Raw genomic sequence first — 55675 nt, forward strand, 5'->3', positions numbered from 1 at the left:
TATGAAGTACAAAGATATCGTTTCCATTCCGAATAGTTTGGTTTTTGATCTATGAGGAGGTGCTTTCTTCTTACCTATTTAATTTTTCTTTACACAGCGTTGTTTATTTATGTCCGACTACTTAGACCATAAAGAGCCTTGGCTTCAATGACAATAAAAAAACTATTTTTTGCAAGAAAAATAGCCCGTTCATACATAAGTTTAGAGGTTTCATATTCGGTGGTATTTTTATATGTTAATCCTAGAAAAAACAAGCTATTTCCAGCACTCCAAGCACCCCATTCAGGGGTAATAACTTCGTTGTAAATAGGCAGAGCCAACTGAAGTGCTTTTTGCTTAAAACCCATCTCTGAGTACAAAAAAGCTAAACAGCATGATGCTTGTATGGCAAGTCGCTTATGATTAGTTTTTCCCGCAGTTAGTCTAACTTGTTCTAAAATCTCTACAGCTTCTTTTGTTTCCCCCAAATAAAGGTAACAACAACCAATGTTAAAAACAGAATAAAATTTTATTTTTTCTAACATTATTTCATGAGCGACCACATTATTAAACTTAATAATTTCATCTGCTAATACCAAAGCTTCTTGATGAGATTGAAGGGCTTGCTGAATATCACCTGTCAGCCAATATAAATTACCTAATGTATTATAAATCAGGCTAAGATTATAACTAGGTTTTAATTCGTGAATAATCAAGCTAATTGCTTTTATAGTAGATTGTAATATGCCTAATTTATAAAGGCTCCTGGCAAAATATTCACCTGTTTTCCATTCAGACCATTTATTTTTCCTCTCTTTTATAAGTACCTCACCAGCCCACTCGAATTTACTAATAGTAACATACTGATAGTAAGCCTCAAAAGCTTTCATTGCATCTTGTATAGTTTCAACTGTCTTAACACCCTCTGTCCAAAACTCTGCTGCTTTGCGATTCGCCTCAGCCCAATTTTCACTTGCTCTCAGCCGCGCGATCGCCTCAGCCCGAATCATCGGATGCAACCAATATTCTCCATTATTAAACTCTACCAAAGAACGATTTCGCAAAGATTCAATAACTCGTCTGCGCTGTCCTTCTGGCACATCCCACAACAAACACAATAATCCCTCAGTCGGGACAGTCGGCACATCCTGATAGCGATAGCATCCCAAACGGCAGAGGAGTTGATAGGCTTCTGAGTTAAGTTCTTGGAGACGCTGAAACTGACTGGTTACTAAGTTTTCTAAATCAGCCTTAACCAACAGATCGCCATTATTATTCCGCCAATAAGCTACCATATCTCCATCAAAATCTTCTAGAATTGCACCGCAGAGGATACCCATTGCTTTCGCATTTCCTCCATAGGCTTTGTGCATCGCGTTCAGAGTGAGAATATCTATATTAATATGGCGACTCATAAAAAATTGCTGCCACGCTTGCTCATCCAATCCCGGCAATAAATAGTGAGCAACATTTACATCAGGTTCGCACAGACGAACGCGGCTGGTTATCAGCGTCACAGACTGCACTGTTGGATCGGCTAAAACTCGCAATAATTCAACATAGCGGCGATGGGGTTCAATAAATCTGCCTTGTCCATCTAGTGCGGGTTCTAAGTTATCAATTAAAACGCCTATTTTGCGAGTTTGAAGTTGCCGCTTTAGCCGCCGCAACATTTCCCAAAACTCTCGCCCTGGTTCTTCATCAAAGTCTTGTTTCAGCCATCCTTCAATTACACTATCGACAAGTTGGATGTTATCTTTTTCCTTGGCCATTGGGAGGTCTAGCACTAAGTCAAAACCCTGAGAGTTGAGATATTCGTGGGCCAATGTGGTTTTGCCGACACCGCCGTTAGCTTGGATGACGATGATTTTTGCGCCTTGGTTGATATGGGTGTTGAGGGAGGCGATCGCCTTGTCCCGTCCCACGAAATTCTGGTTGGGTATTGAGGGATGTGCGATCGGTCCTTCAGCATCTACAGAATCGGAGTCAACAAATACAGGATCTATCTCCGCTTGTGGGACAGACACTTGCTCCGATCGACTGGAGTTATTTAACGCATCCTGAGCAGCTATGGACTTTGCCTTTTTCTCCTGCGCCACCAAAAGCTCTTGTGTTTCATCCCGCTGTTTAAGCCTGCGTTCCAGAGCAGACCTCAAATTACGCTTACCCACCGGTACGCCCACCGCAGCCGACAGCAATTTGCAAAGTTGTGAACTAACTTCTTTAGCGTAGCTCTCATTACAGGGACACTCCTCTGCAATTTCGGCGAAAGTCTTACCCAAGAGAGCCCCGCGCAGGATAGCAGACTGAACATCGCTCAAAGGCTTGCTCGATTGAGTGATAACCAAATCACGAACCATTTCCAAGGCAGCGTCTATATCCATCAGTGCAAAGGTTCTCAAGTTTTACTGAGTTTAGGCTAATAGACCAAAGATCGCAAGTATGACTCCCCTGCTCAACCTAAACCAACCTTTTCCACCGAAAACCGACCAACTTGACACAGACTTGATGTTATAAATTGACAATTTCTCCCAACCAAAAGCGACTGACATCAGATTAGGAAACCTTTAAAGTTGTAAACAAGCTGAAGTCAATCAGCCAACCAAACGATAACTTCTCAAGGAGAAAGTCATGCTACAAGTCCTTCCCAAAGTTTCTACCATCAGTGAAGAAGATCGTAATTTTATCGATCGTCTGAATGCTCTCGATCTTGAACCTATTGTTTTTCGTGTGATGCACAATGAGTCCACAATGTGGTCTCTGGAGAAAGCCGATCGCATTGCACATCTCTATCGTGCTTTTTTGTACCTTTCCTGGAAGTATCCCAACAAAGCCATTGTCCCTAACAAAGCCGTCGATGAATTTTGGCATCAGCACATTCTCGACACGAGTAAGTACGAAGAAGATTGCCAGTCTATCTTCGGTCACTTCCTGCACCACTTCCCATACTTCGGAATGCGGGGCGAAGGCGATCGTCAAGCACTGGAGTCAGCCTTTGCAGAAACTTTGGCTTTGCTTCAAGAGCAATTTGGTCAAGCGATTTTTGGTAAGTCTGATATTGCCAGTGATTGCTTATTTGTTCAAGAGAAAGCCAGTGATTGTTTGTTTGTTCAAGACAAAGCCAGTAATTGCTTGTTTGTTCAAGACAAAGCCAGTAATTGCTTGTTTGTTCAAGACAAAGCCAGTAATTGCTTGTTTGTTCAAGACAAAGCCAGTAATTGCTTGTTTGTTCAAGACAAAGCCAGTGATTGTTTGTTTGTTCAAGACAACGGCACTCCTAGCAGCTCTAAGTATCCGTTTAAGTCGGTTGCTACGGAATGTGCCTCTTGCGTCTTTGAAATTGGCAATGTGAATAAAGTCGATCGCTCTCGTCCTCGTCCAATTCGTGCTTAGTGATTAATCCTGTCATAGGGTGGGCAAGTTTGCCCACCTTATGACAGGATTTGAGACGAAATCAATCGGATAATTTTGGCGATTGCGGGTAAATTAATCCCACAGCCTCCACGCCCCACCATCCAAGAAACCGGGTTTCTGCGAGAATTTACGCATCCTCACCAGATTTTCCGAAGAAACCCGGTTTCTGACTCCCTACGCGACTAGAAAGAAATCCGGTTTCTGCGATCGCCCTGTAAATAGTCTAATTTACTCTAGTTTACTGCTTGTGCTATAATCAAGTAGAAATCTTTGTAATTATCAATTGCTAAGATCATGCAAGCTAAAAAAATATCAATTTCCTTATCACAATCGCTACTACTGTTCATTGAAAGCTACAAAATTGCTAAAGGATGCAAATCCCCATCCCAAGTAATTGAAGTAGCTTTGGAATTGTTGCGGAATCAAGAACTGGAATCTGCTTACCGACAAGCATCTAGTGAAGTAGACTCCGCTTGGGATATAACAGTTGCCGATGGATTGACAGATGAAAAGTAATATGGATCAAATGAATCAATCCGACTCCTCACCCACTGCCTAAACCCTCGAATCATCGACGTTTCCCCCACATCTTTTTGCCTTTCCACAAATCCCATAATCTCAGAGGGCGACAAAAAAGGAAAGTGAGGAGAAACCTCCCGCTCTACATATTCCTGACCTTCTAACTGATAGAATATTAAACGCGAACCGTCATAACGCCAAAGCTCTGGCACACCCAAACTCGCATACAATTCCATGCGGTTAATCGAACTGCTGGTGATGTCAATTTCGATTACTAAATCCGGTGGCGGATCTTGATTCAAGTCAATTTGCTGGAGGCTGCGGACAATTCCCTCATTCTCAATGTAGTAGCACTGATCCGGTTCTAATCCACGTTCTAAATCCTCGCGTTTGCAAGTTCTTGAACCCAGGCTGCGAATTTCTACATTCAATTCTTCGGTGACAGTTTCTACAAAACGTCCTAAGATTTGTTTGTTCCCCTCATGTGGATCTGATGGAGTCATAATTTCTAATGTTCCGCGATCGTAAGTCAAACGAATCCCCCGCTGTTCTGCTAGCTCATTTACCAGAGATTCGTAAGTCCGCCAACTAATATTTTTCAGCAAAACTCCAGAAGTTTGACTTTGAATGAAGGTGGCTGTCATGGCTACCTGCTTGCTTTTTAGATTATTTATTATGTTTTAACCAAACTCAGTTTAATCTGATATGTTGCACCCAGATAGAGCGGGGGCTTTTTTGTGGGTGGGGGCGGGTTTATTTAACCTGTTTGCAGCCTTTAAGACTGTGGGTGAACCGCCAGCCTGTTCTTGAGTATCTTTTTAGGAGGTACATTAGACGAGAGCGTCTAGCCCTTTTTGACCTCGAACTCCCAGGCTAAGCCCACCCTCACCGCACTTGGTTAGCCAAAGTTAGCTAAATGTGTAAGCCGATTGCATGGCCCACCAGATTAGAAAGCCGATGCCGCCAGCAATGACGATCGCTGAAAGGGCGATCGCGATGGGGCTATCAGCTCCCTTGAACTTCATGATTCCGCGATTTAAGTCTGACATAGCAGTGTTCTCCCAAATTCCAGCTTGATTTTAGCCTTGCTATTGACGGCTGGCTCCCAAAAACAGCGCAATTACTGATTTAGTTAATATTCTGGCTGCTGAAATTTCAGGCGGCTAGGGCGTCTGCCGCCTCCATACTGGCTTTCTCAAAAAAAACTTATGAAAAAGACTTGACAAACTCAGGGAGTTAAGGCACTATGTTTAATACCGCAGGAAATGCGGTTCCGCAGCAAATGCGGGTGTAGCTCAGTGGTAGAGCGTCACCTTGCCAAGGTGAATGTCGCGCGTTCGAATCGCGTCACCCGCTTTTTAAAGTTTAAATAGAAAATCCCGATGTTACCAAAAACTTGGGTGGAAAGCTCATTCAGTGTAGAAGGGCTTTTTTTTGATAGCCACAATCACTAAAGCGATCGACCAAAAATTTGGCACAACTCAGGGAAGTTTGGGAAAAATAGAAATATTTGCTCAAAATATCTAAGTAAGTGGTAAAATTCAGTTGGGAACTTGTAACTGAAAATTGCCGATTGAACTAGGGTTAACAACAAAGAGTTGAAATCCTCGATCGACCAAAATTCAAAAGTTTGATGGAATTAATATCTTAACGATTGTTTTTGCACAAACTCTCTTGTTATCCGATCGCTCGTGTCATCTCAAAAAGCTCCAAAAATTGACTTAAATGGTGATTATCCCTGCCCTTGTCGGCGCCGGGGTCGTCTAGTGCCAATAATACTGACAGAGGCTTTTGGTTGCAACCGCTGTCAGCAAATATTTGTATTGGATGAAAGTGGCTACGTCATCGAGCAATTATCAACAAACTATCCTTACAAACAAACTTGGCGGTGGACAGGTCAACAATGGAACAGAGCTCATCGGGGTTTCAGAGAGCATTACTTGCCCTTAGCCCTGGGCATGATTTTGGTACTTCTAATGATTTGGTTGCCACTGGCGTTGTATTCCCCAGGGAGGAATATAATTCTGTGGGCAGTGGTTGCTGTGCTACTAGCAATGGTGCCGGCGCTGATGGTTTGGCTGGCTTACAGGCGTTAGCTAAATGATAATTGACGATTCTAAACCTTTATCCGATTCGGCAAATGTCGCCCGTTGTGCTTACCAAGCTTCTTTGGAGTTGGCGGGGACAAAAAGTACAGATCGCGCCGCTGCATTGCAGGCGATGGCACAGGCGCTGAAACTCCGCCAAAATGAAATTTTAGAAGCCAATACTCTGGATCTAGAAGCGAGTCGGGATATGGCAATTCCCGAATTGATTGTGGAGTGGCTGAAGTTGACACCCGAAAGAATTAAGACAACCGTCCAAATTCTTCAGCGACTCGGAGAAATGCCCGATCCCATCGGCCGAGTGATCAATGCTTCTTATCAGGTCGATCGATGTCAAGTATATTGTCAATCTCTGCCACTAGGGGCGATCGCCCTAATTTACGAGGCGTTTCCAGAGTTGGGGGCGATCGCGGCCGGTTTGTGTCTCAAAAGTGCTAACAGCTTGATTCTCAAAGGCGGTAGCGAAACCGGGAACACTAATGCAGTCATCGGGGAAGCTTTGCAGTCGGCAATAGATGAAGTCGGTTTGCCATCAGGATGTTTGCAGGTATTGCCGCCCAATGGAGGTGTCTCGATCCGGGACTTAGTGACTCAAGACCAATATCTAAACTTAATTATTCCCTACGGCAGACCGAGTTTGGTGCAACAAGTGGTAAGGCAGTGTACAGCACCTGTGTTGCGATCGGCAATGGGCAATTGTTACCTTTATTGGTCGCCTACGGGTAGTTTGGAGATGGCAAGGTGGATGATTTTGGACAGCCATCAAAGTGTGCCAGATCCGGTAAATGCGATCGAGAAAGTTTTGATCGATCGCCACCAAAAGCCTTCTTCCCTAGTCAGACTGTGGAACAGTTTAAAAGAAAAAGGCTTTCAGATTAGGGGAGACGCCGAACTCCTTGGAGATTTCCCAGACTTAAAGTTAGCCGAAATATCGGAGTGGAATCAACCCTATTTGAACAAAACCATAGCGTTTAAAGTTGTCGATAGTTTAGAAAGTGCGATCGGGTGGATCAACCGATACAGCAGCGGCCACGCCGACAGCATCGCCACCGAATCTTATCTAGAAAGTCGCCAATTTGCGCTGGATGTCAACAGTGCATCTACTTTTATTAATGCCTCGCCCCGGTTTTGGCGCTATCAAAATCGCGGAGATGCGATATTTTTGGGAATGTCAAATCAGAAAGGTTATCGTCGCGGATTAATCGGTTTGGATACGTTGACTACAATCAAAGAAATAGTTCAGGGTAACGGACAATTTTAATCTATTAGTTATTGGTTATGGGTTATTATAGCAATCCTAAATCATTTGTGAATTTCTTGCTCCCTCCCCTTAGTAAGGGGAGGGTTGGGGTGGGGTAAAAAACTTGCGACTCATTTAGGATTGCTATAGTTATTAGTTATATCGTTTCCGGCTGCATCGGAATGATTTAACCTTACTAGAACGCAGAGAACACAGAGGGAGATAAGAGAGATGAATAATTCCGATGTTACCGGATTTGATATTATTAGTTATTGGTTATTAGTTATTGGTTATTGGTTCAAGTTCCGATAACTGGTATTTTGAATTATTTTTAATAAACTGTTTAGAAACACGCTTTCAGACCCATTCCACAAGAAAAATTATTTTTTGTGGAACAAACCGGAAAGCCTGTTGCTGAAAGTGCTGTAATATTTCATATATAATTAAATTTAGAAAATTATTGAGTTCTATCGAAAAATACTCTTAGCGATCGCATGAAATCCGAAAAAATACTGAATACTCTAGACAATACTGGAACACCGACTTTAGGTAAAGAAACCCTAATTCACCACTCAGTATACGTTAAAAAATTGCGTCCTCTTCTGCCATCAGAAGCCTTTGAACCCGATCGCAACAAATTAGTAATACTCTTAATCAACCTAGGAATTGTATTGCTAGGATGGGGAATTGCTAGTCATCTAGACCAATGGCCAGTCTATCTTTTAGGGCTCTATCTACCTTTAGCCATAATCATGGGCAATAGTATCATAGTTTTGCTATTTAGCTCCCACGACCTCATGCACGGTAGCGTTCAAAAAAAGTCTTGGCTGACTTATCCCATCGCCTTTTTGGGATTAAGTATGCTATTCATGCCACCTACCCAGTGGAAAAATCTGCATAACCTCGTACACCACAACAACACAAATTCCCTAGCAGATCCCGATCGCAACTACCTGTACCAGCAACCAGATACCTGGGGAAAATGGATTCAAAATCTGTTTGTACCGTCAGTAGAAGTCAATCCGCTGTGGTTAATTGTCGGGATGGCTGGCTCATGGTTTGTACATAATTTCCGCAATGTCTCCTCGGTGTTGTTATTCAATGATAAATCAGTAGATTACGTACCCGCGGCCTTTACAGTTAGCCCTAAAGATAGATTGACAATCGCCCTTGAGTGCTTGGGAATCTTAGCAATTCATCTGAGCATATTATTCTACCTAGAATTTAATCCGCTCAAAGTTGCTCTAGCCTACATTTTGCCGATCTCACTTGGTCATGCCGGCGCAATGTTTTACATCTATACTAATCATATGGGTTGTCGGATGACCAGCATCAATGACCCGCTGATTAATAGTGCTTCACTGCGAGTTCCTAAAATATTTGATGTACTGCACTTTAATTTTTCTTACCACACAGAACATCACATTTTTCCCAGCATCAACTCCAACTATTACCCGATGGTGCAAGAGTTGTTACAAATTCATTATCCCGGCCGCATGAACTTAATCAATGCTGGCGAAGCATGGCGGTTGCTGATGGAAACCCCGCGACATTACAAAGATGAACTGACTTTTACTGATTCTTTAGGTGAAATGTCTGTAGATTGTGGTAAGTCTCAAGCAGATCAAGTTTAAAGAAATTAGGAAGGCTTAAGGGAGGAGACGGCAGTGCCCTTCTTCGTGTCAACTTAAGCCTGAAACCCTTGAGAAATCTCGTTTATATCCGAGTCCAGATCCCCCTAAATCCCCACCCCCCCCTAGCCCCCCCAAGGGGGGAAGGGGGACTTTGAGAAGACTCCTGTCCCCCCCTTCTTAAGGGGGGCTAGGGGGGATCTGGGCCTAATCGTCAAACAACAGTCTCTGACAGGGTTTGACCTTAAGTTGACACGAAGAAGGGCTCCTGGAGTGTCCCTACAACATTATTTTGGAGTAGGGAAACGGCATTGCCGTGTCCTCCGTTGCCCTAATCAATCGATAATTAGGTATGAGTCATTAAATATTGACCATTACCATTGTATTCCCCGTCGCAACTGGCGAAATTAGCCACAAACCAAATCAAATAAAACCGCCAGATTCGGCGAAATTTGGCATAGTCAATGCCATAGTCTAAATCTTTGACTATCGCCTGAGAATCGTCAAAGTTTTTCAGCCAATTAGCAAAGGTGGTGGAGTAATTGAATCCATTCAGATACCATCTTTCAATGGTTTTGAGGTCGTTGTTGTAGCTGGGAACTGCATCGTATTTCCAGTAACGGCCGTGGGGGAAAATGTATTTGTGGGTGAAAACGCTGGATATATTGTTGGGGGTACGGACTGTGATGATGTGAATGAAAACTCGGCCGTTATCTTTCAGGAAAGAGGCGAGCTTTTGGAAAGCTTTCGTTAAATTACCGACATGACAAAAAACGCCGATCGACAAAATCTTATCAAACTTGGTCTCAAATTGGGCATCGTTCAAATCTCCTTCGTAGAGAGTGAATCGACCAGAGCTGAGGTAGCTTTCGGGATCTTGCATCTTCCGGCGCATATATTCGCATTGGTGGTGACTCAAGTTAATTCCCGTAAACTTGACATTGGGGAATTTGGAGAGGATGTAGTTGGGAACGCAGCCCCAACCGCAACCAAAGTCTAAAATATTGTCGCCATCTTTGATGTCGAGTTTCTCAATCACATCATCAATCATGTGGATCTGGGATTGTTCGAGGTTGGTGGCTCCTTTTTCCCATAATCCCATGCTGTATTTGGGATAGATGAGTTTCCCCTCGCCTAACATGGGATTCAGCATGGCTTGAGGCAAATCGTACTGAAGTTTCATTAAATCCCGCGGTCCTTCAGCAGTCCGATCTGTTTCTGTTAGTACCCATTCGTAGGGTGCAAGCAGGGACGGAAAATGCTTAAAAAAGACTGGCATACAGGTATCAAAAAGCGATCGCAAGACAGAATCGGGTACTTCTAATCCGTTGATGTAAGATTCTGCTACTGCCATTTGCACGGCGTTAACAGCACTGACTGCGACGCGGGTTGCTCGGTAGGCAAGGGGACTTTTGGTATGTACATTTCCCAGGATGGGGAGATGCTTTTCGATGTTTTGTAAGACTGTTGATGAGCTCATGTTTATACTGTTTTTAAAGATGGTGCTATTCTATCTCAAGAAAATCAACATTTTAGAGACACAAAAACTTGTAAATCTTACTAAGTAAGGTTTACACTGCCAGAGCTTGCAAAAACATCAAGATTTACCACGAAGTAATCGGATTAGAGAACGAATTTATGAGGCTTTCAGACAGCATTAAACTATTAAGAATAATGTAGTTTTTTTCGAGGGATGGATGAAAAGGGGTCTCAGAGGATTGCTGGATTGGGGGGTTCTCTCGTCGTTGTGGCGATAAGTCATGCTTATAATCTAACAATATCAAGGCTTTCAGCTTTCCTTGACCAGCCCCCGTCATACTGCTTGCCTGGGACGGGGGAGAACGTCACACTTCGGTGGTGTCAGCATTCCCCACACCTATATCTATAGCGGTAGCAGCCGGTCTTCCCCTGGTGGGAACTGCTAAATCCGGTTCTATTTTGCCTGGTTTGGTCAAGAAATTGATGGGTGTGCTACGGCGCGATCCTATGAAATTAGGAAAATATTTTGCTAAAATTGGCAATAACCTCCACACAACCTGATTGGGTATGGTAAACTAGAAAGCACTTGTTGATGAGTCTTTCACGTTTGACTTTGGCTGGCTCTATCGAAAATCTCAACTTCCATCCACATCTGATTTAGGAGATATTTCATGTCGATTTACGTAGGTAATCTTGCTTATCAAGTTACCCAAGAAGACCTCAATACCGTATTTGCAGAGTACGGAACCGTTAAAAGAGTTCAGTTACCGACAGACCGCGAAACTGGCAAAATGCGCGGTTTCGCCTTTGTGGAAATGGGAACAGAGGCAGAAGAAACAGCCGCGATCGAAGCGCTTGATGGCGCTGAGTGGATGGGCCGCGATCTAAAAGTTAACAAAGCCAAGCCCCGCGAAGATCGTGGACCTGGCGGTGGCGGTCGCTCCGGCGGTGGCTTCAATCGTCGTTACTAATCCTAGGCTGAGTCACAGGATTGGCGATCGCTCTAAGTAGCCAGAGATACATAAACTTTCAAAACTGAACGAAGTCAGGCAATCTCAAACTAAACGATTGCTTCCTTCGGCCATAGCGAGTCTCGCGATGATAATTTTATGTTTAATTGTGTCTATTAACTGAGTTGCAATAGCTATTAGTTTATTGACTGGCGATCGTCCTTTGTTCACAGACCGAACCTACACCGATAAACGCAGAGAACCATAAATTTATCTGCGTTTATTTTCGTTTATCTAAAACCTGTAGTAACAAACTTCTTGGCTATGTCGTCAAATACGAATTCAGACTACGAATGGTTACTACAACGAGCGATCGCGATCGCCGTCAAAGCTCATGAAGGGCAGCTAGATAAGGCAGGCAATTCCTATATAGATCATCCGCTATTTGTGATGAAAAATGTCAATTCTGTAGAGGAGAAAATCGTAGGGGTTCTCCACGATGCGGTGGAAGATTCCGAACTGACACTTGACGAACTCAGAAGCGAAGGTTTTCCTGAACTTATAGTAAACGCGATCGGCGCAATTACCAAAATAGAAGGAGAACCTTATGCAGCTTATTTAGAGCGGGTGATGGCCAACCCGATCGCCTTGCGAGTCAAAATCGCCGATGTTACTCACAACCTCGATATTCGTCGCATTTCCAATCCGACAGAAGCAGATTTTCAACGCATTGCCAAATACAAAAAAGTCCTCAGTCAATTACGCGGGGCCTTAAAGTAATTCTTATTGAAAACGTTCAAATCCCACCGCAAAGCTAAACTCATTTTAGTCAGGTTATTCACTCGATATCGCCGATCGATCGCCCTCAAAATTCAACCGCAGATATCCACCTTCATCGTGGCACAGGCCCGAAAGCCTGTGCGATATCTCCGACAAAAAAAATCAAATCCTAAGCCATCACCATCCCCCCATCCACATTAAACACCTGCCCCGTAATATAAGCAGCAGCCGCATCCGCCGCCAAAAACTTCACCATCCCCGCAACTTCCTCAACTTCCCCATATCTCCCCAGGGGAATATACTTCAAAATCTCATCCGATTTAACATCCTTAGTCATATCTGTAGTGATAAAACCCGGTGCCACCGCATTCACAGTAATCCCGCGACTAGACAACTCCTTCGCCACAGTTTTAGTAAACCCAATTACCCCAGCCTTCGCCGCACTGTAATTAGCTTGTCCCGGATTGCCCATTTGTCCAGCCACCGAAGCAATATTAATAATTCGGCCGCTGCGCTGTTTCAGCATGATTTTACTCGCAGCTTTCGTACACAAAAATACACCAGTTAGATTCAAATCAATCACAGCTTGCCAATCTTCCAATTTCATCCGCAACAGCAAAGTATCGCGAGTAATTCCAGCATTGTTCACCAAAATGTCAATCCGTCCCCATTTTTCCATGACATTACTGGTGAGTAAATCTACTTGGTCAGTTTTCGAGACATCTGCTGCAAGGGCGATAGCTTCGCCACCAGCAGTGACTATTTCGGCTACCACCTCATCAGCAGCAGCACTCGAACTGGCATAGTTTACGGCGACTTTAGCACCCTCTGCGGCTAGGTTTAAAGCAACGGCGCGGCCGATTCCCCGCGATGCACCGGTCACGACAGCAACTTTACCCTGCAATCTCTGAAATGTCTCTGGTAATAATTCCATAATTCTATCCTCGCAATCTACCAGAGAATTTTGCACTAAAATCGAGCCAGAACCAAAAAAAATATTTTGTCCTATGGCAGTTCAAAAACAGTTCAGCAGTTTTGAGGAGTTACTATCGAGCTCCGATTTGCCGGTGTTGGTAGATTTTTATGCTACTTGGTGTGGCCCTTGTCAGATGATGGCACCGATTTTGGAACAAGTCAGCGGTCAAACGAAGGACAAGCTGATGGTGGTCAAGATTGACACGGATAAGTACGAACAGTTGGCTTCGCAGTATCACATTTATGCTTTGCCGACTTTGGTGTTGTTCAAAAATGGTGCTGAGGTCGATCGCATTGAGGGAGTGATGCAGCCGGCGCAGTTGATCGATCGACTGCAACCTTTCTTGTAGTTAGGGTATTTTACCTTAATTAAGACATCTCCAACTTTTGGAGATGTCTATTGTTTTACCGCAGCACGAGCCGAAAAGTAGGGCTGTTTCATTAGGCTTCAACGGACGGCATTGCACCTGTGAAGCACATCCATAAAGTATCGCTCCGTTCCGTTTCCAGCCAGTGTTAGGCTCGCGGTTCTTGTTGTGTAATCGATGCCGCCACTACCAGCGGCGAGCGCATCAGTCTTAGGTTTAGATTTCGAGCATTTCACCTGTTGTTATCTCCTCTATTCTTACTGGTGCTTCAAATGATTTAACTTGAAATTCCAGCTCATCCCAATTTTGGCCATATTTACCGTTAAAGTGAGCTGCTATGGTATCTTGTTTCTGGATAAACGATTTCTCAAGATTACAAACATAAGTTCTTATGTCATCTGCCTGTTTTCTGATGACGACGCTAGTTCCAGCACCTGTGATGCCCAATCCCATCGGCATCAAAAAGCGACCGCCAGGAGTTTGAATAAAAGTATTCATACTACCTTTCCGAAGACTATCAATATCACTGTCAGAAGCATTGTCTGATAACTCAGTAACGCCCTTTAGCTCGTAGGGATCGAGAATTTCAGGCCAATTCTCTTCAAGAATTCTTAGTAAGTCTTGATTTGTAAATCCTCCCCGGTGTGGATGGATATCGATTAAATACATTGTTGCCGTATCGGAGGGTGCAATAGCAAATAATAGATCGTCTGTTCGTTCAACAAATCCCTGACGCCTTGGATGAGGATTAGTACCTAAATGGAAGTGTAATATTCCCCAGTCGTAAAACATGAGGTCTTGGTAGTCTGGATTATCGCTCTGTGTGCTGAGATGAGGTGTTAAATCTTGACCAGACTCAGCTTTCTCAATAAACTGCTGCAAACCTAATGTAATTTCCTGTGGAATAATTTTGTTTTCCAATTCTTGAGACTGGTTAACAGTCCATACAATAGTTGGTGGTCTTCTTAGCAATAAATTGAGATACCTTGTCAAAACGGTATCGAGGTCTTCTTCATCTTGTGGAGGATGACCTAAACTGCACAGCTCTTGGGTAATTATTTCTTGATAATCCGCAATAAAGTCTATTGTTGCCATGATCTACTGTCTTCTCCAGCTAACTTACCAGCTAACTTATAATTATATCGCAGTTGCCATATAGTTACCATTGGTGAAACCCGAGCGCTTCTCTTCGGTTTATTTAAGTTGTTTTACTTACCATTTTAACCGTCAATCATGAAAACACCAAGCCACGCAATTATCAATCTGGCAATTCTCGGTAGAACCCAGCATTCTGAGTTGAATTTGCTCATTGTTACGGGCGGAATTTTGCCGGATATTCCGATATTTTTATTTTACTTTTGGGCGAAATACATTGCTCGTTTGCCGGAAAATACAATCTGGTCAAAAGCATATTATGAGCCTTTTGTCCAGCATATTGTGGCTCTGTTTCATTCTATCCCTCTGGCGGCGATCGGCTGGGTAATTGCTTATTACTTTGGCTGGGAAAGCATCCAAATTCTGTTTTTGAGCATAATTCTGCACTCTCTAGGAGATTTGCCGGTGCATAATGATGACGCTCACAGACACTTTTTTCCGTTCAGCAATTACCGTTTTATCAGTCCGTTTTCTTATTGGGATCGAAATCACTACGGCTCAATTGTTTCTTTTATTGAAATGTTGTTAGTGCTGCTGTCAACTTTCCGAGTTTTTGGTTTTGTTCACTCTTATGTTGGCAAAGGATTGTTGATTTTGGTGAATTGTTTTTATTTAATTGGATCTGTGTCTTTTTACGTTCGTTCTTGGGTTTCTCGTTCTTAATTATGCTGCTGAAAGTTCGATCGCCAAATTAGAGAAATTGTATTTGTGGCATTAAGGGCGATCGTACCAGGCATCTCGAACAAAATGTAAACTTATGTAACAAATTCAGCTTTTTCTGCCTCAACAGCTTGACAAAAACAATTTTCCTATGGTGAGATACTAAGAATCACAACAAGTTACTGTATCGCTTGTTCGCATCTTATGAAATTTTCCAATAAATCGCCCTTCAACAGTCAAGAGCCATTCCCTATTGGGGAAACGACCTTAATACCAGAATTTGACCTAAATACCGCAAACTTACTCAATCCTCAAGCCCTTAGCAGCCCTACTCCAGAACCAGCACTCCCCCAACTTCCAGACAGTTTTAACAATAACCTCGAAGATACCCCAATCTCGTCCAAATTCATCAATTTTAGCCCCGAATTTCAGGATTTTAGTTTTACCCCCCCCCGTAAAAAAATCGCATGAACTCGATTCTCTTACTGGCGAACCTGCAAACGAAAGACAAATCGACAACTTCAGTAAAGAGCCTATTTTTGCGGAAAGACGCGCATCTCAACTCGCTCCAACTGCGGCTAATCCCAAAAAAACTCCACAGATTGAAAGTGCAGAAATCAAATTCAAAGACGCAAACAATCAACCTTTTGAGAACAATCTACCAGTTTTGTTCCTGACCGGAAGCAACTTTTTAGCAGACAACTTTGGCGACACTAAAGGTAGCAAATTTAGCGATTTAGTGGTAAAATTAATCGGAACTGTCACGGGCGATGAAGGGTTAGAAGGATTAGCTGCTACTGTCAATCCGTTGAAAATGACCTTTACAAACAGCGGCAAAGATAGCAAAGGATTTGGGGTACTGGATATTACCAATAACGACCCCGTAAGTTTTGCTGCTACTACTCGTTATGCAAATTTAGGACTGGGTTCAACTTTTGATTACTTTGATGTGAATGAGGGAGTTTCGGTAACAGTTTTACCGGATGCGAGTTATGCGTTTGTTGTGGGTCGGAATGCGGATACGAAATTTTTCGGTCAGGAAATACCCAGCATAGATGGAGACCCGCGGGCCGGGAGCAATATCGGCATTATCAAAGACCCGCTGACAAATCCGCAATTAGTAGCAGCAACTCGACCAATTCCAAATGGATTCGCTACCGACTTAGCGCTGTCAAGTGATAGCAAGTTTCTTTACGCTTCCTATCCAAAATTAAGCGGTGCTGGCGGCCAAGTTGAGGTTTTTGATGTGGAGGAATTTGTCAAAACGCTGACCAACCCCAGTTAATATGCGGACAATTACTATCAGACAGTCCCGACTTTATCGGGCAGTACATTTACGCCAGCCGGTCGCGATATTCCAAATCTACCGTCTACTGAGAACGGAACAGCCCCAGGACTTAAGTTTCCGCGAGAAGGTTGGAGGTCAGACAATCCCAATCCTAATGCTCCGCTGTTAGGAAAACCAGATTTGTCGGTTTTCTTGGGAACTAATAAAAATAACCCAGGTTACAATAACAGCCGTGCTGGGTTTACGACAGATCCTATACCGGGAGATGTACACGGACGTGTTGTGAGTTGGTACGGAGGAACATCCGACTTGCTTCCAACTAACTTTCCGTCCAATGAAAACTTAGAAGTTAATCCTGCAATAACTCTTCAAAAAGCTGAAAATAACACGGATAGTAATAAAGCTCCGGCTAGTTACCTAACAGATAAATACAAAGTAGATTACGGGATAAAAGGCTTTGAATCTTTCAATGTTGACGTACCAGAAAGATTGCGCGGTCAGTCGGCAACTGTTGAATTCAAGCTCGAAGCATCTATTCCTGTCTATCTGGATAATGTCTTTTTCCAAAGCGAGTCGCTGAGGTTTAGCAATCCAACTACAGCAAGAACTGACCTACTGACTAATAATACCTATCAAAATAACTATTTGATAGAGAAGCCACAGTACACTGTTTCCTATAATGGCAAAAAAAATACACCTAACTGGGTTAGTTGGGTTCTGGATGGCTCATGGCCAGGAAATATTAAAAGTAAAGACAGACCTGATGAGTTTGCGGTAGACCCCGACTTAAATAGTTCCTTTTACAAGGTTGCTCACAAAGACTATAAGTTTGATAGTCAAATTAACTATAATGAGGACGAGTATAAGGCATTTAAGCTTGAAAAGCCAGCTATCTTCTGGCCAGTACGGGGACACATGAGTGCTTCTAACGACCGAAATAGAAGCACAAAGGATATGTATGCTAGTTTCTTAACTACGAATATTGTTCCTCAAGATGCCAAGGGAAATGGAGGTGCTTGGAGTAGTTTGGAAGACAAACTACAGAAGCTGGCGCGTCTTAAAAATGAACAAAAACAGCCAACACCTTATAAGTTCTATATCTCTTCTGGTGTGTACGGTGCTGGTGGTGGAGAGTTAACAAAATATTCTACTCCTCCTACTGTGACAGTTTTAAATGAAAGAGGAAGAGTTGTGGAAGCTCCACTCAAGGATAATCCCAATTCTTTTAAAAATTTCAAAACAGCAGATGGTGATCGAACGATAACAGTTCCTAGTGCTCTCTGGAAAGTTGTGCTGGGATTCAAGCCAAATTCAACATCTGACAAGCCAGATTATTACTTTGCTTTTTGGATGCCGAACAATTCCTATGAAATTCAGAAGAGCCTAGATTACACGACAAAAGATGCCAAGGGAAATATTATCGTCAAAAATAATACCTTGGGTTGGGAAGAGCGTTTAATTCCCATTGGCAAGCTAGAAGAAAGACTTAATGCAGATTTAGAAAAATCTGGGGACTCATTTAGATATGACTTTCTTTCTCAGATTAAAGATCCTAACAGCAAGGACAAAATGAAAAAAATCATATCTCTTCTCCCCTAAAAACCTGGTCAAACTAACTTCCGCTTTTGCTGAGGGTAGGTAATTAGTTGATATAGCGCGTCTAAATCATTTGTATAGATATGTAGGGGCGATGCCAAGAGTGCCTGCCCTGAGAATCACGGGGTTCTTCAGGGGGGATTACCCTTACCAAGATTATACAACTCATTTAGACGTGCTATAGTAGCTACGAATTAGTCTTCACTATTCCAAATAGTACCATCTGGCATGATGGTATCTTTAAAGTGAGCATCTGTAAAAATAGCCATTTCAGATTTGTTAGCTCTAATTTCATCCAGATCCAACTCAGTACCAAAAAAGTTAGTTCTCGTCAAGTCAGCCCGATAAAAACGAACGCTATCTTTAAACTTAGCATTCCTAAAATCACTATCGGTTAAGTTAGCATCACCAAAACTTGTCTCAATCATCTTGGCTCCACTTAAGTTTGCTCTACTCAAATTCGCGTCGTAAAACTTAGTCTCCTGCAAATCGGTTTGAGTCAAATTCGCCCCTGTCAAATCCGCTCTGTCAAAGTTAGCTCGCCACAGACAAGCTCCGCTCAGGTTAGCCCCACTCAAATCCGCATTTTCAAAATGTGCGCGGGCCAAGTCAAGGTCGCTCAAATCTGAGCCACTAAAATTGATTCCTTGTCCGTACAAAACCAGATGTAGCAAGTCACTTTCCCTGAAGTTAGCTCCACTCAAGTTCACTCCACTTAAGTAGCGCTCCTTAGATTGCTGGTCGCTCAAGTACACTTGAATTAGAGAAAAGTCTCTCTCCCCTGCCTCATAGCGCCTGAGCACTTCTTCTAACCACACCTGTTTTCTACTGTTGCATATTCTGATCCATTCTGCTTCTTCTTCTTCGTTCATGACTTTATTTCTAGAATCTGTTGAGAATAAAAATGTTGATACTACTAAAATAACTCTATCTTTGAAAAATAGCAAATACTTACTTCGGGAGCAAATGTTTATCAACTCGTGGCATCACAGATTCGCAGAAGCGAACATCGACAGACAGTCAATACGATTTTCTTTCTAATATCCCCAATTCTGCTATTAAGGAAAGGCTCAAGAAAGTGCAGAAGGTTCTTCCACAATAGCTCAGATTCTGGCTAAAATAGACTTTGTTGAAATCGCAATTTCCCTCGGATTGACCGTCAAACTCACGTTTGAAGGGAAGTCTATTTAATTTAGCTATTGTTCCGCACGCTGCCATCGGGCATTAGGGTCTCCTCAAAATGGCAATCTCGAAATTCGACCCCGAATATATCATCTTTCACACCGAAGTCGGCTTCCCGGAAGTCCGTTTTAGTCAACTTGGCTTCATCAAAATCAACACTGTGTAACCTAGCTCCCTTGAAGGTTGCCTCGGTCAAATTATTGGTGATAAAACCAAGACTGCTGATGCTTGCCTTATTAAATTTAGCTCTACTGAAATCGGCACACCAAAAACTCCCCTCAGCGAACCCAGCTCCCGTCAAGTCAGCTCCGCTCAAATTAGCATGGGCAAAAACTGATTGGAAGAAACCGGTTTCGCGCAAAATAGCATTGCTCAAATCTGCTCCTTCAAAATTGCTGTGATCGAAATCAACCCTAGTCAAGTCAGCCCCCCGCAAAATCACTCCATTCATGTAGGGTCCGAGCTGTTGGATATTACTATTACGTAAAATAATACCGCTCAAATCCAATCCTTTTAATTGTCCGAGCTCCCAAGACCTGCGTTCCCGGCTGCAATTGGGACTCTCCACTATCAAGCCGCTGAAATTTCTCTCCCCAACCGCATAACGATTGATGATATCTGTAAACAGCATCTTTTCCCTTTGGAAAATAGCGGTATCTATCTGCGCTCCCTGAAAGTTGGCACGTTTAGTTTTCGCGCCAACCAAGTATGTCATGCTAAAATTTGCCGAGGTACAATTAGCATCAATCAAATAAGCATCCGTCAAATCAGCTCCCCACAAATTAGCGTGACTGAGATTAGCACCTTCCAAGTCAGCCAGTCCTAAGTCAGCATCACTGAAGTCAGCTTCTTCTAAGCAAGCATTACTTAAGTTAGCGCGACTGAGATTAGCAGTGCTCAGGTTAGAAGAAGCTAGATGCGCTCCGCTGAGATTGGTTTCTCTCAAATTAGCACCTCTCAAATCAGCGCCACTGAGCTCGATGCCACTCAAGTCCATGTTTGCTAGATTGGCATCGACCAAGCTAATTTCCGAGAAATCTCTCTCGCCATCGGCATAGCGTCTGAGCAATTCTTCAGCGTCCATAACTTTCGACCTTTATCTATTTACACTCTTAATAATACTACTTTTAAAAAAGCTATTCTACTCCCGGGATTACACTATTCCAAATAGTACCATCGGGCATGATGGTATCTTTAAAGTAAGCGTCTGTAAAAATAGCCATTTCAGATTTGTTAGCTCTAATTTCATCCAGATCCAACTCGGTGCCAAAAAAGTTAGTTCTCGTCAAGTCAGCCCGATAAAAACGAACTCTATCTTTAAACTTAGCATTCCTAAAATCACTATCGGTTAAGTTAGCATCACCAAAACTTGTCTCAATCATCTCGGCTCCACTTAAGTTGGCTCTACTCAAATTCGCGTCGTAAAACTTAGTCTCCTGCAAATCGGTCTGAGTCAAATTCGCCCCTGTCAAATCCGCTCTGTCAAAGTTAGCTCGCCACAGACAAGCTCCGCTCAGGTTAGCCCCACTCAAATCCGCATCTTCAAAATGTGCGTAGGCCAAGTCGAGGTCGCTCAAATCTGAGCCACTAAAATTGATTCCTTGTCCGTAAAAAACCAGGGATTCCAAGTCACTTTCCTTGAAGTTAGCTCCACTCAAGTTCACTCCACTTAAGTAGCGCTCCTTAGACTGCTCGTTGCTCAATTTCACTTTAATCAAAGAAAAGTCTCTCTCCCCAGCCTCATAGCGCCTCAGCACTTCTTCCAACCACAAATGTTTTCTACTGTTGTATATTCTGATATATTCTGCTTCTTTTTCTTCTTCGTTCATGACTTTATTTCTAGAATCTGTTGAGAATAAAAATGTTGATACTACTAAAATAACTCAATCTTTGAAAAACAGTAAATACTTACTTCGGGAGCAAATGTTTATCAACTCGTGGCATCACAGATTCGCAGAAGCGAACATCGACAGACAGTCTATACGATTTTCTTTATAATATCCCCAATTCTGCTATTAAGGAAAGGGGTGCATCTGTTTGTAGCGATCCGATGGGTATTAAAAATTATTTTAACTGACGCACCATACTACTAATATGTCTAAGGTGCGTCTGTTTGTAGCGATTCGATACGCATCGAAAATCATGGCAACTGACGCACCCTACTACTAATATATGTATCGAAAATCTGAGCTTGCTAACTTCGCCGAATGTTAAAACAACACCAATCTTGGCGCTTCCACAAAGTAGCGACAATCCAACCATGCTGTTCGAGAGTGTCGGCAATTGGTTTAGCTTGGTCGAGTAAAATGCCGCTGAGAACTCCCCAAGTAGTTGGTTTGCTAATTTCAGTGAATTGCGGGATTAAATCGATGATTACTTCTGCTAAAATGTTGCACATGAAACCGTCTAAAGGCTCATCGACCAGTTCTTTTAGCCGATCGATACTACCGAGTTCTGTAACCAACTGCTGAGAATTAACTCGGTTGAGTTGTCTGTTGCTAATGGTCGATCGCACTGCCAAAGGATCGGTATCCAAAGCATAAACTTTTGTGGCGCCTAATAACACCGCGCCGATCGACAAAATACCCGATCCGCAGCCAATATCGGCAATGATACACTCTTTGTCATCAAAACCGAGGCGCATTTCCAGCGACTCCAGACAAAGCTGAGTGGTGGCGTGGGCACCGGTACCGAAAGCGACACCGGGATCTAAACGTAAAATGATGCGATCGGGATTATGCGGTATTGGTAGCCAAGCGGGATAAACTAAAAAGCGATCGCCAATTTCTTGAGGCTGCCAATGCTGCTTCCAAGTGCTGCCCCAATCCTCTTCCTCAATCAAATCCCACTGCATCGCTGGTAAAGGCAAACCCGCGCACAGGGCGTCTTGGCGCAACCACAGCGACAGGGCGGCCAAATCCAACAATCCCGCCTTTTCTTCCGGGAGGTAAGCCGACATCAGACAAGAATTACTTTTCATCTCGCTGACACTTCCCTGACAGCCGAACATTTCCAAGCGCCAGAAGATGATATCTTCCAACGCCGGATCGCAAAGAACTCGAATTTCCCACCAGCTATGTGCCATAAGGATTTTTGATTGGAGATTTTAGATTGTAGATTGGGGGAGAGAGACTGAGAACTTGCGATTTTAGATTTTAGATTGGGAGCAAGGGCGGGATCATTGGTGTCAACTTAAGCCTGAAAGCCCTGAGAAATCTGGTTTTTACCTGAGTCTAGATCCCCCTAAATCCCCACCCCCCCCTAGCCCCCCCCAAGGGGGGAAGGGGGACTTTGAGAAGACTCTTGTCCCCCCCTTCTTAAGGGGGGCTAGGGGGGATCTAGGCTTAATAGTCAAACAGCAGTCTCTGACTGGGTTTGACGTTAAGTTGACACCAATGGGGCGGGATCAGTCCCCCAATTCAAAACCTAAAATCTAAAATACCTCAAAGATTTACCGTGTAAGCATCCCGAATTCCTGGAACTTTGATGATTTCAGCCAAAATCCCCTCTGGTAGAGGGTCGTCGAGACTTAGAACCATCACCGCGTCACCGCGCACGATTTTACGCCCTACCTGCATACTGGCAATATTGACATTAAAACTGCCCAACTGAGAACCAATTTTGCCAATAATTCCCGGCATATCGCGGTGCAAGGTAAATAACATATGGTGAGTCGGGGAAACGTTGACGGGGAAATCGTCCACGCTGGTAATCCGAATTTCGTTTTCGCCGAGGACAGCACCAGTGACGGTGTGTTCGCCCAGGGTTCCCTTGGCCATCAGGTGCAGAGAGCCTGTGTAGTCGCGAATGGAGGCATCTCTGGTTTCGACGACGCGAATGCCACGTTCTTTGGCTTCGATGCTGGCGTTGACGTAGTTAACGCGCTCTCGCAAGGCTTGGGAAAGTAGGCCTTTGAGGGCGGCGACGACTACGGGTTGACCTTGGTTGGTTGCCAATTCGCCTTGGAGTTGGACGTTGAGGTAATCGACTCGGCCGCCGGCTAGCTGGCTGACGAGGTTGCCTAGGGTTTCGGCCAGTTGCAGGTATGGTTTGAGTTTTTCGATCGAATCTGGGAAAATTCCTGGTATGTTAACAGCCGATCGCGCTGGTAATCCTAACAGTACATCACGGATTTGTTCGGCAACGTCGATCGCCACATTCACCTGAGCTTCGGCTGTCGATGCGCCCAAGTGGGGTGTGAGTACGATGTTTTGGCCCACACTCCGCAGAGGAGAATCAGCTTCCAGGGGCTCGTGTTCGTAAACGTCGATCGCAGCGCCGGCAATCTTCCCTTCTTTTATGGCTTCAGCGAGGGCTGCTTCGTCGATGATGCCACCTCTGGCGCAGTTAATGATGCGGGCCGTGGGCTTCATCTTCGACAGCACTTCTGCGTTGATTAGGTGCAGGGTTTCGGGGGTTTTGGGGATGTGTAGCGTGATGTAGTCAGATTCGCGCATCAGCAGTTCTAGTTCTACTAAGCGACAGCCCAACTGTTCGGCTCTTTCGGTGGAAATGAAGGGGTCGTAGGCTAGGAGTTTCATGCCCATTGCTTTGGCGGCGGCGGCTAGGTGGGAGCCGATTTTGCCCAAACCGACGATACCGAGGGTTTTTTTGTAAACTTCTACGCCGATGAAGCGGTTGCGTTCCCATTTACCACTTTTGACAGATGCGTTGGCTTCTGGGATGTGGCGGGACATGGACAGCATCATGGCGATCGCGTGTTCGGCGGCGGCGATCGTGTTACCTTCGGGAGAATTGACGACTACAATTCCTTTGCGTGTGGCGGCGGGTACATCTACGTTGTCTACGCCGACTCCGGCGCGCCCGATGATTTTGAGTAAGTTGCCGGCTTCGATGATTTCTTTGGTAACTTGGGTGCCAGAACGGATCATTAAAGCGTCGTAATCTGGAATAATTCGTACCAGTTCTGCTGCTGACAAACCTGTGTTGACATCAACTTGAGCGACTTGAGAGAGGATATCAATTCCGGCTTGGTCGATGGGATCGGATACTAAAACTTTAGGCATAGCAAGCAATTGAGTGGAATTCAGTAAAAATAGGCCCAGCGAGCTCAAAGTAAAGGCTAAGACTGGGAGCAGTATCTTACTGCTGAGCTTAATTTTGGCTTTGTGCAGTTTGAATTGTATATGTATTTGGTCTAGACAGGTCGTTTTTGCTTGAAATATTTTAGGTTTGTGGTCGATCGCACTCTCAAACCGCCTTCAAATCCCCGAACTGCTTAGCTAGCAAGTCTTTTCGGGTTATAATACATTTTAGCTATCTTAGCTGAACTATCAGGAATTGTGTTTAATGAATTATCTTATTGCCGTACTCCCCGATCGAATGCAAGCCGAAGCAGCCTATTGTGCTCTAGAAAAAGAAGGCTTACCGATGAAACAAGTCAGCATTTTGGGCCGCGGCTACAAAACTGCTGATGAATTTGGTTTGATAGACCCGAATCAGCAAGCAAAGAAGCAAGCTAAACTGATGGCTATTTGGTTGATACCTTTTGGGTTTATTGCTGGCTTTACTTTCAGTCTGATTACGGAGTTAAGGACTTTTGCTTGGGCGGGAGAAATAGGCGATCATGTCATCGGTGGGGTATTAGGTGCGATCGCTGCTGGGATGGGTAGCGTGTTTGTGGGAGGCGCGGGTGGTATGGCTTTTGGTAGCGGCGATGCTTTACCCTACCGCAACCGTTTGAATGCGGGTAAGTTTTTGATTGCGGTGAAGGGTACTGATGATTTAACTGGAAAGGCTGCTAATATTTTGCGGCAGTTTGAACCGGAAAATATGCAAGGTTATACAGAAACATAGTTAGTTGGCAGTTGTCAGTTGGCAGTTGTCAGTTGGCAGTTGGCAGTTGGCTGTTTTCATTCTACTCAATTAATCTTTGGAGACAGTTATGGAATCACAAACTATCGCCCTACATTCTCCCCTAGAATTAACTCTCGAATTAACTGATGAGCAGTTTTTTCAGTTGTGTCAAAACAACCGGGATTTAAGATTTGAACGCACGGCTAATGGAGAATTGATTATCATGTCACCTACGGGTAGCGAGACTGGCAGACGAAATTCTGGCTTAAACTTTCAACTTACAGCTTGGAATATTCAAAACAATTTAGGAGTTGTTTTCGACTCTTCTAGTGGATTCAAACTGCCCGACGGTTCAGATATTTCTCCTGATTCTGCTTGGGTGCGACGCGACAGATGGGATGCCTTAACTCCCGAACAAAAAGAGAAATTTGCACCGATTTGTCCTGATTTTGTAGTGGAATTGCGGTCGGCTAGCGATTCATTAGAAAAATTGCGGGCTAAAATGAAAGTGTACATCAAAAATGGAGCAAAGTTGGGATGGTTGCTCGATCGCAAAAATAGACAAGTTGAAATCTCCCGCCCTGATAGAGATGTGGAAATTAGATATTCCCCTGCAACTCTATCAGGTGAGGATGTATTGCCGGGTTTTGTTTTGGATTTAAGTGATATTTTGTAGGTTGATTTAATTATGGCAAATTTGCAAAGAGAAGAACTGTTAAAAGGTATTGAAAATCGCGAATCGGTGGCGCGAGTGATTGACTGCGCCGAACAAGCTATTAAAACTTGGGAAGTGACTCTGACTGATTTTCTGTCGCCTCCTGAATTAGCGGATGCTAAGGTTGTATTTAGTCGTTTGAGTGATGTGGAATTGGTGGCTTGGGGTGGGTATCCGCAGGCGGAAAGACAAAGAATTGCGATCGCGCGATCGGAAATTGCGATCGACTCTGCTCGCGTTAACATGGCTGCGGTAGAAATCGCTGGCAATTTCCTATTCGATACAGCTTCTCACCGCGACTTTTTGGGGGCGATGTTGGGCACGGGAATTGTGCGCGAGAAAACGGGTGATGTGATTGTGTTGGGCGAACGTGGGGCGCAGGCGATCGTGATGCCTGAGATGGTAGAGTATTTGGAGATGAGTTTGCAACAAGTGCGATCGGTTCCAGTAAAAACTCGTCGCATTGAGTTGAGTGAACTCAAGATTAGAGAACCAAAAAAGAAAGAAATGGTGACAGTTGAAGCATCGATGAGATTAGATGCTGTGGCTTCGGCTGGATTCGCCATGTCTCGCAGCAAAATGGTCGATTTAATTGACAGCGGCGACGTGCGAGTTAATTGGAAAGACATCACTCAAGCTAGTTATAATGTCAAGTCTGGAGATTTAATCGCTGTTAGCGGCAAGGGAAGATTGGAAATAGGAGAAGTTGCTGTTACCAAGAAGGAACGCTATCGAGTACAATTAACTCGGTATTTGTAATTTATAGGCCAGAAACCGGGTTTTTTCCGAGAGTATTGTTACACCACCCAAAAACTCCGAAAAACCCGGTTTCTTTAGCTGTGATGCGTGGCCCCAGAAACCGGGTTTTTACCAAGAATATCGATACAGTCGGTTATCTGGAAAAAAACCCGGTTTCTATGATTGTATGCGTAAGTCCTAAATCCAAATTATCTAAATATTTTCCTAATCAACACGGCGACACCCAGCATTAACAAGCCAAATACTAAGCCAAACAGCAGACTCCACAAAATTGTCGCAGCAAAGGGATGCAGCGGGAGAGAAAAATCGGGTTGCCAGCGAATCGGTGTATCCTTGATGAGAGGATAAGCTGCGGAAAAGATTTGTCCGCCGCCGATCGCAGTTCCGACAAAAAAGATGATATTCTCAAGTTGGCGATCGCGCTTTTTCTCTTTGTCTTCGTTTTGCTGGTATAATTCCATCTGTTGGCGATCGCGAATTTTCTCTTCTTCTTCCTTTTGCCTGTACAATTGTATTTGTTCGCGATCGCGCTGACGTTCTCTCTCTTCCTTTTCGCGATCGAATTCCACCTGTTCAATTCTATCTTGTTCTCTTTCAATTTCACCGAATTCAGGAAGCTTCTTTTCTAAATCGCCGACAATTTGCTGTGCTTTGCGATAGTTTTTCCGAGCTGCGCAATACACAAATATGATTTTAGCACGAGAACACAACAGATTCATCACAGAATAATTAAAAGTTGAGGTTGCCAATTGCAAAGTTTGGGGATTATCTTGCAACCATACTAGAATGTGACACCGTTTAGGCGCATCATCTTCGTCGCTGTCATACTCAAAAAATGGATGCGCGGGGTGGCGAGAAACCGGGTTTTTTCCAGAATAGTTGATTACAGTCGATGATTTGGCGAAAAACCCGGTTTCTGAGATTTTGGGTGGGGCGAGAAACCGGGTTTTTTCCAGAATAGTTGATTACAGTCGATGATTTGGCGAAAAACCCGGTTTCTGAGATTTTGGGTATGGCGAGAAACCGGGTTTTTTCGAGAATATTCATACATCGCCTAAAAACTGCGAAAAACCAGGTTTATTTGGTTTATGTCTTCCGTGAAATCTCTAAAGACTGTTGGTGAAATTCGATCGCCCTCTGGAATTTCCCTAGGGATTTGTAAGCACTGCCCAAATTGCGGAGGGAAGCAGCTTCTCGCTGGCGATCGCCTATTTCCCGATAGATAGTTAATGCCTGTTCATAAAACTGCAAAGCTTCTCGAAATTGACTGATTTTATTCTGCCGATAGCCTTGTGCAAACAGTGTATCTGCTTCCGCTTTCAGTCGAATTCCCGCTAAAAAGAAAGACAAAACATGATGTTAATTCAATCTTAGTCCGCGGAGGCGGACATTGTTTGTGTAGCCACGATTTCTAGAGACTGTTGACGAAGTATTCTCAAAAAAACCCGGTTTTTGGCCACTCACAATCACAATCTAAGAAACCGGGTTTTTACGATTTCTATCGACATTAACAAAATATCTCCAAAAAACCCGGTTTCTGGCCACTCACAATCACAATCAAAAACAAAACAACTGCCAACAGCAAAAACTGCCAACAGTTGTTTTACCTATTCAATGCGGATGGCGAGACTCGAACTCGCAAGGACATAATGCCACACGCACCTCAAGCGTGCGCGTATACCAATTCCGCCACATCCGCTCTTTTTGACTATCTCTGGGATTTTTTGCGTTACGAGTTAAAGATGCACAGGTTGAGGTTCCTGAATTTTAACTTGTGACTAGCCCCTTGAGACCACCGATTTAAAATCATAGCACCATTATCAGTAAATTGTAAAATAAATTTTTGTTAAGAATTTATGGGAAACCATTATCCAGAAGATACCGAAAGGGATTATTCTACAGAATATTGAGTGAATAAGCACCGAAGATGGGGTTCTCGAAAATTTTAATCGCTAATCGCGGAGAAATCGCCCTCCGCATACTACGCACCTGCGAGGAAATGGGGATTGCCACGGTCGCCGTTCACTCCACCGTAGACAAGCACGCCTTGCACGTCCAGTTGGCAGACGAAGCCGTTTGTATCGGCCCCCCCACCAGCAGCAAAAGCTATTTAAACATTCCCAACATCATCGCCGCAGCCCTGACGCGGAATGCCGCAGCCATTCACCCTGGCTATGGCTTTCTCGCGGAAAATGCCCGATTTGCGGAAATCTGCGCCGATCATCAAATTACGTTCATTGGTCCTAGTCCTGCTGCGATGCGGGCAATGGGCGACAAATCCACGGCTAAAGAAACTATGCAGCGGGTGAAAGTCCCCACAGTTCCCGGTAGTGAAGGATTGCTGGCGGATGAACACGAAGCTTTGTCGATCGCCCGTGAAATCGGCTATCCTGTGATGATCAAAGCCACAGCCGGCGGTGGAGGCCGTGGCATGAGGCTAGTCAGAGAACCATCGGAACTCCCCAAGCTATTTAGTGCAGCCCAAGGCGAAGCCGATGCAGCCTTCGGCAATCCGGGACTTTACCTAGAAAAATTCATCGAAAAACCCCGGCATATCGAAATCCAAATCCTCGCCGACAACTACGGTAACGTCATCCACCTCGGCGAAAGAGATTGTTCGATTCAGCGCCGACACCAAAAACTCCTGGAAGAAGCCCCCAGCCCAGCCCTCAGCCAGAAACTGCGAGATCAAATGGGTCACGCCGCCATTGCCGCGGCCAAATCCATCAACTACACGGGTGCAGGAACAGTGGAATTTTTGCTTGACAAATCGGGCAAGTTCTACTTCATGGAAATGAACACCCGGATTCAGGTAGAACATACCGTGACGGAGATGATTACAGGCCTTGACTTGATCGCGGAACAAATTCGGATCGCCCAAGGAGAAAAACTGCAAATCAAGCAAAACCAAGTAATCCTTAACGGCCATGCGATCGAGTGTCGGATCAATGCCGAAGACCCCGATCGCAATTTCCGGCCTCATCCGGGCATAATCACGGGCTTTTTGCCTCCCGGCGGCCCAGGGGTGCGCATGGACTCTCACGTTTACACTGATTATGAAATACCGGCTTACTACGATTCTTTAATTGGTAAGTTGATAGTCTGGGGGCGCGATCGACCTTCAGCCATTCGCCGGATGAAACGGGCACTGCGGGAATGTGCGATTACCGGTGTTCCCACCACCCTCAGTTTCCACCAAAAAATCCTCGACAGCCCGGAATTTCTCAGGGGCGAAGTTTACACGAACTTTGTCGAACAGTTCATGAATAATAGTCAGTAGGCAGTAGGCAATTGGCAGTAGGCAGTAGGCAGTAGGCAACTAACCGATGCCCCATGCCCAGTGCAGCGATGCCCAGTGCAGCGATGCCCCATGCCCAATTCCCCATTCCTACATCATCATCGTCAGTAGCCCCTGCTGACCGAGAATCATTTCTCGCAGCAAGCTACAGATGCCAACCCAAATAATCGGCGTAATGTCCACCCCGCCGATCGGGGGTACAATTTTTCTAGTTACGACTAAAAAAGGTTCCGTGGGCCAAGCAATCAAGCTCAATGGCAGTTTGCTGAGGTTGACCTGCGGATACCAAGTCAGAACGATGCGGAAAATGAACAGCAAAGTCATCACCACTAGGACAGAGCCCAGAATCCAACTTGTAACGGTAATACCAGTCATAGAGTTATTGTGTCGAAATTTTAAGTTTTGTTAAGTCAGGTATTCATAATTTTAACTGTTTCCCTGGTGCGATCGAAAGTATAAAATTAATAAAAATCAAATTGTTGTAACAAAGGCTTTGAATCTATGACTCCTTCACTCGCGAATTTTCTGTACAGCCTGCTGGTGGGCGTTAGTTTGGTGGTAATTCCAGCAACGATCGCCCTAATCTTCATCAGCCAAAAAGACAAAATTAAGCGCACCTAAAACATCTCTAAAGATCCAAGTCCGGCGTCAAAGTCAATTGTCGGCTGTAGCTATGGCTTGAAGTCGGGCATTTCCCCAGTTCCGAAACCTCGGCTGTAAGCAACTCAGAAGGCAAAACCTTCTAGAACTGCCAAGCTGAGGTTTTTCGCGTTAACTGACACCGCCGGAAAGTCCCTCGCTCTACCTGTAGCCCGGTGATATCAATTCCGGTTGTATCGGAATGATTTAACCGCGAAGGCGCTAAGGACGCGAAGGAAGAGAAGAGAGAGTTTAATACAGGACGATGAAGACAGGATTTTATATGAGCAGTTCAGACTCTGTATTAGTCAATATTATGTCAATTCCCAAGCTGCAAAGCGGATGAGACCCTCATCCAGCCAAGTCGGAATAGCAGATTTAAGTAAAAATGTAAACATCTAACTCGCTAATATAGAACAGAAATAGGAGATAGGGTAATGGTTAATTTAGGATTAAACTGGAGCAGCCTGCTGGGGATCATCCTAGCAGTAGCTGGCGCGGGACTTTACTTTCTACGATCTTGGCGTCCCAAGCTAGCACGAGACCACGATATTTTTTTTGCAGCAGTAGGTCTACTTTGTGGCGGTATTCTATTATTTCAAGGCTGGCGGCTAGATCCAATTCTGGCCTTCGGTCAATTCATGCTCACCGGTTCCGCCATATTTTTTGCAGCCGAAAGTATTAAGCTGCGGGGAGCAACCACCGCCCAAGCTAAAAGCCGGGCACAATATATCGATGAAGATAGACCCGTCAGCAACGCCTACGGTTATGAGGGCTACGATGCTGACATTGAGCAGCTAGAACCAGAGGAAGACTATCCCCAGCGTCCCCGGATTAGAGGTAGTCAAGATTATCGTGCTTCGCGGGAAGGCTACGACGATGAACCTCGCCGCCGTCCCGACCGTCGCAACAGCAGCATTGATATATCTAAACCCGATGGACCTGAGCGATCGTCCCGCAAACGCCCCTCTCGCCCCGAAAACCAGGCCCCAGAGCGCTCGGAGCGTTCGGAGCGTTCGGACCGATCGGAGCGTTCGGACCGATCGGACCGTTGGGACATTTCAGACAATCCCGATGAAAAACCGACTCGCAGCCGTAACAGCCGCCCGCCAACTTCCGATAACCGCAGCGATGGGACACCGAGAACCAAAAAAACCCGTCCCGCCGAAGGAGGGAAGTCTCGCCCTAGTAGCCGGGATGTGCAAGCACCACCCTCAGATTACGTCGAGTATCGACCAGTAGAACACCCGGAAGACCAACCGGATAATTCCCCCAATTTCGACAACTAGGGGAAGTGCTAAGTAGATGGGTGAAATTTAATATTTCTGGTGTCAATATCACCGGCAAAATACCAGTTACATTTGATTGATGCCCATCTACTGGCGATCGCGATCGGAGAATTACGATCCAAAAAACTGTGAATGGGGAGTGGGAAACCGCAGATCAACGCAGAGACAACACAGATCACAACCGACAGCTAAATACTCATCGATCGCCATGAATTTCAAACTTTTAAGTTTAGCAATATCGGGAATTTTAACAATGGGGGTTTCAGCCAGCGCCACCGCCGTTGTTACCACATCCCCTGTGCAGTCATCACCAGATGTTACTGAATTTAAGTCGCTGGATAGACAGGGTGCGATCGCCCAAAATATCGAAGAACAAACTAATATTCGCGTTTACGAACGAGCCAGTCCGGCGGTTGTTACCGTCGATACAGATAAATCCAACGGTAGCGGCACAATTATCAGCCCCGACGGCATGGTTTTAACCAACGCCCATGTTGTTTCCGCCGGCGGTACTGTCAATATAATTTTGTCAGATGGCAAAAAAGTCCCAGCCGATGTCATTGGATTCGGGGAAGAAGGCTTAGACTTAGCCGTAGTTAAAATGCGGGGTCAAAACAATTTACCGACAATTCCTTTAGCCCGTCCCGGTTCGGTGAAAGTGGGACAACAAGCATTTGCGATCGGCAATCCTTTCGGTCGATTTCAAGGTACTTTTACCGTCGGAATTGTCAGCCGCATCGACCAACAACGAAGCTTGATTCAAACAGACGCAGCCATCAATCCCGGCAATTCAGGAGGTCCACTGCTTAACAGTTCGGGAGAATTAATCGGAGTCAACACTTCTATTTTTACTCGCGGTCAGGGCGGAGGCAATATCGGCATCGGTTTTGCCATTTCCATAGACAAAGTGCCCGCTTTCCTGACGGCGGTAAGAGAAGGGCGAGCTCCCCGCGTTGCTCAGACACGATCGCCCTTTGGTAACAAATCACCTGCAAAACTAGCACTCAACGGGCCAGCAATCAGTGGCAAACTCACCAACCAGTCTAGCGTTCTGCCGGGAGACAACAGCTTTTTCGACCTCTACTCCTTTGAAGGAAAAGCAGGTCAGCGAATCACAATTGAAATGAAAAGTCAAGAAATTGACCCTTATTTAATCTTGCTCGGCCCCGATCGGCGGCAAATCGCTCAAGATGATGACGGCGCAGGCAGTAACAATGCCCGAATTACAGTCAGGCTACCAGCAAACGGCACTTACACCTTATTGGCAAATTCCAACCAGGCCAGGCAGTCGGGAGCTTATACACTAGAACTGAAAGCCGCAGCTTCTACCCAAGCGGCCAGGGCGATTTTGCAAGAAGAAGGTACTTTAGCCCCAGGAGCTCAGGTACTACCCTCTGACAACAGTCTGTATCGCGAGTATACTTTTGAAGGTCGATCGGGTCAGTCGGTGGATATTTCCCTCGAAAGTAAAGAGTTCGATCCCTATGTGGCTCTGTTTGGCCCTAATGGTCGATTAGTAGCAGAAAATGATGATGAGAGCGATGCGACTAAAAATGCGTCTCTAAGCGTTACTTTACCCGCTACGGGTCGCTATCGTGTCATTGTCAATGCTTACGACGCTTCGGGCCGGGGGCGTTACACTCTAACAGTCCGCTAAAAGTTGAAAATTAGTAATTGGGAATTAGTTATGAGTGGGGGGGTAGGCACGGGGGCACTACCCCTACAAAGCCCTCGTTTTTTGCAGAATGAAACCGCCCTGGGGTAGGGGAGGGTTCTTCTTCCTTCTGCCTGAATTTCCCCCCTAGGGGGGAGCAGGGGGGGGTTCTTCTTCCTTCTGCCTGAATTTCCCCCCTAGGGGGGAGCAGGGGGGGGTTCTTCTTCCTTCTGCCTGAATTTCCCCCCTTGGGGGGGCAGGGGGGGTTCTTCTTCCTTCTGCCTGAATTTCCCCCCTTGGGGGGGGCAGGGGAGGGTTCTTCTTCCTTCTGCCTGAATTTCCCCCCTAGGGGGGGGCAGGGGGGGGGTTCTTCTTCCTTCTTCCTTCTGCTTGAATTTCCCCCCTAGGGGGGGGCAGGGGGGGGTTCTTCTTCCTTCTTCCTTCTGCCTTCTTCCTTCTTCCTTCATCAAAAACTGAGGTAATTCATGCGTCAAGTTAGATTTTGGGCGATCGCGCCAATTGCTCTGCTAGCTACTGTTTCAGCCAAGCCCGTTGCTTCCTCGCCAGTTTTCGATGCGAGTGGAGTTTTAGCGCCCGGTAATTCTACCCTAATTGCCGCAGGATTTTCTCAGAATGCTCCTCATACTAACAGGGATATTAATCATGTTTTAGCTCAAGCTACTCCTAAGTCTTCGCCATCAGCCATACCAACTCCCTCAGCTTTGCCTATTCCTGCTGCCGGATCGTCTAAAGTCATTTTGGATAAACAAGGAGAACTGACTCCGGCTAAGTCTTCCGTACTGCCCTCAGACAGCAGTTTATATGATGAATATACCTTTGAAGGCACGACAGGCCAGACAGTAGTTGTGTCTTTAGAAAGTGGCGAGTTTGATACTTATTTGGCTGTCTTCAACTCCAAAGGCGAGTTGCTTGCAGAAAATGATGATGCTACTGAGCAAAACTCCAATTCGGAATTGACTGTTACTTTGTCGGCCAGTGGTAGCTACAAAGTAATTGTCAATGCTTTTGATTCACCGCCCAAAGGTAAAGGAAAGTACAGTTTGAAAGTCCGGGAAGTCATTAATAATTAATAATTTATAAATCGATGTTCTCGGATTTCAAACATCTACGGGGAAGGTGAAAATTGGATAACAATTTATTTTTCACCTTCCGTTTTTTAGTGATTTAACCCAAACCTAGCCAGGTAAAAAAATTCTCGCCTGTGAAGAATTCGAGCAACAGAATTGCCACGAATCCTACCATGGCAAATCGTCCGTTGATTTGTTCCGCGTAGGCGTTCCAGCCAAAGGCAGGTTCTGCTTTTTCGGCTGACTCTGGGCTTGGTGGTGTTGGGGAAGCAGGAGTTTTAGATTTCATTGAAAAGTGGTGAGTGTTGAGTGTTGATTTAAAATTTTATAGCAAAATAGCACTTATTAGTAAAATCAGCTATCCTTTCGACTAACAATCCTAAATTGGCGATCGAGCTTATCAGATTTTGCTTCGCACAACATTTGGAATTCATACCATCGCAAGCTGGTTAATTGCTCTAGCAAGCTTGCGATTATTGACCATTCCTGACACATTGAAATCTTCCAAAACAATCACTTGGTTTTCGTTAACTATTTTAGTTGACAGTTTGTGCAGGAAGTCTGTGCGGATGTCTGCTATCTCGTTGTGCAATTTGGCAATCTGAAGGTGGCTTGCATTTCTTCTCTTAGAGTCTTTTTGTTGACGGGCTAGCTTTTTTTCAAGTCGGTGAATCTTCCTGTCTAACTTTTTAGCAATCAACATTTCTACCTGGTGGTATCGGGTTTTTTGTGTGTTTTTATGCCGTTCCGGGAAAACAATCCCTGTTTTTGGGCTCAACATAATCGGCGCTTATATTTAACTCAAATTGAGGCAGGAAAAACTCATGTTTACCTCGGCTTGAATATATCGATCGCTCTTGTTATTGATTTGCGATCGATTATTCAGCAAGCCCTGCTTAGTCTAAACTCCAGTCAATAGTCACTGATCAACCATCAACAATACCCATCCCCCTTCGCAATTCTTATTTTTTCCCTTAGTTTTTCCGCAATATTCCACAGCGTTTCCACAGGCAAGTTGCAGGTTTTCCACAGATTTGACAAAGTTTTCCACAGAAATCAACGGCGCTGTCGGATCTTGCTGCGGTATTGGGGATTTTGTTAACTTGCTCCCCCAGCCTTCGGTTTTTCTAAAGAATATAAAAATATGTAACAAAAAATGTACTCAAAGGCTGATTCTTTCGTAAATCTTTTTTTTATCTAAAGGACTTTGTAATATTTCGCCACATTGACAAACCTACCCCCTCATAGCGCACAATGATGCGACCTACCTAAAAAAAATACTCTGGTTTCGGCAGTGTCTAGACCTGTATCCGGCCGAAAGGTGGGTTCTATTTTCAATTTATTAGCGAGACTAAAAAAAATGATGAACCCAACAGTCAGTATTTTTGCCGAAATTCCCGAAACGCTGCATGATTCCCTCAAAACCTACTTGGAAACTCATCCTGAATGGGATCTAGACCGAGTTTTCTGTGCTTCCTTGTCGCTGTTTTTGTTGCAGAATGCCGACAGTGGCACCCCGGAGGCTTCCCGTAGCTATCGCCAAGCGGCAAGAGTTTATCTGGAGACGCTGTTTCAGTCCCCTCAAGACTTGCACAGCAATAATGTATAGCACGCTTAACATCTCTGATTTGGCGTGGCACTTATAGGGCGGGGTTGAAACTTAAACTTCCCTAAGCGTCTTCATCGATTACGCTAAAATGGTTCTCTGAGTAAGTTGACGATTTTCTGAGGTTGACTAACGGAGTATGTCGTCCCACAAGCTGAAGGAAGCGCTTATAGAGGAGTTGCAAAAGTGAACTGTAATGGGATATTGTGATTTATTCCGATGTACTCCAACTACGGGTTACTCAACAATTAGTAGTTACCAATTAGCATTTACCAATGACGAACCGAGTAGACACCTTGATTGTGGGTGCTGGTATTACCGGCTTGAGTCTGGCCCACGCGCTGCACAAGGAAGCAAAGACTGGAGATCCGCTGAAGATTTTAGTTGCTGAGAGTCAGGGACGTGTGGGCGGGAATATCACAACTTCTACAGGGCATGGGTTTCTGTGGGAGGAGGGCCCGAATAGTTTTTCGCCGACGCCGGAATTGATGAAGTTGGCTGTGGATGTGGGGCTGAAGCAGGAGTTGATTTTTGCCGATCGCCAATTGCCTCGGTTTGTATATTGGCAAAATAAGCTGCAACCTGTGCCGATGACTCCTGGGGCGATTATTCAGTCTGGGTTGCTGAGTTTTCCGGGGAAACTGCGGGCTCTGTTCGGGGCTTTGGGGTTTGTGGCTCCGGCAATGGGTGCTACACTTTCGCAGCAGGGTGAGGAGGAAACTGTTTCTCAGTTTTTCCGGCGACATCTGGGTACGGAAGTGATGCAGCGATTGGTGGAGCCCTTTGTGTCTGGGGTTTATGCCGGCGATCCTCAACAACTTAGCGCGGCGGCTGCTTTTGGCCGGGTGACAAAGATGGCTGATGCTGGTGGCGGGCTGGTGGCCGGGGCGCTGCTTTCTGCCAGGAAACGGCCGAAAAAAATGCCTCCAGACCCGAATATTCCTCAGACTAAGCCGGGGGAGCTGGGTTCGTTTAAAGGGGGGCTGAAGGCTCTGCCAGAGGCGATCGCTGCTTCCTTGGGCGATCGCCTGAAACTGAATTGGCATCTGACAGGTTTGCAGCGTACTGAACATAAAACTTATATTGCCCAATTCTCTACCCCCGACGGGCCGCAACAAGTTGAGACTCGGACTGTGGTGCTGACAACGCCTGCTTATGTGGCCGCGGATTTGCTGCAATCTCTGCAACCGGAAGTTAGTAGCATTTTACAAGCTTTTACTTACCCTACTGTTGCCTGTGTTGTGTTAGCATATCCGGTGTCGGATGTCAAGGGTAAACTGGTGGGATTTGGAAATTTAATTCCGAGGGGGCAGGGAATTCGCACTCTGGGAACGATTTGGACTTCCAGTTTATTTGCCTCGCGCGCGCCGGCGGGTTGGCAAACTCTGACGAGTTACATCGGTGGGGCTACGGATTCGGGTATTGGCAATCTTGACCCCGAAGAAATTGTGGCCGAGGTGCATCGAGATTTGTCTCGCATCTTGCTCAAACCGAATGTGCCACAGCCGAAGGTGTTGGCGGTGAAGCTCTGGAAACAGGCGATTCCTCAGTATAATTTGGGGCATCTCGATCGCCTCCAACAGATCGATCGAGGCTTAAAATCTTTGCCAGGGATGTATTTGTGTAGTAATTACGTTGGCGGGGTGGCTTTGGGAGATTGTGTGCGGCTGGGTTTGGAAAGGGCGATCGAAGTTAGCAAATATTTACAAGAAACCAGCTAAGGGATTTTTGGTGAAGAAACAGACCCCACGGAGGAGGGAGCATCCCGATTTTGTATGGGGTATAGCATGACCGCAGTAAATCTATGGTTATAACTAATAAATTGTCTGCGGTCATGCTAGAGCATCCTACGAATATATTTACAAAACACAGATGCACCCACGGAGGAATTCGAGGGTAGCGAGCAGCAAGCAAAATAACTCAACATTTGTGGTAAAACCTTTACAAATCTCTTGAGAGAATGATTTTAGTAGAGAGACACATCATTAAACAATCCCATCAGCATTGGCAGTCCATAGATCGACTATCTTTCTTATCTAAGAATCTCTACAATGCAGCTAATTACATCTGTCGTCAATACTTCTTTGCTAGTAGTAAGAAATATAGTCTCACCGACTTATATCATTGGTATCTTAGTAATTGGTAAGAATGAGAACTGGAAACAGAATCTGAATATAGGTAAAAGAAATAATCAGTCATTCACGCAGATTCCCCATGCAAGATTAATTGACCAAATCGCATATAAATGTCAATTAGCAGGAATCAAAGTCGTAGTCACGCTCAGAATCTTATACCTCAAAGACGAGTGCTTTAGATTTAGAAACACCCCGCAAACACAATACCTACCTGGGTAAACGTGTCAAGAGAGGCTTGTTTCGATCTCAGTCAGGAGTCAAACTCAATGCTGACGTTAATGGTTCCTTACAAATCACTAGAAAAGTATTCCCTAATGCCTATACAGTAGAAGGGATAGCGAGTGCAGCCGTTGCACCTTTAAAGGTAACACCTTTATTAAGTGTTAAACTGAGCAAATGAAGATTTGTTCAGTTTAACACGAACGGTCTTGACACTTTCTAGCTGCTTGTCTCAACAAATTTGTAGCCCACGCCCCGCACGGTTTGAATCATGGAATTTTGATTACTATCGGGTTCGATTTTGCGACGAATTTGACCGATATGGACATCGACTACGCGATCGGCTCCTACATACTCATAGTCCCAGACTTCTTGTAGCAATTCCGCACGCCTCCACACGCGACCTGGTTTGCTGGCCAAACAGTACAACAAATCGAATTCCAGTGCAGTCAAAGCAACTATCTGGCCACCGAGAGTCACCACCCGACTTAAGGGATCTATAGCCAGCTTTCCGAAGACACGGCTTTCAGGTTCCTCTGAATTTTTTTGCTGGCGCAACCGCCTCAAAAGAGCTGCTACGCGAATTTTAATCTCTACAAGACTAAAAGGTTTAGTAATGTAGTCGTCAGCACCGCAGTCAAAGGCTATCACCTTGTCATGTTCATCGGTGCGGCTAGTTAGCATGACTACAAAAACGCCCGTCTCCTTTTGCATTTGTTTACACAAACTGTAGCCGGTGGTATCTGGTAAATTTACATCCAAAATCACTAATTTAGGATTAAATTGCTTGAATAATTCCATACCAGTGTGACCGTCCTCGCCAGACTCAACTTGATAACCTTGCTGACTTAAAAAACGGTGAATTAAATTTCGGATTGCCGGGTCGTCATCAACCACAAGGATTTTTTCTGGGGTCATGACCACAATTTTGTTTGAATAATTAGGGCAGAATGTTTAACCATAATAATAGAAAACTGGATACATATCTGGGAAAAATTCAGCTTTTAATAGTTATAACCTACGCAAAATTTCCGGCAACAAATCTCCTGGAACTTTGGATAAGGCTAAGTTTTGGCCGGGCAGCCCACATTCACTATAGAAAGCTCTAATCGTTTTGACAATATAGCTCAAAGCTGTTTGCCGACCATCGCTCGCTTGGGAGTTGGCATCGTCTGGTTGTAAATTTAGTTTATCTCCATATGTTAACTCTTGGTCCTGAAGATGCTGTTCCCAGGCGGCGCAAACTTGTAACTGGTGGTGCAGTGCTGCTTCTAAATGCTGTGTCTGTGCGGCTTTGTTGGCGGCGAAATCAGGGTCTGTAGCTAGTTGATAGTGGGCTAGTCCCAGATTGCTGCGAGCGGCTAAGGTGTCAAAGGTGAGTTGGGTGCGATCGAGCTGCGAGGCGATATCCAGGGCAGTTTCGTAGGCTAAAATTGCCTGCTGCAAGGATTCTGTCCGAGCGCGTTGTTGCTGGAAGTGGTTGGCCAAATGCCAATAAGCTGTACCGAGATTGTTTTGAGTGGCGGCAGCGGCAGCGGGGGCTAATTCTCTGGTGCGGTATTTTAAGGCTTCGCGATAGGCCGCGATCGCCCTTACCAGCAGAATTTCTTCCGGTTGATGCTGGGCGAGGTTCCAGCACGCCGTACCAATGTTGTTTTGCACTCCTGCATAGTTGAGGGGTTCTGTAGATGGATTGTAGCAGATGAGGGCCTGGGAGTAAGCGGCGATCGCACTTTTGAGGTAGACGATCGGCTGACCATCTTGAGCTAAACTCCAGTATGCTGTCGCCAAATTATTCTGAGCCGCTGCATACTGTTGAGGTTCCGTCCGGGAGTCAATATCCAGGAGTGCTTGCTGGTAGGCTGTAACTGCTTGCTGCAAGTTTTCGGTTTTGTCTTGATAGCGGGCTAAATCAGCCAAGGCGATGCCCAAATTTTTATTTAATCGGGCACGGGTTTGCAGTGTCAAAGACCCATCTTTTTTGTTTAAACCTTCTCGGTAGATGCCAATGCTGCGAAACAAGCAAAATACTGGATCTAAAGTCGTGGGTTCCTCGGTGCCATTTGCTTCGGTATAGCTTGGTTGCAGGCGAGATAACATCCAGTAGAGAGTGCCGAGGTCGTTGCACAAATCGGAAATTGGCAGTAGGTTATTTGACTCCTGAATATATTGACTTAAGTGGTGTTTAAATTCGTCAATTAGTAGCGTGCATTTGGGATTTGGTGGTTGATTTTGGTGTTCGTGGGGATCTATTTGTAGGTATTGAATCACTTGTTCGATCGCACCAATGGCAATGGTTAAGTTTTGCCAAGAAGCGTCTCCGGCTTGAATGCGATCGCGGTAGAAATTCCCCAAACATTGATAAGCCAAAGCCAAGGATTCGGAGGAACATTGATTTTCTTGCAACAGTTCAATGTATTGCAGAGTTTGCAACTGCTGCACATTTTCCGCCTCGGCGGCCCGATTGTAAGTGGTCAACTCCTGGGCCGGTGTTGGTAGCGCTAAATCTGCTAGTTCAATAGACTGAGAGTTGGATGTTGTGGATGGAGAATTGGGAGTTACTAAGGGAGAATTTGTAACAGGAGATAGGGAACTGGAAACTTGGGATTCTCCAGACTGGGAACTTAAAAATTCCTCGCCCAATTCCAGCCGCTCTCCGAAGTCCCAATGGCGGGGGGAGGGTGTTGGTTCTCCTTCAAACTCAAATACTCCGGTTCGCCAGTGCCAAAATTCCGGGGCTGACTGTTCGATCGAACTCAGCCAAGGTCGCGACACCCACAGCAACAGAGTGGACTCCCACACTTGCAAGTGGGTTTCGATGTCTCTCAAATGGCTCAGGAAAGACCACTGGACGGCCGCTGAGTGCCGAGTCAGGTGTTCGGCTCCCAAAATTTGAAATCCCGGCAAGGGGCTGTAGCTGCGCGAATTTTGGGGCGGTGGATTTTCGGTCAACCATGCGGCGATCGCACCCCAAGGATTCGGATCGCCCAGGTTGAGTTGCAAGCTGACAAATCGGGGAATTGCGATCGGCGATCGAAATCTTTCGCCGGTGGCTGTAGCAGTCAATTCTGCCTCTAAGCGGGCTGCTAGACAGTCCCGCAAGCACAAGTCATCGCAGGCGGCGATAAAAATTTGACGGCGCAAATTCAGTTCAAGTGCCTGTTTCAAGCGTTGGTAAATCAGCTTGTTCGAGCTAGAAACTTTTTGGGAAGGAATAGACATCAGAGTCTGGCGATTTTAGATTTTAGATTTTAGATTTTAGATTTTAGATTTATGCCCACAGGTAAATCCGGGAGCTTGTTTAGGGTAGATTTTCAACTAGCTATTGTATATTTTTGACCTAAAATTCAGGTCCCAACCCCGTCCTGATTGGGAGCATCCCAATTGTGTAAGGGCGAAGCATGACCGCCGACAATTTATTAGTGATAACCAGAGATTTACAGCGGTCATGCTTCGCCCCTACGAATATATTTGCCAAACACAGATGCACCCTCCTGATTTTTTCGTTTCTAATGCTTTTGGTCTTATGTAGTCTTTCAGCTAGTGTCGCGTTGCTCAGGACTTTTGCCACTTCCTGCTTGTCAATGAAGCACAAAAACCATGTTTCCATTTGTCTAGAAACATGGTTTTCTCAAGAGTTATTTAAAATCGGGATTTGAATCAGCTTTGAATCTCAGCCCTGTTTCTAGACAGAAGCAGCCACAAACACCAAACCTGCAACTAACATCGCCGCTGCAATACCCATGATGATGTAGTTTCGTTGCTGGTTTTTATTGGGAGGTACGGCTTCATACACCTTTGGCTCTTTAGCAAAGTTGTTCAAGCGTCCATCGTCATCCTTGATGTAAGGCATTAGTCACAATCCTTAGTATTTTTGATGTTTACAACTCTACCAAAAAAGTGACCACGAAAATTGAATAATTTATTTTGAGGTTACAGTACCTGTTTGGGGAGAAGAAGCGATCGCATAATCTTTGATCGGCATTCTGCCTGCTAAGTACGCTAAACGCCCTGCTTCCGCCGCCATTCCCATTGCTTTTGCCATTGCTGGAGAATTTTGGGCATTGGCGATCGCCGAATTAATTAAGAGTGCATCAGCGCCCATTTCCATTGCTTGTGCAGCTTCACTAGGTGTCCCGATCCCCGCATCCACCACCACAGGAATCTTTACGGTGTCAATAATTATTTGAATATTGGCAGCATTGTTGATTCCTTGTCCCGAACCGATGGGGGAACCTAAAGGCATCACAGTCGCACAACCAACTTCTTCGAGGCGTTTTGCCAACAGGGGATCGGCATTGATGTAAGGCAAAACAGCAAAACCTTCCTTGACTAATTTTTCTGCTGCTTCCAAAGTGCCGATCGGATCAGGTAGCAAATATTTAGCATCAGGAATCACTTCTAACTTCACAAAATTATTATCTTCCTGGCCCAAAAGCTTCGCCATTTCCCTACCCAAACGAGCCACCCTAATCGCCTCATCCGCAGTTTGACAACCCGCAGTATTGGGCAACATCCAAATTTTAGTCCAATCCAGAGCTTCCGCCAATCCTTCATGACCAGGAGCATTGGTTTGCACGCGCCGCACAGCCACAGTCACAATTTCACACCTACTAGCATCCACACTTTGCTGCATTTCTGCAATGCTGCGATATTTTCCCGTACCAGTCATTAAACGAGAATGAAAAGTTTTGCCAGCAATCATTAGAGGTTTGTCAAAAGATGGAGTTGTGACATCTACTGGATAGTCACAAATACTGAACTCAAGAGCATCTTCCCACTCTGTTCTACCACCCATCATCTCTTCCAGCAGCCAACCTTCTTTATTTGTCAGCTCGTCGCGGGTAACTGCATGAATAATTTGCCCAACTGTAATCAATTTAGCATCTCGTGGCATATTATTTTTTAAGCCAGTTTGTATAATTTCTTTGAATTCATTAAAAGCATCTTTCATTTTTCAATTTCTCCCTAATTTTTTTTGCTCTTGACATTTGGCAAAGAAACAAGTCTCCGCACTTTTTATAAAACTTCACAAAATACAAATACTGTCTGGCGAGACAGCCACTTGCACCCGATCGCCCATTTTGTGCCGCTGCAAGTCATCTCTGTGTAAATTTTGTCTCCGAATCGCGATCGAGCTTTTCGTAGTTAACTGCACCGTATACCGCGTATCAGTGCCAATATAAACCACCTCTGTTACAGTTCCCGGCCAAGTATTTTCAGCCTCATAATTAGCCGGATAAATAGCAACTTTTTCAGGTCGTAAAACCAAGGTGACAACCTTTCCTGCCGGCAGCTCGTCAGTGGTAGCAACTAACACAGGCAAGTGTTGGTCAACTAACACTGTAATTGTACCACTTTCCTTGGACACAACACGGCCAGTCAAGAAATTACTCTCACCGATAAACTCAGCAACAAACCGCGTTTGTGGATATTCATAAATCTCAACAGGCGTTCCCACTTGTTGCAATTTTCCTCCATCCATCACCGCAATTCTGTCCGACATCGTTAACGCCTCTTCCTGATCGTGAGTCACATAAATAAACGTAATCCCCAACCTGCGCTGAATTTTTTTCAATTCTAATTGCATCTCTTTTCGCAATTTTAAATCCAGTGCCCCCAGAGGTTCATCCAAAAGCAAAACCGCAGGCTGTTTGACTAAGGCCCTGGCTAATGCTACTCGTTGCTGTTGTCCCCCTGACAGTTGGCGGGGATAGCGTTTTTCTAAATCATTTAACTGCACTAAATTTAACACTTCTGCAAGGCGATCGCGAATTGTTTGCTTCGATAAATTTTCCATTTCCAACCCAAAAGCAACATTTTGTGCTACTGTCATGTGTGGAAACAAAGCATAGTTTTGAAATACTGTATTCACAGGACGATGAAATGGCAATTGATTTTGGATCGCTTCACCGTGAATATAAATTTCCCCCGTAGTCGGCATTTCAAATCCCGCAATCATTCGCAAAGTAGTAGTTTTTCCGCAGCCCGAAGGGCCGAGTAAAGAAAAAAACTCTTTTTTTTCAATCTGCAAATTGATGTTATCTACAGCCAAAAAATCTTCGCTGCGAACAGTTTTAAATACTTTGGAAATTTCCCGGAGTTCTACGGCGTGCATTGTGTTAAAAATTCCCTCTAGTAGAGCAATTCCATGATTTTATTTCCCTGCACCTGCTTTCACTTCAGTCCAAGCTCGATCGTACAATGCAGTGGCTTTCCCGACATCCTGCAAGAATTTCATTTTAGCAAACACCTCGGCCTTGGGATATATTTGAGGATTTTTTAAATCTTGCGGGTCGATTAAACCTTTATCTATTGCTACTTTATTCGGCGAACCAAAGTGAGTAAAATTAGAAATTTTAGCCCCTACTTCTGGCTGCAAAATAAAGTTAATAAATTTCTCTGCTAACTCTTTGTGAACAGCGCCTTTGGGAATAGCCATATTGTCAGAAAAGATAATAGTTCCTTCTTTCGGAATAGCATAGCGGAGGTTAGGATTCTCTTTCATAACTTGGAAGATATCGCCACTCCATTCCATTGTCAGATTTACTTCGCCTTGATCTAAGATAGTTTGACCAGTATCGGGGACAAAAGCAGCAATCAAATTTTTATTTTTTATCAACAAATCACGGGCTTTGTTAATTTCTTCAGGATTAGTTGTATTTGGATCGAATCCTAAATAAATCAAAAGCCCAGCAAAAGTGTATCTAGCATCATCTTGCCATGCAATTTTTCCCGCATATTTCGAGTCGAACATTGATGCCCAACTATTAATTTCGCCCTTAGTTACCTTGAGATTGTAGCCAATGCCCATTGTCCCCCACTGATAGGGGAAAGAATATTTATTGCCAGGGTCAAAGGTTTGATTAATATATTTATTATCTAGGTTTTTATGATTAGGGATGTTATTAATATTCAGCGGTTCCAGTAAATTTTCTTTAGCCATAATTTTCACCATGTAATCTGCGGGAAATATGACATCATAACCGGGATTTCCCTGTTTGAGTTTGGCGTAAAGTGCGTCGCTGTTCTCGAAAGTATCGTATTGAATCTTGACATTGTTCTCTTTCTCGAATTGGGCGATCGCATCTGGGGCGATATAAGACGCATAGTTGTAAATGCTGAGCACTTGTTGCTGGTTAGCACCTTGGCTGCTACAGCCAAAAGGCACTAAGGCACTAATCACAAACAAAAATAATAAAGTCAGCAGGCGTTTCATAGGTTTTGTTAGTCGCGCATGAAATTAATTATGACACAAAAAGCATTTTTTTAACTTTTTTTCATTCTCAATGAGGATAAAACCAGCAATAACGAAGCCAACAACATCAAAGTGGATAGCGCATTAATCGCTGGTGTTACAGCAAATTTTATCATGCCATAAACAAATAGCGGTAGCGTCATTGAACCAACACCTGTTGTAAAAAATGTCACCACGAAATCGTCAAGAGACAAAGTAAAAGCTAGCAGTGCCCCGCTAAAAACACTAGGCCAAATTAGAGGTAGGGTAATCCGCCAAAAAGTCCGCCATTCGTTAGCACCCAAGTCAAAAGCTGCTTGTTCTAATATCGGATCTAGTTCCGCCAAACGGGCCCTGACAGTAATAGTCACAAATGAAATATTAAAGGTAACATGACCGATAATTACTGTAGGTAAACCGAGATTGAGGCGAATTCCCGTTAGATTTTCGAGGATGCGAAATACTAGGGTAAAGAAAACTAGCAGCGAAATGCCGATCGTAATTTCGGGCATAATTATCGGCAAAAACAGTAAAGTTTCTACTGCTTTGCGCCCCGGAAAATGAAAGCGTTCCAGTGCGAGGGCGATGGCTGTACCCAAAACTGTTGCTAGCAGAGTCGAAATAGTAGCAATCAGTAAGCTGTTGTTGAGTGCTGTCCAAATTCCGGCACTGCTACTGCTAGCCATGCCGAGAGTACCGACATCGCTGAATAAGCTGCGATACCAATCGAGGGTAAAACCGCGCCAAATGGAGTTAAATTTGGAGGTATTGAAGGAGTAAATAATTAAGATTAGAATGGGCAGATAGAGAAAGGCAAATGCTAGTGTAGCTTGTATCCAAAGCCACTTTTTGCCGATCGCCCGAACACGTAAATCTAGTTTAGTCATTAGTCAGTTGTCGGTTGTCAGTTGTCAGTTGTCAGTTGTCAGTTGTCAGTTGCAGTTCCATGAGCGTAGTCAACAGTCAACAGTTAACAGTCAACAGTTAATTGTTAACTTTCTGTTTTATCAGACAGGCGAAAATAAATCAATACCGGAATCAATACTATTACTGTCAATAGCATAGAAAGCGCCGAACCAAAAGGCCAGTCACGGGCTTTTAAAAATTGATTTTGAATCAAATTTCCCACCATCATTGTTTTAGAACCACCCAAAATATCTGGTGTAACGAAAGCACCAACGGCGGGGACAAAAACCAGAATCGAACCTGCAACAATCCCGCGAGTAGTCAAAGGCAAAAATACACGCCAAAAAGTGCGAATATCATTAGCCCCCAAATCTTGAGCGGCTTCTACTAATGAAAAATTAAATCGTTCTATGCTAGAATACAATGGCAGAACCATGAAAGGTAAATAACCATAAATTAGACCGATCGCCACAGCGAAAGGTGTAAATAGCAAATTTAATGGTTCGGTAATAATATGCAAAGTTTGCAAGGCTGTGTTAATCACTCCTTCACTTCGCAGCAGGATAATCCAGGCGTAGGTTCTGACTAAAAAATTAGTCCAAAATGGAATAATTACGAGCAAAAGTAAGGCATTTCGCCAGCGGGGAGAACGGGTAGCAATCAAGAATGCTAGGGGATAGCCAACTAAAAGACAAGCCACAGTTGTCAGAAAAGGTAGCCAGAGCGATCGACCAATTACCCCCCAGAAAAGTCCGCTGAACAAACCTTGGTAGTTGCTGAGAGTAAATATCCAAGTAACGCCACCATAGGTGCCCCGTTCTAAGAAACTGTACAAAAGTACAATTAGCACAGGCAAAATGAAGAAAATTATCAACCAGGCGGTAGCCGGAAATAGTAGGATCAATAGGTTAGCCTGTTGGCGTGTTTTGACTGTCATTATTAAGTTTCAAAAAATCAGTGGACAATGCCCAACATTTTGGTGCATCTGTGTTTGGCAAATATATTCCTAGGGGCGAAGCATGACCGCAGACAATTTATTAGCTCGCGCCAGAGATTTACAGCGGTCATGCTTCGCCCTTACAAAATAGGGATGATCGCAAACATTTTAGAGGAAATTGAGTTAATTTTATCCTTTCTTCTTCCAGTTAGTTCCCAAGGTTTCTAGTCACGAATTTAGTGATTTATTCTGAGGAAGTCAGTCGTCGCTACAAACCAATAACAAATAACCCATAACAAATAACCCATAACTATCTCCAATAAGCTCTACCTTTCCAAAAAACTCCCACCGCAACTGCTATGGGTGTAATTTCCGATAAACTTATGAAAAATGGAGGTAACAACAGAGACTTGAAAAATAAACCTAGGACTAAACAGAAAACTAACAGCCACAAATTAGCTCGGTTCAGTAAAAATTGCTGTTGCCAATATTCTAAAAAATAAACCGCTAGGGCCCCTATTCCCACGGCTGTAACTACAGGTATCAATGTTCCTAGGGAGGAGCTGTAGAGTAACATCAGAGCGTTGCTGATGGGGGGAATCGCGATCGCACTCCATGCTAACAATAGTTCTATTGCCAAAACAGTCAAGTTGACGATCGCGGCAATTTGCAGCATTTCTCGCCAAGGTAAAATTTTTAAGCGGCGCAGAAAATCGCTCATGAGCTAGAGATTATGTAGGTTACTTAGATTTTATATTGACATAGACGGGGCTTTAAACCCAATTTTCCGGTAATTTACCTGAGTCGATCGCCCTTTGATTGTGCTTTGTAAAGTAAAATAAAGATAGAGGCAAGTCTCTTGACAAATTAACCAAGAGTACCTATCTATTTAGTTGTTAGAAGCGTCAAGGAAAAAAGTTATGGTGGAAAACAGTGTCGATTGTGCTGTAGCTTGCGTCAATGGCTGCGTTTTGGGCGACAAGTGCCCGAAGCGGGAATACGCAGCGGCAACGTCAAGTTTTATTGAGAATACTTCCCTCGACAAAATCCTGGAGATAGCGGAGGAAGCGGTGAGAAAAAAACGGACTGCACCCCCCAAATGGGTAATTCCTGATTTTCCTGAATAGAATTAACCTGAGAATCAAAGAGCGATCGCCTGTGACAAAAGGCGATCGCTACTCCTAATGAAAGAGCCGATCTAATTAAAAATATTGCCGTTTAATCGATCGATCGTGCAGCTTTTAACAACCCGCAGGTTGGGAACCGGAGGCGGCCATTTCTCGCACTTGCTGTTGAATTGGTAAGTCGATCGCAAATTCAGTCCCTTTTCCCGGAATGGAAGTGCACCGCAACATCCCCCCGTGCTTTTCTACTACAATATGCCAGCTAATTGACAGCCCAATTCCCGTACCTTTGCCGATCGGCTTCGTAGTAAAAAATGGGTCAAATATTTTCCCCCGCACTTCCTCGCTAATTCCCGCCCCGCTGTCAGAAATTTTAATAGTTACTGTGTTGTATTTACTGAGTTCAGTGCTAATCTGAATCAGGTAGGGGTTTGGTTTAATTTCATCAGTATTTCCCTGAATACTAAATTCTTCGATCGCATCGATCGCATTGGCCAAGATATTCATAAATACCTGATTTATTTCGCCGCCCAAACACTCTACAGTTACCACCTGAGAAGAATACTTTTTAATCACCTCAATGGTGGGGCGGTTCGGCTTGAACTTCAACCTATTTTTCAAAATCATCAGCGTACTGTCAATACTTTCGTGGAGGTTAATTTGTTTCATCTCTAGCCCTTCTTGCCGCGAAAAATAGCGCATAGAGAAAATGAGTTCCCGAATGCGATCGCCTCCCACCTGCATCGACTCCAGCATCTTAATCAAATCTTTTTTAATGAATTGTAGATCCACCGCTTCTGATTTTGTTTCTATTTCCACTGGTGGATCTGGATAGTGCTTCTGGTAAAGATTTAGTACAGTCAAAATATCTTGAGTATAGTCGCGAACGTAGTTGAGATTGCCGCAAATAAAATTCACGGGATTGTTAATTTCGTGAGCAATACCCGCTACCATTTGTCCCAAAGCTGACATTTTTTCGTTTTGAATTAGAAGAGTTTGAGCCTGCTGGAGTTCTAACAGAGATTTCTGCAAATTTTCCTGCACTTGTTGTCGCTCTTTAACCTCTTGTTTCAGCCGATCGTTAGTGTCAGAAAGTTCCGCAGTGCGTTCTGCTACTCGTTTTTCCAATTGCTCAGCTAGTTGTCGCAGGCTGACTTGAGCTTGTTCGCGATCGGCAATTTCCTGCTGCATCTGCTCATTTTGAGCTTGAAGTTTTTTCGTCAAGTTACGAATGCTCAAATGTGCTTTGACACGAGCTAAAACTTCTTCATTTTGAATCGGCTTAGTAACATAATCAACCGCCCCTAAATCAAACCCTTTTACTTTATTTTCCGTCTCATCCAGCGCTGTCATGAAAATTATGGGGATATCTTTTGTGGAATCCTTTGCTTTCAAATGCTGACAAGTTTCAAACCCATCAATACCAGGCATTAGTACATCCAGCAAAATCAAATCCGGCAGGGAATACTCAGCTTTTGTAAGAGCACTCTCCCCCGTTCTCGCCACCAAAACTTTAAATCCCGATGCTGTCAAAAACTCAAACAGAACTGCTAAATTATTGGGATTGTCATCGACAATTAATATGATATTTTGTTCCCACTGTAAACTGCTCATTTTTTTTACTAAATCCTGTATTTTTGCACAAACTCTAAAATTTTTTCTTCTTCAAATCCCCTAGCTAATTGAGTTAAATAGTTAGCAAAAGGCACATATTTAACATCAAGTTTTTCCAGTTTTTCTGCTTGCGTTTGAATACCTGCCAAGTCTCCCATCATCGCTAAATCAAATAGTATAGCTATTTCTGTGGGTTCAGGAGCAATCATTTCTTGAGTTGGAATTTTCGATGATCCTTGGGATACTTCAGAGTCAGAAATCCGATTTTCTGATTCCTCGTAGATCCATTCTAAACCTAAATGAACTTGCAGACAATCTAAAAGTTCCTCGACTCGAATCGGCTTGGAGAGAAAAGCATTACATCCGGCTGCCAAACTTTCCTGCTTCTCAGCTTCATAAACACTAGCAGAAGTGCCGATCGCGATCGCATCTTGCAACTGAGGCAACTTGCGAAGTTGTCGCACCGCTTCAAATCCGTCCATCACCGGCATCACCAAATCAATTAAAATGCAATCAGGCTGAAATTCCTGAGCTTTATTCAAACAATCTTGCCCGTCGATTGCCTCAATAGTTTCAAAACCCAAAGGTTCGAGCAAATTCACTAAAACTGAGCGATTTTCCCACTTGTCATCAGCCACCAAAATTGTTTTGCTAGCGCCCTTAAAGCCCGTAATTATTTGGGGAAAACAATCGTTATCTGTGTCTAAATTAACTTCCGCTAGCTCCAATTCAAACCAGAAAATACTACCTTGTCCCAAAGTGCTTTCTACCTTCAATTCGCCGCCCATAATTTCCACTAATTTGTGGCTAATAGCTAATCCTAATCCAGTTCCTTCCGTGTGGCGTCGAGTATTTCCCACCTGTTCAAACGGCGCAAATATCTTTGACAATTCATTAGCGGGTATCCCAATACCAGTATCTTCGATTTGAAAGCGAATTTTAACATTTGTCAGGTTTGTGGTGAGGACTGAAGTCCTTTCGCCTGCTGAAATTTTAAAAGTAACACCGCCAACTTCAGTAAACTTAACTGCATTGCCGATCAAATTAATCAAAATTTGTCGCAACTTCTTTTCATCAGCAGCGATCGCCCTGGGAATGACTGATAAATATTCGCAGTTAAAAGCTAGGTTTTTTTGGCTAGCCCGGATGCGACAAATAGCAGTTATGCCTTGAATAAATTCGCTCAAATTAAACTCTTTCGGTTTTAATTCCATCTTCCGCGCTTCGATTTTAGAAAGGTCTAAAATATCCTCTATCAAAGCCAGCAAATGTTCGCCACAGCGGTGAATAATCCGAATTCCATCTTGTTGCTGTTCGGTCAAATGTTTGTCTCGTTGGAAGATTTGAGCGTAACCTAAAATGCCGTTTAATGGTGTTCTCAATTCGTGGCTCATGTTAGCCAAAAATTCACTTTTGGCACGACTGGCAGATTGTGCTGCTGCTTCGGCTTTTTGCCTTTCTTGAATTTCTTGAGACAGCAACGTATTTTTTTCGGATAATTCTTGGGTGCGCTGTGTAACTTTTGCTTCGAGAGTCAAGTTGGACTCGGCTAATTTTTGGTTGGCTGTTTCTAGATTAGCGTAGAGACGGGCATTTTCCAGGGCGATCGCAGCTTGGGAAGAAAGCAGCTTCAAAACTTCCAAGCGATCGGCTGTAAAAGCGCCGGTTGTTAAGTTATTTTCCAGATATAGGATCGCGGTTAATTTGCCTTGATAGACGATCGGCGCGCATAACAGCGATTTTGGCTGGTGCTCAACGATGTAGGGGTCATTGTTGAAAATAGCTTCGCTGCGGGCGTCATTTAACACGACATCTTGCTGAGTGCGATCGACATAATTGATTAGCGATCGCGGATACGCATAGTCCAATCCCGCGCCTGAGAGCACCCGCATATCGCCATCAACTTCTCCCGCAGCTTCTACAACAAACTCACCGGATTTTGAGGCGATCAGACACCCAGTTTGCGCCCCGGCATTTTCCAGCAAAATTCCCATCAATTTTTCTAGCAAAGAATCTAGAACAATTTCGCCTGATATAGCCAGAGATGCTTTGATTACTGTAGCGAAATCTAAAGCTTTTTGACTACCCGTGGCGATGGTAGAAGTCACAGTAAGAGTGTGATGATTACTGCCTAAAGAAGTGTCAATTTGTTGCGCCCGCACAATTAACTGCGGATATTGTTTCTCCAAATCTGCAACTTTTGCATTCGCACCCCAGCGGATATAACCGTAATAAGCATCCGTCATGTAGGTTTTCGCAACTTTCTCCCTACCGAGAGAGAGATAAAACTCAGCGGCTAATTCATTGGCTAAAGCTTCTTCCTGAATGTATCCCTGGGCGGCCGCATTTTCGATAGCGCGATCGTAATAATCCATTGCTTTCTCTTTTTCCCCCAACACCCGCGCCTTTTCTGCCTCCACCAAATCGTATTTATGCAAGTAATTCATCGGTGCGTGAAAAGCCCAATTTTGCATTTTTTCCTGATTGGCTTCCACCTGTCGCAAATATTCTTCCTTAGTATCAGCAGTTGGATATACAGCTAATAAAGCCAGTGAATAGTAAAAATTGTGTACGGCAAGCGACATAACCCCGATGATTGATTTAATGTATTCTAGTGCTTGCAAGATGTTAGTAACAGCCCCCGCGCCATCTTTAAACAAATAGAGGAGAATTCCTTTATGTAAATACAAATGAAAAAGCGTCCAACCATTATTGGCAGCTTGCAACTGCGGCAGCAAAGTTACTTCATCAATTGCCTCTCCAATCAGCCGATACTTGTCAGTTGCCAAACCTTGCAAATTTAAATTTAGTTGTCTCAATACATTGATTTCCATTGCCACATAGGAATTGCCAATTTTTTCAGTTAAATTTACATATAACAATTGCTTGTTCAATAGCGAGTCCAGTAGCCCCCCAGTCCAAAACAGGTAGATGCAATAATTATTAACGCAATAGCCAACATAGTCCAGAGAGCCAAACTCAAGTCCATTTTGCAACGCCTCCTGTAACGGTGCTAAACTTTCTTTAGCGTGTTCTTTCCAAGGTCTGATAAAACTGTTAAACATATTGTAAACGGGGCCGATTAGCGGCTTTGCCTCGAATTGCTCTAACAATCTCACAGCTATTTGTCCTGCATGATATCCTTTTTCGATCTCTCCAAATGCACACAGTAACGTACCGTACCAAACATAAGACAAAGCAGCGATGTCAGAATAACCTCTTTGAATGCAGAGATTAACTTGAGAGACAACAATTGGGAAGCCAATCTCTGGTTTTGTACCGAAAGCGGGAGTCATAATAGATTGCAGTAACTTAATTACCGCAATCAGCTCCGGATCGGTCATTTTTGGCACGTTTTCTAACTCTTCAAACTGAGGTAGTATCACCTCATTGCCGGCCAACTCTTGGATCTTTGCCAGAGGGAAACCCATCATCTCCAAAGCTTGCAATCCAGTATCCAGAGCTCTGAGCAACTGCATGGTGTTTATATACATTTGGATTTTAATCTCGTATACCTTTACGGCATCTAGCTGAGTAGTAGCTTGCTGCAAGATTAACTCGCCCAGAGTTTCTGCTTGCTGTAAATTAGTATTAAGATATTCCGCTTCCATTGCCTCGCTATAAAGAGCCAGGGTCAACTTATAATGACTCTGCCAACTTGAGTTTACCTCACTTTCTTTATCACCCAGGCGAAACACAGAATTGAGGATTTCAATTCCCAGATTAAAATACTTGAGAGCCGCTTCAAAAGCAGCCGCAGCCTTCGCTTTTTGACCCGCTATCAAATTGAGTTCAGCTAAATCGCATCTTTCCGATTCAGATGTCAGTAAATCGATTCCGAAATTCAGTTGATTTACCAGAGCAAAAATATTGTCTTTCCGCGCTGACGGTGCAGTATTTTGTAGCAGCAACTGACCGATTTTTAGGTGAGTCTCTTTTTTCCGCTCTTCAGGTATCAAAGAATAAGCTGCTTGCTGCACTCTGTCATGCAAAAACTTGTAATCAACCTTCACATCTTGCAGCCCAGCTAGCCCAGTTTCTGCTCCTTCAAAAACCAGCGGAATTTTGTAATCGTTGCTCAGTGGCAAAACCAAGCCTGCCTGAAGAGCATCCCAGAGATTTAATGCTGTTTCCTTCTGAGATTTTTCGCTAACAATTGCCAGCACTTCTAAATTAAATTGGTTGCCAATACAAGCAGCTAATTTTAAGGCTGACTGCGCCACCCCAGGCAATTTTCTAATATTTCGAGCGACTAACTCCACCACATTGCAGTCAGTAATTCCAATGGCTTGGATGTGTTCGAGATCCCACTGCCACGCACCAGATGGAAAGTCGTAAACTAACAGATTTTCTTGATGTATAGCTCGAAGCAACTGAGTTAAAAAGAAGGGATTTCCTTGAGTTTTGTTAAAAAGTAGCTCTGCCAAAAGCTTGATTTTTTGAGTAATTTGACAGTCTAAAGTATCCGCAATTAATTCTTGGACATGACTCAAACCTAAAGGATCGAGAATGATGTTGCTGACAATTGGCTGTATTCCTAGTTGTGGTATTTCTGCGATTTTTTCTATGGTTTGAATCAGCGGATGGGTGGGACTGACTTCATTATCTCGATAAGCTCCAATAATTAGTAAATATTTGCTATCTGAGTCTGTAATCAACAGTTCGATTAATTTCAGTGATGCGGAATCAGCCCACTGCAAATCGTCCAGAAAAATCACCAGCGGGTGTGACTGTGCAGCAAACACGCTGATGAATTGTTTAAACACCCGATTAAATCTATTTTGCGATTCTGTCGGCCCCAATTGCGGGACTTCCGGCTGTTTTCCAACAATTAGTTCGACTTCGGGAATCACGTCTGCAACAACTTGCCCGTTACTTCCCAAAGCGGTTAGCAGTTTTTGTTTCCAAGTCTGGATAGATGCGTCACTTTCTGTTAGTAACTGCCGAATTAATGATTGGAATGCTTGAATCAAAGAAGCGTAAGGAATATTCCGTTTAAACTGGTCGAATTTTCCAGATATAAAATAGCCGCGCTGGCGTACAATGGGTTTCTGAACTTCATTGACGATCGCAGTTTTGCCGATACCCGAATAACCTGAAACCAGGATCAATTCGACCCCCCCTGCCCCCCTTGCTAAGGGGGGTGAAGAAAGTGCCGACAGCCCCCCCTTACCCACGGGAATTCGCTCTCTTAGCCCCCCCTTACCAAGGGGGGGTTGGGGGGGTTCTTCAGTGCTTTGGCAAAGCTCCAAAAGCCCCCCCTTACCAAGGGGGGGTTGGGGGGGTTCTTCAGTGCTTTGGCAAAGCTCCAAAAGCC

General features: G+C 44.3%; 50 protein-coding genes and 2 tRNA genes. 24 read left to right on the forward strand and 28 right to left on the reverse strand.

Going from position 1 to position 55675, the window contains the following annotated elements:
• Positions 1-107: 107 nt before the first annotated feature.
• Entirely contained in the window at positions 108-2363 is a 2256-nt protein-coding gene (locus AAFP11_RS19030; RefSeq protein WP_341738474.1) for a tetratricopeptide repeat protein, read from the reverse strand.
• Positions 2364-2610: 247 nt separating this feature from the next.
• On the opposite strand from AAFP11_RS19030, the gene AAFP11_RS19035 reads away from it, so the two are divergent.
• Complete coding sequence (locus AAFP11_RS19035) at positions 2611-3372, forward strand: hypothetical protein (protein WP_341738475.1); 762 nt, start codon at positions 2611-2613, stop codon at positions 3370-3372.
• Between the two features lie 461 nt (positions 3373-3833).
• On the opposite strand, the gene AAFP11_RS19040 is transcribed toward AAFP11_RS19035, so the two are convergent.
• Positions 3834-4556: a Uma2 family endonuclease gene (locus AAFP11_RS19040; RefSeq protein WP_341738476.1), complete on the reverse strand. Its 723-nt coding sequence runs from the start codon at positions 4554-4556 to the stop codon at positions 3834-3836.
• A gap of 264 nt (positions 4557-4820) precedes the next feature.
• Positions 4821-4961, reverse strand: a complete 141-nt coding sequence (locus tag AAFP11_RS19045; protein ID WP_340519337.1) for a hypothetical protein — start codon at positions 4959-4961, stop codon at positions 4821-4823.
• Between the two features lie 235 nt (positions 4962-5196).
• Here AAFP11_RS19045 and AAFP11_RS19050 point away from each other — a divergent pair.
• From AAFP11_RS19050 to AAFP11_RS19065, 4 genes are all read left to right on the forward strand, one after another.
• Positions 5197-5268: transfer RNA gene (locus AAFP11_RS19050), tRNA-Gly, on the forward strand.
• 335 nt (positions 5269-5603) lie between these two features.
• On the forward strand, positions 5604-6008 hold the full coding sequence (locus tag AAFP11_RS19055) for a hypothetical protein (protein ID WP_341733959.1): 405 nt from the start codon (positions 5604-5606) through the stop codon (positions 6006-6008).
• Positions 6009-6012: 4 nt separating this feature from the next.
• On the forward strand, positions 6013-7278 hold the full coding sequence (locus tag AAFP11_RS19060) for a glutamate-5-semialdehyde dehydrogenase (RefSeq protein WP_341738477.1): 1266 nt from the start codon (positions 6013-6015) through the stop codon (positions 7276-7278).
• A 473-nt stretch (positions 7279-7751) separates the two neighbouring features.
• A complete protein-coding gene (locus tag AAFP11_RS19065) occupies positions 7752-8891 on the forward strand; it encodes a fatty acid desaturase (RefSeq protein WP_341738478.1) in 1140 nt (379 codons plus the stop codon).
• 343 nt (positions 8892-9234) lie between these two features.
• Here AAFP11_RS19065 and AAFP11_RS19070 read toward each other — a convergent pair whose 3' ends face one another.
• Positions 9235-10368, reverse strand: coding sequence for a class I SAM-dependent methyltransferase (locus tag AAFP11_RS19070; RefSeq protein ID WP_341738479.1), 1134 nt, complete (start codon positions 10366-10368; stop codon positions 9235-9237).
• Positions 10369-10742: 374 nt separating this feature from the next.
• Between AAFP11_RS19070 and AAFP11_RS19075 the strand changes: the two genes are divergently transcribed.
• The 3 genes from AAFP11_RS19075 to AAFP11_RS19085 all read left to right on the forward strand — a co-directional run bounded on the left by AAFP11_RS19075 (position 10743) and on the right by AAFP11_RS19085 (position 12097).
• Entirely contained in the window at positions 10743-10928 is a 186-nt protein-coding gene (locus AAFP11_RS19075; protein WP_341738480.1) for a hypothetical protein, read from the forward strand.
• A gap of 110 nt (positions 10929-11038) precedes the next feature.
• Positions 11039-11338 carry an RNA-binding protein gene (locus tag AAFP11_RS19080; protein ID WP_341738481.1) on the forward strand — a complete coding sequence of 100 codons (300 nt, stop codon included), beginning with the start codon at positions 11039-11041 and terminating at the stop codon, positions 11336-11338.
• Positions 11339-11641: 303 nt separating this feature from the next.
• Positions 11642-12097 (forward strand): GTP pyrophosphokinase, encoded by a 456-nt coding sequence (locus AAFP11_RS19085; RefSeq protein WP_341738482.1) that lies wholly within the window; start codon positions 11642-11644, stop codon positions 12095-12097.
• Between the two features lie 169 nt (positions 12098-12266).
• Here the strand turns inward: AAFP11_RS19085 and fabG are convergent, their stop codons facing one another.
• Complete coding sequence (gene fabG, locus AAFP11_RS19090; RefSeq protein WP_341738483.1) at positions 12267-13031, reverse strand: 3-oxoacyl-[acyl-carrier-protein] reductase; 765 nt, start codon at positions 13029-13031, stop codon at positions 12267-12269.
• 73 nt (positions 13032-13104) lie between these two features.
• Between fabG and trxA the strand changes: the two genes are divergently transcribed.
• The gene (gene trxA, locus AAFP11_RS19095; RefSeq protein ID WP_341738484.1) at positions 13105-13422 is read left to right on the forward strand and encodes a thioredoxin; all 318 of its coding nucleotides are present in this window, start codon (positions 13105-13107) and stop codon (positions 13420-13422) included.
• Positions 13423-13656: 234 nt separating this feature from the next.
• Here trxA and AAFP11_RS19100 read toward each other — a convergent pair whose 3' ends face one another.
• Positions 13657-14535, reverse strand: a complete 879-nt coding sequence (locus AAFP11_RS19100) for a hypothetical protein (protein ID WP_341738485.1) — start codon at positions 14533-14535, stop codon at positions 13657-13659.
• A gap of 138 nt (positions 14536-14673) precedes the next feature.
• On the opposite strand from AAFP11_RS19100, the gene AAFP11_RS19105 reads away from it, so the two are divergent.
• The 3 genes from AAFP11_RS19105 to AAFP11_RS19115 all read left to right on the forward strand — a co-directional run bounded on the left by AAFP11_RS19105 (position 14674) and on the right by AAFP11_RS19115 (position 18142).
• Positions 14674-15258: a hypothetical protein gene (locus tag AAFP11_RS19105; RefSeq protein ID WP_341738486.1), complete on the forward strand. Its 585-nt coding sequence runs from the start codon at positions 14674-14676 to the stop codon at positions 15256-15258.
• A 664-nt stretch (positions 15259-15922) separates the two neighbouring features.
• Positions 15923-16540, forward strand: coding sequence for a hypothetical protein (locus AAFP11_RS19110; protein WP_341738487.1), 618 nt, complete (start codon positions 15923-15925; stop codon positions 16538-16540).
• 183 nt (positions 16541-16723) lie between these two features.
• A complete protein-coding gene (locus tag AAFP11_RS19115; RefSeq protein ID WP_341738488.1) occupies positions 16724-18142 on the forward strand; it encodes a DNA/RNA non-specific endonuclease in 1419 nt (472 codons plus the stop codon).
• 191 nt (positions 18143-18333) lie between these two features.
• Here AAFP11_RS19115 and AAFP11_RS19120 read toward each other — a convergent pair whose 3' ends face one another.
• The 5 genes from AAFP11_RS19120 to serA all read right to left on the reverse strand — a co-directional run bounded on the left by AAFP11_RS19120 (position 18334) and on the right by serA (position 24348).
• Positions 18334-19011 carry a pentapeptide repeat-containing protein gene (locus AAFP11_RS19120; protein WP_341738489.1) on the reverse strand — a complete coding sequence of 226 codons (678 nt, stop codon included), beginning with the start codon at positions 19009-19011 and terminating at the stop codon, positions 18334-18336.
• A 320-nt stretch (positions 19012-19331) separates the two neighbouring features.
• Positions 19332-20405, reverse strand: coding sequence for a pentapeptide repeat-containing protein (locus tag AAFP11_RS19125; RefSeq protein WP_341738490.1), 1074 nt, complete (start codon positions 20403-20405; stop codon positions 19332-19334).
• Positions 20406-20457: 52 nt separating this feature from the next.
• Entirely contained in the window at positions 20458-21150 is a 693-nt protein-coding gene (locus AAFP11_RS19130; protein ID WP_341738491.1) for a pentapeptide repeat-containing protein, read from the reverse strand.
• A 365-nt stretch (positions 21151-21515) separates the two neighbouring features.
• Complete coding sequence (gene prmA, locus AAFP11_RS19135) at positions 21516-22406, reverse strand: 50S ribosomal protein L11 methyltransferase (RefSeq protein ID WP_341738492.1); 891 nt, start codon at positions 22404-22406, stop codon at positions 21516-21518.
• A gap of 358 nt (positions 22407-22764) precedes the next feature.
• Entirely contained in the window at positions 22765-24348 is a 1584-nt protein-coding gene (serA, locus tag AAFP11_RS19140; protein WP_341738493.1) for a phosphoglycerate dehydrogenase, read from the reverse strand.
• A gap of 283 nt (positions 24349-24631) precedes the next feature.
• Between serA and AAFP11_RS19145 the strand changes: the two genes are divergently transcribed.
• The 3 genes from AAFP11_RS19145 (at position 24632) to AAFP11_RS19155 (ending at position 26612) form a co-directional block, all read left to right on the forward strand.
• Complete coding sequence (locus AAFP11_RS19145; protein ID WP_341738494.1) at positions 24632-25138, forward strand: hypothetical protein; 507 nt, start codon at positions 24632-24634, stop codon at positions 25136-25138.
• Positions 25139-25226: 88 nt separating this feature from the next.
• Positions 25227-25814: a Uma2 family endonuclease gene (locus tag AAFP11_RS19150; protein ID WP_341738495.1), complete on the forward strand. Its 588-nt coding sequence runs from the start codon at positions 25227-25229 to the stop codon at positions 25812-25814.
• A gap of 12 nt (positions 25815-25826) precedes the next feature.
• Positions 25827-26612, forward strand: coding sequence for a photosystem II S4 domain protein (locus AAFP11_RS19155; RefSeq protein WP_341738496.1), 786 nt, complete (start codon positions 25827-25829; stop codon positions 26610-26612).
• 188 nt (positions 26613-26800) lie between these two features.
• On the opposite strand, the gene AAFP11_RS19160 is transcribed toward AAFP11_RS19155, so the two are convergent.
• The 3 genes from AAFP11_RS19160 to AAFP11_RS19170 all read right to left on the reverse strand — a co-directional run bounded on the left by AAFP11_RS19160 (position 26801) and on the right by AAFP11_RS19170 (position 28311).
• Positions 26801-27295 carry a hypothetical protein gene (locus tag AAFP11_RS19160; RefSeq protein WP_341738497.1) on the reverse strand — a complete coding sequence of 165 codons (495 nt, stop codon included), beginning with the start codon at positions 27293-27295 and terminating at the stop codon, positions 26801-26803.
• 403 nt (positions 27296-27698) lie between these two features.
• Positions 27699-27962 (reverse strand): tetratricopeptide repeat protein, encoded by a 264-nt coding sequence (locus tag AAFP11_RS19165; RefSeq protein WP_341738498.1) that lies wholly within the window; start codon positions 27960-27962, stop codon positions 27699-27701.
• A 265-nt stretch (positions 27963-28227) separates the two neighbouring features.
• Positions 28228-28311 (reverse strand) — tRNA-Leu (locus AAFP11_RS19170).
• Positions 28312-28539: 228 nt separating this feature from the next.
• Here AAFP11_RS19170 and accC point away from each other — a divergent pair.
• Positions 28540-29892, forward strand: coding sequence for an acetyl-CoA carboxylase biotin carboxylase subunit (gene accC / locus AAFP11_RS19175; RefSeq protein ID WP_341738499.1), 1353 nt, complete (start codon positions 28540-28542; stop codon positions 29890-29892).
• Between the two features lie 108 nt (positions 29893-30000).
• On the opposite strand, the gene AAFP11_RS19180 is transcribed toward accC, so the two are convergent.
• Entirely contained in the window at positions 30001-30285 is a 285-nt protein-coding gene (locus AAFP11_RS19180) for a YggT family protein (protein ID WP_341738500.1), read from the reverse strand.
• A gap of 126 nt (positions 30286-30411) precedes the next feature.
• Between AAFP11_RS19180 and AAFP11_RS19185 the strand changes: the two genes are divergently transcribed.
• The 4 genes from AAFP11_RS19185 to AAFP11_RS19200 all read left to right on the forward strand — a co-directional run bounded on the left by AAFP11_RS19185 (position 30412) and on the right by AAFP11_RS19200 (position 34583).
• Positions 30412-30531 (forward strand): photosystem II reaction center X protein, encoded by a 120-nt coding sequence (locus AAFP11_RS19185; RefSeq protein WP_293148964.1) that lies wholly within the window; start codon positions 30412-30414, stop codon positions 30529-30531.
• Between the two features lie 455 nt (positions 30532-30986).
• Positions 30987-31838 (forward strand): Ycf66 family protein, encoded by an 852-nt coding sequence (locus tag AAFP11_RS19190; protein ID WP_341738501.1) that lies wholly within the window; start codon positions 30987-30989, stop codon positions 31836-31838.
• A gap of 208 nt (positions 31839-32046) precedes the next feature.
• Positions 32047-33495 carry a trypsin-like peptidase domain-containing protein gene (locus AAFP11_RS19195; protein ID WP_341738502.1) on the forward strand — a complete coding sequence of 483 codons (1449 nt, stop codon included), beginning with the start codon at positions 32047-32049 and terminating at the stop codon, positions 33493-33495.
• 482 nt (positions 33496-33977) lie between these two features.
• Positions 33978-34583: a DVUA0089 family protein gene (locus AAFP11_RS19200; RefSeq protein ID WP_341738503.1), complete on the forward strand. Its 606-nt coding sequence runs from the start codon at positions 33978-33980 to the stop codon at positions 34581-34583.
• Between the two features lie 94 nt (positions 34584-34677).
• Here AAFP11_RS19200 and AAFP11_RS19205 read toward each other — a convergent pair whose 3' ends face one another.
• Complete coding sequence (locus AAFP11_RS19205; protein WP_341738504.1) at positions 34678-34869, reverse strand: chlorophyll a/b-binding protein; 192 nt, start codon at positions 34867-34869, stop codon at positions 34678-34680.
• Positions 34870-35010: 141 nt separating this feature from the next.
• Positions 35011-35361 (reverse strand): transposase, encoded by a 351-nt coding sequence (locus tag AAFP11_RS19210; protein ID WP_341738505.1) that lies wholly within the window; start codon positions 35359-35361, stop codon positions 35011-35013.
• Between the two features lie 582 nt (positions 35362-35943).
• Between AAFP11_RS19210 and AAFP11_RS19215 the strand changes: the two genes are divergently transcribed.
• The 3 genes from AAFP11_RS19215 (at position 35944) to AAFP11_RS19225 (ending at position 38540) form a co-directional block, all read left to right on the forward strand.
• Positions 35944-36189, forward strand: coding sequence for a DUF2811 domain-containing protein (locus tag AAFP11_RS19215; protein ID WP_340517738.1), 246 nt, complete (start codon positions 35944-35946; stop codon positions 36187-36189).
• Between the two features lie 272 nt (positions 36190-36461).
• Complete coding sequence (gene hemG / locus AAFP11_RS19220) at positions 36462-37907, forward strand: protoporphyrinogen oxidase (protein WP_341738506.1); 1446 nt, start codon at positions 36462-36464, stop codon at positions 37905-37907.
• Positions 37908-38237: 330 nt separating this feature from the next.
• The gene (locus AAFP11_RS19225) at positions 38238-38540 is read left to right on the forward strand and encodes an IS200/IS605 family accessory protein TnpB-related protein (RefSeq protein WP_340517677.1); all 303 of its coding nucleotides are present in this window, start codon (positions 38238-38240) and stop codon (positions 38538-38540) included.
• A 219-nt stretch (positions 38541-38759) separates the two neighbouring features.
• Here AAFP11_RS19225 and AAFP11_RS19230 read toward each other — a convergent pair whose 3' ends face one another.
• From AAFP11_RS19230 to AAFP11_RS19270, 9 genes are all read right to left on the reverse strand, one after another.
• Positions 38760-39458, reverse strand: a complete 699-nt coding sequence (locus tag AAFP11_RS19230; RefSeq protein ID WP_340517675.1) for a response regulator transcription factor — start codon at positions 39456-39458, stop codon at positions 38760-38762.
• Between the two features lie 93 nt (positions 39459-39551).
• On the reverse strand, positions 39552-41762 hold the full coding sequence (locus AAFP11_RS19235; RefSeq protein ID WP_341738507.1) for a hypothetical protein: 2211 nt from the start codon (positions 41760-41762) through the stop codon (positions 39552-39554).
• A gap of 463 nt (positions 41763-42225) precedes the next feature.
• Positions 42226-42393 (reverse strand): ssl1498 family light-harvesting-like protein, encoded by a 168-nt coding sequence (locus AAFP11_RS19240; RefSeq protein WP_015177107.1) that lies wholly within the window; start codon positions 42391-42393, stop codon positions 42226-42228.
• A 69-nt stretch (positions 42394-42462) separates the two neighbouring features.
• Positions 42463-43245 carry a thiazole synthase gene (locus AAFP11_RS19245; protein WP_341738514.1) on the reverse strand — a complete coding sequence of 261 codons (783 nt, stop codon included), beginning with the start codon at positions 43243-43245 and terminating at the stop codon, positions 42463-42465.
• A 324-nt stretch (positions 43246-43569) separates the two neighbouring features.
• On the reverse strand, positions 43570-44658 hold the full coding sequence (locus AAFP11_RS19250) for an ABC transporter ATP-binding protein (RefSeq protein WP_341738508.1): 1089 nt from the start codon (positions 44656-44658) through the stop codon (positions 43570-43572).
• A gap of 39 nt (positions 44659-44697) precedes the next feature.
• Positions 44698-45759 (reverse strand): spermidine/putrescine ABC transporter substrate-binding protein, encoded by a 1062-nt coding sequence (locus tag AAFP11_RS19255; protein ID WP_341738509.1) that lies wholly within the window; start codon positions 45757-45759, stop codon positions 44698-44700.
• 50 nt (positions 45760-45809) lie between these two features.
• Positions 45810-46664, reverse strand: a complete 855-nt coding sequence (locus AAFP11_RS19260; RefSeq protein ID WP_341738510.1) for an ABC transporter permease — start codon at positions 46662-46664, stop codon at positions 45810-45812.
• 104 nt (positions 46665-46768) lie between these two features.
• Positions 46769-47620 (reverse strand): ABC transporter permease, encoded by an 852-nt coding sequence (locus AAFP11_RS19265; RefSeq protein WP_341738511.1) that lies wholly within the window; start codon positions 47618-47620, stop codon positions 46769-46771.
• 310 nt (positions 47621-47930) lie between these two features.
• Entirely contained in the window at positions 47931-48341 is a 411-nt protein-coding gene (locus AAFP11_RS19270; protein ID WP_341738512.1) for a peptide chain release factor 1, read from the reverse strand.
• 199 nt (positions 48342-48540) lie between these two features.
• Here AAFP11_RS19270 and AAFP11_RS19275 point away from each other — a divergent pair, with 199 nt between their 5' ends.
• Entirely contained in the window at positions 48541-48747 is a 207-nt protein-coding gene (locus AAFP11_RS19275; RefSeq protein WP_340517662.1) for a hypothetical protein, read from the forward strand.
• Between the two features lie 114 nt (positions 48748-48861).
• Here the strand turns inward: AAFP11_RS19275 and AAFP11_RS19280 are convergent, their stop codons facing one another.
• Entirely contained in the window at positions 48862-50358 is a 1497-nt protein-coding gene (locus AAFP11_RS19280; protein ID WP_341738513.1) for a response regulator, read from the reverse strand.
• Positions 50359-50366: 8 nt separating this feature from the next.
• Complete coding sequence (locus AAFP11_RS19285; protein ID WP_341738515.1) at positions 50367-55535, reverse strand: AAA family ATPase; 5169 nt, start codon at positions 55533-55535, stop codon at positions 50367-50369.
• Positions 55536-55675 lie beyond the last annotated feature (140 nt).

Origin of the sequence: Microcoleus sp. CAWBG640 (assembly GCF_020883015.1) — a bacterium.
Taxonomy (GTDB): Bacteria; Cyanobacteriota; Cyanobacteriia; order Cyanobacteriales; family Microcoleaceae; genus Microcoleus; species Microcoleus anatoxicus.

Excerpts from the sequence above, each read along its gene's own strand:
- AAFP11_RS19080 (WP_341738481.1), top strand. The coding sequence starts at position 11,039 with ATGTCGATTTACGTAGGTAATCTTGCTTATCAAGTTACCCAAGAAGAC.
- AAFP11_RS19200 (WP_341738503.1), top strand. The coding sequence starts at position 33,978 with ATGCGTCAAGTTAGATTTTGGGCGATCGCGCCAATTGCTCTGCTAGCT.
- AAFP11_RS19105 (WP_341738486.1), top strand. The coding sequence starts at position 14,674 with ATGAAAACACCAAGCCACGCAATTATCAATCTGGCAATTCTCGGTAGA.
- AAFP11_RS19230 (WP_340517675.1), bottom strand. The coding sequence starts at position 39,458 with ATGACCCCAGAAAAAATCCTTGTGGTTGATGACGACCCGGCAATCCGA.
- AAFP11_RS19225 (WP_340517677.1), top strand. The coding sequence starts at position 38,238 with ATGCAGCTAATTACATCTGTCGTCAATACTTCTTTGCTAGTAGTAAGA.
- AAFP11_RS19120 (WP_341738489.1), bottom strand. The coding sequence starts at position 19,011 with ATGAACGAAGAAGAAGAAGCAGAATGGATCAGAATATGCAACAGTAGA.
- AAFP11_RS19100 (WP_341738485.1), bottom strand. The coding sequence starts at position 14,535 with ATGGCAACAATAGACTTTATTGCGGATTATCAAGAAATAATTACCCAA.
- AAFP11_RS19280 (WP_341738513.1), bottom strand. The coding sequence starts at position 50,358 with ATGAGCAGTTTACAGTGGGAACAAAATATCATATTAATTGTCGATGAC.
- AAFP11_RS19155 (WP_341738496.1), top strand. The coding sequence starts at position 25,827 with ATGGCAAATTTGCAAAGAGAAGAACTGTTAAAAGGTATTGAAAATCGC.
- serA (WP_341738493.1), bottom strand. The coding sequence starts at position 24,348 with ATGCCTAAAGTTTTAGTATCCGATCCCATCGACCAAGCCGGAATTGAT.
- AAFP11_RS19130 (WP_341738491.1), bottom strand. The coding sequence starts at position 21,150 with ATGAACGAAGAAGAAAAAGAAGCAGAATATATCAGAATATACAACAGT.
- AAFP11_RS19195 (WP_341738502.1), top strand. The coding sequence starts at position 32,047 with ATGAATTTCAAACTTTTAAGTTTAGCAATATCGGGAATTTTAACAATG.
- AAFP11_RS19030 (WP_341738474.1), bottom strand. The coding sequence starts at position 2,363 with ATGGATATAGACGCTGCCTTGGAAATGGTTCGTGATTTGGTTATCACT.
- fabG (WP_341738483.1), bottom strand. The coding sequence starts at position 13,031 with ATGGAATTATTACCAGAGACATTTCAGAGATTGCAGGGTAAAGTTGCT.
- AAFP11_RS19255 (WP_341738509.1), bottom strand. The coding sequence starts at position 45,759 with ATGAAACGCCTGCTGACTTTATTATTTTTGTTTGTGATTAGTGCCTTA.
- trxA (WP_341738484.1), top strand. The coding sequence starts at position 13,105 with ATGGCAGTTCAAAAACAGTTCAGCAGTTTTGAGGAGTTACTATCGAGC.
- AAFP11_RS19210 (WP_341738505.1), bottom strand. The coding sequence starts at position 35,361 with ATGTTGAGCCCAAAAACAGGGATTGTTTTCCCGGAACGGCATAAAAAC.
- AAFP11_RS19150 (WP_341738495.1), top strand. The coding sequence starts at position 25,227 with ATGGAATCACAAACTATCGCCCTACATTCTCCCCTAGAATTAACTCTC.
- AAFP11_RS19260 (WP_341738510.1), bottom strand. The coding sequence starts at position 46,664 with ATGACTAAACTAGATTTACGTGTTCGGGCGATCGGCAAAAAGTGGCTT.
- AAFP11_RS19065 (WP_341738478.1), top strand. The coding sequence starts at position 7,752 with ATGAAATCCGAAAAAATACTGAATACTCTAGACAATACTGGAACACCG.
- AAFP11_RS19235 (WP_341738507.1), bottom strand. The coding sequence starts at position 41,762 with ATGTCTATTCCTTCCCAAAAAGTTTCTAGCTCGAACAAGCTGATTTAC.
- AAFP11_RS19205 (WP_341738504.1), bottom strand. The coding sequence starts at position 34,869 with ATGAAATCTAAAACTCCTGCTTCCCCAACACCACCAAGCCCAGAGTCA.
- AAFP11_RS19190 (WP_341738501.1), top strand. The coding sequence starts at position 30,987 with ATGGTTAATTTAGGATTAAACTGGAGCAGCCTGCTGGGGATCATCCTA.
- AAFP11_RS19240 (WP_015177107.1), bottom strand. The coding sequence starts at position 42,393 with ATGCCTTACATCAAGGATGACGATGGACGCTTGAACAACTTTGCTAAA.
- AAFP11_RS19070 (WP_341738479.1), bottom strand. The coding sequence starts at position 10,368 with ATGAGCTCATCAACAGTCTTACAAAACATCGAAAAGCATCTCCCCATC.
- accC (WP_341738499.1), top strand. The coding sequence starts at position 28,540 with ATGGGGTTCTCGAAAATTTTAATCGCTAATCGCGGAGAAATCGCCCTC.
- AAFP11_RS19215 (WP_340517738.1), top strand. The coding sequence starts at position 35,944 with ATGAACCCAACAGTCAGTATTTTTGCCGAAATTCCCGAAACGCTGCAT.
- AAFP11_RS19270 (WP_341738512.1), bottom strand. The coding sequence starts at position 48,341 with ATGAGCGATTTTCTGCGCCGCTTAAAAATTTTACCTTGGCGAGAAATG.
- AAFP11_RS19060 (WP_341738477.1), top strand. The coding sequence starts at position 6,013 with ATGATAATTGACGATTCTAAACCTTTATCCGATTCGGCAAATGTCGCC.
- AAFP11_RS19250 (WP_341738508.1), bottom strand. The coding sequence starts at position 44,658 with ATGCACGCCGTAGAACTCCGGGAAATTTCCAAAGTATTTAAAACTGTT.
- prmA (WP_341738492.1), bottom strand. The coding sequence starts at position 22,406 with ATGGCACATAGCTGGTGGGAAATTCGAGTTCTTTGCGATCCGGCGTTG.
- AAFP11_RS19265 (WP_341738511.1), bottom strand. The coding sequence starts at position 47,620 with ATGACAGTCAAAACACGCCAACAGGCTAACCTATTGATCCTACTATTT.
- AAFP11_RS19045 (WP_340519337.1), bottom strand. The coding sequence starts at position 4,961 with ATGTCAGACTTAAATCGCGGAATCATGAAGTTCAAGGGAGCTGATAGC.
- AAFP11_RS19085 (WP_341738482.1), top strand. The coding sequence starts at position 11,642 with ATGTCGTCAAATACGAATTCAGACTACGAATGGTTACTACAACGAGCG.
- hemG (WP_341738506.1), top strand. The coding sequence starts at position 36,462 with ATGACGAACCGAGTAGACACCTTGATTGTGGGTGCTGGTATTACCGGC.
- AAFP11_RS19125 (WP_341738490.1), bottom strand. The coding sequence starts at position 20,405 with ATGGACGCTGAAGAATTGCTCAGACGCTATGCCGATGGCGAGAGAGAT.
- AAFP11_RS19040 (WP_341738476.1), bottom strand. The coding sequence starts at position 4,556 with ATGACAGCCACCTTCATTCAAAGTCAAACTTCTGGAGTTTTGCTGAAA.
- AAFP11_RS19180 (WP_341738500.1), bottom strand. The coding sequence starts at position 30,285 with ATGACTGGTATTACCGTTACAAGTTGGATTCTGGGCTCTGTCCTAGTG.
- AAFP11_RS19185 (WP_293148964.1), top strand. The coding sequence starts at position 30,412 with ATGACTCCTTCACTCGCGAATTTTCTGTACAGCCTGCTGGTGGGCGTT.
- AAFP11_RS19245 (WP_341738514.1), bottom strand. The coding sequence starts at position 43,245 with ATGATTGCTGGCAAAACTTTTCATTCTCGTTTAATGACTGGTACGGGA.
- AAFP11_RS19145 (WP_341738494.1), top strand. The coding sequence starts at position 24,632 with ATGAATTATCTTATTGCCGTACTCCCCGATCGAATGCAAGCCGAAGCA.
- AAFP11_RS19275 (WP_340517662.1), top strand. The coding sequence starts at position 48,541 with ATGGTGGAAAACAGTGTCGATTGTGCTGTAGCTTGCGTCAATGGCTGC.
- AAFP11_RS19035 (WP_341738475.1), top strand. The coding sequence starts at position 2,611 with ATGCTACAAGTCCTTCCCAAAGTTTCTACCATCAGTGAAGAAGATCGT.